We start from the raw sequence: 50,986 nt of genomic DNA on the forward strand, positions 1-50,986 counted from the left end.
TCGCCGTCCGCTACGAAGCCACCGTGCACATCGCCGCGATCAACGAGTGGCTGTAACCGACTTCGACACAGGCCCTAGCGGCCCTCCCAGCGCGGGCCTTCACCCCCGGCCTGAAGGCCGGAGCACTGGCCCGCATCCCGGTAGCCGGTGGGGCCTCCCCTCCGGACCGTCACCAACGGCCCGGAAGGGGACGACGCGTCAACCGTTCAGTGCCCGCTGGATCTGCGCGACCAGCACCCCGCAGGCGTACCGGTCCGCGGCGCCGACCATGCCGACGATGGTCGCCGGCAGCGGGCCGTTGTCCGTCTCCGCCGGGTCGTGGTGCATCAACGCGACGAACTGCCCCCGGTCGATGAACGGGGCGAGGATCGGCTCGGCGTCGACGCCGGGAGCCAGCGAGAAGAACGTCGTCATGGCGCACGGGTGCTGCCCCAGCAGCGAACTGCGGTGCAGCAGCGAGGTGGTGGCCCCACTGACCCGGAAGTTCGGGTCGATGACCCGCAGGGCGCCGTCCCGGCCGATCCCGGCGTCGAAGGAGCAGTACCCCCGGTACCCGAGGGCACTGGCCTTTCGGACCCCTACGGTCAGCGCTTCGATCAGTTCCGCCGGCGGCTGGTCGTCGTCCATCACACAACCGACCCACGTCGAAGTGGGCTGCGGCAGGTGTACGGACGCACCGAGGTAGTGCACCGCTCCGCTCTCCGTCACGCCGAACTGGACACCCCAGATCGTCCGGAAGGGCACCTCCTCCTCGACGATCCACCGATCGCTCACCTGTTCCAGCTGGTTGAACAGGGACCGGTGCCGCCGGTCCTGCAACCGCCTCGTGAAGATCGCGATTCCGCTGTACACCTCGACGCCGGCCGGTTTGACCACCGCCGGCCGCCGGTCCTGTTGCACGATGCGGCGTACCTCGGCGGGGGTGGCGACCTGGCGACGGGGCAGGTATTCCGGCGCGATCAGTGTTTCCAGGGTGGCCTTGTTGTTGAGGCGGGCGAGCAGGTCCGGGGCGACCCGGGCGCGCGCGGCCCGCAACTGCGGATCGTGCGGGGGGAACTGGAACTCCAGCGTCTCGCCCTGCTCGGCGGCGTCCCGGGCGAACTGCACCGCCTGCGCACCGGAGCGGAACTCGCGCAGGTCGCTGGGCGTCTTGAGACCGCACCGACTGAGCAGGCGCAGCGACTTGTCCGCGCTGGAGCCGGTGCTGCAAATGGCCGCCGACTGGTGCGGAAGGGTCAGGTGGAGACCGGTGATCATGTCCAGCCCGTTGTACAGGGCGGCGCCCGCGCCGGCGAGATAGCGGCTGCCGACGGTCGTCACCGGATCTGGTGGCCGGGCCAGCACCACCCCGTCGTGAGCGAACACCTGTACCTGGATAGGTCCGTCCATTGAATCTCCTGACATGCCGGCCCACAAAGGGCCTCGGGGTGGCACGGAGTCCGGGTGCGCAACGACCACGAACTGCGGAGAACGTGGACGGTCGCGGGCGCTCCCGGTCCTGATGAGGCCGCTCGGCCACGAGAGTCGGGCGTACCGCGTGCACCGACCGGACGGTCTCTGGCGAGAGCGGCCAGGTAGCGGGCTGGCTTGTGGTCAGCGCTGCGTTCGGCGAGGTGCACACCAACAGGCGGTGGCTGAATGTGCCAGTCACCGACTAGGTCATGATCGGCAAAGCATAGTCGATCCTCATTTTTGTGGGATGGGCCGGTCAGCCGACCGCGGGCGGCCCTTTCCGCCGCCAGGATCGCCAATTCTCCGATTCGCACCCTGGACCTGGGCTGACCGAATAGCCTTTTTCGACTTAGCCCGCGGGATCATTCTCCGTCGAAACCCGGACATTCATGCATCGACCCTGCCGGAGGGTGCCAACCATCCACTATAGAAAAGATATAGCCGCGGGTGTTAATGCCAAAAAATTCGCGGCAATGGCCGCGATCCTGATCGATCATGATCAGAGAACACCACGCTGACCAGCGCAAATTGCCGATCCGACGGCGAGGACAGAACGCGGACCGGTGGTCGGTCATTACTCCGGACGTATCCTCGGCGGTCCCCGGCCGGAATCTCCGGCCGTCACCCTAGGGGTCGACGTGCGCATCTCTAGGGGTGTACGCCACTCCATCGTGCTTCGTAGGGTCGGGCCCCATCGGTTCGTCGTTCCCTTTCATTGCACCGGGCGGGGGACAAATGTGGGTGCGCGGCGCCCCGGACGGACGGGAGGCGCCGGTGATCGGATCGGGCACCGACCTGCTCCTTTCGATCGACGACGTGGTGGCGATCCGGAGTTCGGACGGTGACCCCGTCCTGGTCGCACCGCATGTCCGCGCCCGGCCACCCGAGTCGGCCGCGGTGCCCGCGAACCGCCCCTGCCGCGCCGACCGGAATGCGCCCGGTGGTGCGGTACCGAGGCTTCGTGCCTTCCGGTCACCCCCTCTCGATCGGAGGTTGAGCTGATGTCTGTCGGGTTCGATGGTGCGCGGACCGTGGACGGCGCGGTCGACGCCGACACACTGGACCTGGTGGGGGACCTGCGCCGGCCGACGGTGTGGCCGGCCCGGGCCGCCTCGGTGCATCGGGTGCTGCCCGCCTGGCCGCCGAACGACGGGCCGGGCGGCGACGTCGTGGTGGCGGGGGTCGTGGCGGTGCTGGCCCGTTGGACGGCCCAGGAGCAGGTGGTGGTGGTCCTGTCGTCCGGTGGCGGCGGTTCGGTGCTGCGGGTGGACGTGGCGGGTGATCCGGGTTTCGCCGAGCTGGTGACGCGGGTGCGCTCGGCGCTGGCGGCGCCGGTGGCCGTGGGCCGGGAGCCGGTGGGCCCGGTGGTGCTGGTGCTGGTGGACGCTCCGGTGGCGGACGCGGGGCCGGCCACGGTGGACGTCGACCTGGTGATCGGTGTGGCCTCGGACGGGTCGGCGCTGCGGGTGGACTACGCGGCGGAGGGTTACTCGGCGCAGTGGGTGCGGGGCCTGGTGGACCAGGTCGTGGTGCTGGTCTCCGCCGGGTTGGCGGGGCCGGAGGTGGGGTTGTCGGCGTTGCCGTTGGTGGGCGATGCGGAGCGGGAGCGGTTGCTGGAGTGGGGTCGGGGCCCGGTGCGTGAGGTGCCGGGTCGGCCGATCCACGAGCTGGTGCTGGAGTGGGCGCGGCGCACGCCGGAGGCGGTGGCGGGCGTCGCCGACGGTGAGGTGCTGACGTACGGGGAACTGGATCGCCGGTCGGCCGCGCTGGCGGCGTATCTGCGGTCGGTGGGCGTGGGCGCGGGTGACGTGGTGTCGCTGGCGTTGGAACGCGGGCTGTGGTCGTTGGTGGCGACGACGGGCGTGTTGCGGGCGGGCGCGGCGTACACGCCGATGGACGTGTCGTGGCCGGTGGAGCGGATGCGGGTGTTGTTGGCCGACCACGGCGCGCGGGTGGTGTTGACCGTCGGTGCCGTGGCGTCCCGGGTTCCCGGTGGCGGCGGGGTGTCGGTGGTGGCGTTGGATGACGACTGGCCGGTGGTGCAGGCGTGTGAGCCGGTGGACCTGCCGGTGGTGCCGGCGTCCGCGCCGGCGTTTGTGATCTACACGTCGGGTTCGACGGGCACGCCGAAGGGTGTCGTGCTGACGCACGAGAGGCTGACGAACTTCCTGGCGTGGATGACCGACGAGTGCGCCATCGGCCCCGACAGCCGGATGCTGCATTCGGCGGCACCGGTCTTCGACGCCGCCTTCGGGGAGATCTTCGCGACGCTCACCGGTGGTGGCCGCGTCGTCGTCTGCTCCCGCGACGACCTGCTCGACGCGCGCCGCCTCACCGACCTCATCAACCGGCACGACGTCACGCACACGTTCGGACCGGCCACCAACATCGCCCCGCTCGATCCGGCCGCCTGCCCGGGTCTGCGCTGCATCATCTTCGGCGGCGAGGCCGTCCCGCCGCAGCTGGCCCAGCGGTGGTTGACGGCGGGCACGCGGGTGGTGAACGCGTACGGGCCGGCGGAGATCGCCGTGGCGTGCACGTGGTTCGACGCGTCGGCGGGTTGGGGCGGCGCGTACGTGCCCATCGGCTGGCCCATGCCCAACCGGCAGATCCGCGTCGTCGACGCCAACCTCGACCTCGTCCCCGCGGGCGTACCCGGCGAGATCCTCATCACCGGCTTCGGGGTCGCCGACGGCTACCTCAACCGTCCCGAACTCACCGCCGAACGCTTCGTCACCGACCCGTACGGCGGCGGGATCGCCTACCGCAGCGGCGACCTCGGACGGTGGAACAGCACCGGCGCGCTGGAGATCCTCGGCCGGATGGACCACCAGGTCAAGGTCAACGGCATCCGCATCGAACTCGGCGAGATCGAGGCCACCCTCGCCCAACACCCCGACGTCGGTGCCGCCGTCGTCACCCGACGCGAGGACAACGGCACCGCCCGACTCGTCGCCTACGTCACCGGGCGCAACGGCCGTACCCCCGCCGTCGGCGACCTGCGCGCACACGCCGCCAGCGTGCTCCCGACCTACATGGTCCCCGCCGTCGTCATGGTCCTCGACCGTTTCCCCGTCGGCGGCACCGGCAAGGTCGACCGGCGGGCCCTGCCCGCACCCGACACCCAACGCCCCGACCTCGGGGTGGAGTTCGTCGAGCCGGCGACGAACGAGGAGCGCCTCGTCGCCGCGGTGTTCGCGACCGTCCTCGGCATCGACCGGGTCGGCACCCGCGACAGCTTCTTCGACCTGGGTGGCACGTCGTTGCAGTCGGCGGCGGTGGCGACGCGCATCGACGAGGCCGCCGACGTCGTCGTGCCCGTCTCACAGATCCACCGCACCCCCACCCCGCAGGCGCTGGCCCACTGGCTGACCACCGCGCCCCGCCGTACGGACGCCGGCTCGACCGCCGGGCAGGCCCGTCAGCGTCCCGGCCCGGTTCCGCTCGCGCAGCAGGTCGCGAAGTGCCTGATGTCGCCGCTGGAGGTCGTCGTCCCGGTCACCTGGTGGATCGAGGGTGAGCTGGACCTGCGCGCGCTGATGGCGGCGCTGGGCGACGTGCACCGCCGGCACGAGGCCCTGCACGCCCGCTACCGGCGGACGGCTCCTCCGGTGGCGCTCGTCCCGCCGAACCCGGCAATGCCGCAGCTGCGGCTGCTCACCGACGCCGCCAGCGAGCAGGAGGCCCTGGACCAGCTCGCCGAGGCGGTCCAGCAGCCGCTCGACTACACCCAGGGCCGCGTCTGGCGGGCCGCCCTGATCCGGGAGAAGTCGACCGGGCGGGTCCTGTTCGGTGTGGGCATCCACCACATCGCCTTCGACGGCTGGTCGTACGCGCTGCTGGTGCGGGACCTGAGCCACGCCTACGCGGCGCGGCTGTCGGGCGCGGCCCCCGTCTGGGCGCGGCTGGCGCCGACGCTGCGCCAGTCGTACGAGGAGTACGCCCGGCTGCGCGACGCCACCGACCTCGACGCGCAGCGGGCCTACTGGCGCGAGCAACTGCGCGGCCTGCCCCGCCAGGGCCGGGGCGACGGCACGGCACCGCTGGAGCAGGCGCTGGCGTGGGGTCCGAAGGCCGGGCACATCGTCACCGTCACGCCGGAGGTCATGCAGCGCTGGGACCGGGCCGCCCGGGAGCAACGGTTCAGCCGGGCCAGCTACTTCGTGGCGGCGTTCGCCTCCGCGCTGCGCGCCGTCCACCAGCAGGACGACATCGGCCTGCTGATGGTCGTTGCCAAGCGGGGCAGCCGCGTCCTCGACTCCGCCTTCACCACCCGGCTGAACCTCAACTGCGTCCGGGTGCGCTTCGACGGGCCGGAGGACGACAAACTCGTCCTGCGGGTCAACGAGACGATCAGCGACCTCATGCGGGCCCAGGACGTCCCCTTCGCGGAGACCGCCGACGACCCCGCCGCCGGGCTCTCCGGCGAGGTGGTCGCCAGCCTGCCGACCTTCGTGTTCCAGGACAACGTGGTGCTTCCGCTGGAACTGCCCGGCTGCCGGGCCGAGGAGGTCGTCGACCCGTACGCCCGGGAGGTGCCCAACGGGCTCACGGTCGAGGTGCTTCCCCGCGCCGACCACGCCCTCCTGCGCGTCACGATCCGCACCGACTACCTGCCGTACAGCTTCGCCGAGGAGCTGAACGGGCACATGCTGCGCTTCCTGGAAGCCGGGCCGGCGGGCTCCCCCACCGCCGGTTGACCGTCCCCCCGTACACATCGGGCTGCTTGTCATGGCCGTGGGCGCGCGGGCCGCGTCCCCGGAGTTCGTGGTTCTTCCCCCGGCGGACGCCCGCAGGCGACGCCGGGCCTGATCGGAGGTTGACTGATGTCTGTCGGGTTCGTTGGTGGTCGTGCCCAGGCCACGGATGTCGCCGGGCCCGACTTCGAGGTCCTCGACCTGATGGGTGACCTGCGCCGGCCGACGGCGTGGCCGGCCCGGGCGGCCTCGGAGTTCCGGGCGGTGGACCTGCCCGGCCTGGCGGGCGCGAGCTCCCCCGGCGCGGTGGTGCTGGCCGGCGTCCTGGGAGTGCTGGCCCGGTACACCGCCCAGGCCGAGGTGGTGGTGGGGCTGTCGTCGGGTGGTGTGCTGCGGGTCGACGTCGCGGACGACCCGGGCTTCGGGGAGCTGTCGTCGCGGGTGGCCGCGGCGCTGGCCCAGCCGGTCGCGCGGCACTTGGGCGCGGTGGGTCCGGTGGTGGTCGGGCTGGTGGACGCTCCGGTGGCCGAGGTGGGACCGGACGCGGTGGACGTGGACGTGGTGGTGACCGTCGCGGGCGACGGGTCGGCGGTACGGGTGGACTACGCGGCGGACGGGTTCTCGACCCAGTGGGCGCGGGGCCTGGTGGACCAGGCGCTGCTGTTGGCGTCCGCCGGGTCGGCGGAGCCGGGGACCGGCCTGTCGGGGTTGCCGCTGGTCGGGGACGCCGAGCGGGAGCGGCTGCTGGCCTGGGGGCGGGGCCCGGTGCGTGAGGTGCCGGACCGGCCGATCCACGAGCTGGTGCTGGAGTGGGCGCGGCGCACGCCGGAGGCGGTGGCGGGTGTCGCTGGCGGTGAGGTGCTGACGTACGCGGAGTTGGACCGCCGCTCGGGGGCGCTGGCCGGGTATCTGCGGTCGCTGGGTGTGCGCGCCGGTGACGTGGTGTCGCTGGCGTTGGACCGCAGTTTGTGGACGTTGATCGCCACCATGGGCGTGCTGCGCGCGGGGGCGGCGTACACGCCGATGGACGTGTCGTGGCCGGCGGAGCGGATGCGCGTGCTGCTGGCCGACCACGGCGCACGGGTCGTGCTCACCGTCGGCGAGGTCGCCCCACGCGTCCCCCGACCCGACGGCGTGCGGGTCGTCGCCCTCGACGCCGACTGGCCCGCCGTGGCGGCGGCCGAACCCGTCGACCTGCCGGTCGTCGAGGCGTCCGCGCCGGCGTTCGTGATCTACACGTCCGGCTCCACGGGCACGCCGAAGGGCGTCGTGCTGACCCACGACATGCTGACGAACTTCCTCACCTGGATGCGCGAGGAATGCGCGGTGGGCCCGGACAGCCGGATGCTGCACTGCTGCGCGCCGGTCTTCGACGTCGCCCTGGGCGAGATCTACACCGCGCTGACCTCCGGCGCCCGCGTCGTGGTCAGCTCCCGCGACGACCTCCTCGACGCGCGCCGCCTCACCGACCTGATCGCGAAGGAGCAGGCGACCCACGCGTTCTGCCCGCCCACCAACCTCGCCGCCGTCGACCCGGCCGACTGCCCGAGCATGTCGTGCGTGACCCTCGCCGGGGAACCGATCCCGCCCCGCATGGCCCAGCGGTGGATGGCCGCCGGCGCCCGCCTCGTCAACGCGTACGGGCCCGCCGAGGCATCCGTCGCGTGCACCTGGTTCGACGCGTCGGCCGGCTGGGCCGGCGCGTACGTGCCGATCGGCTGGCCCATGCCGAACCGCCAGATCCGCGTCGTCGACGCCAACCTCGACCTCGTCCCCATGGGCGTCCCCGGCGAAATCCTCATCACCGGCGCCGGAGTCGCCGACAGCTACCTCAACCGACCCGAACTCACCGCCCAACGGTTCGTCACCGACCCGTACGGCGGCGGGACCGCCTACCGCACCGGCGACCTGGGCCGGTGGAACTCCACCGGAGCACTCGAGATCCTCGGCCGGATGGACCACCAGGTCAAGGTCAACGGCATCCGCATCGAGCTCGGCGAGATCGAGGCCGTCCTCGCACAACACCCCGACGTCGGCACCGCCGTCGTCACCCGCCGCGAGGACCACGGCACCGCCCGGCTGGTCGGCTACGTCACCGGGCGCGAGGGTCGCCTCCCCGTCACCGCCGAGCTACGGGAGCACGCCGCCGCCGTGCTCCCGCCCTACATGGTCCCCGCCGTGATCATGGTCCTCGACCGGTTCCCCGTCGGCGGCACCGGCAAGATCGACCGACGGGCGCTACCCGCACCCGACGCGCAACGCCCCGACCTCGACGTGGCGTACACCGAACCGGAGACCGACTCCGAACGCCTCGTCGCGGGGGTCTTCGCGGCGGTGCTCGGGCTGGACCGGGTCGGCGCGCGCGACGGCTTCTTCCACCTCGGCGGCACGTCGTTGCAGTCGGCGGCGGTGGCGGCGGGCATCGACGAGGCCGCCGACGTCGTCGTACCCGTCTCGCAGATCCACCGCACCCCCACACCGCAGGGGTTGGCCCGGTGGCTGGCGACCGCGCCCCGGCGCCCCAAGGCCGAACCGGAGGCGCCCGTCACCGGTCGTGCCGGCCCGTCGAAGCCCGTCCCGCTGACCCTCTCGGTCGCCAAGTGCGTCTGGCTCCCCTTCGAACTGGTCTGCCCGACCACCTGGTGGATCGAGGGTGAGCTGGACCTGCGGGCGCTGATGGCGGCGCTCGGCGACGTGCACCGCCGGCACGAGGCCCTGCACGCCCGCTACCGCCGCGTCGACCCGCCGGTGGCGCTCATCCCGCCGAACCCGGGCATGCCGCAACTGCGACTGCTCACCGACGCCGCCACCGAACAAGACGCCCTCGACCAGCTCGCCGAGGCCGTACAGCAACCCCTCGACTACACCCAGGGCCGCAACTGGCGCGCCGCCCTGATCCGCAACAAGGCCACGAACCGGATCCTGTTCGGCATCGGCATCCACCACATCGCCTTCGACGGCTGGTCACACGCGCTGCTCGTGCGCGACCTCAGCCACGCCTACGCCGCCCGGGTGTCGGGCGCGGCCCCCGTCTGGGCGCGGCCCGCGCCGACGCTGCGCCAGTCGTACGAGGAGTACACCCGGCTACGCGACGCCGCCGACCTCGAAGCCCAGCGGACCTACTGGCGCGAACAACTGCGCGGACTGCCCCGCCAGGGCAAGGCCCAACCCCAGGCGCCCCTGGAGCAGGCGCTGGCGTGGGGCCCCAAGGCCGGGCACATCGTCACCGTCACCCCCGAGGTCATGCAACGCTGGGACCGGGCGGCGCGGGAACAGCGGTTCAGCCGGTCCAGCTACTTCGTCGCCGCGTACGCCTCCGCGCTGCGCGCCATCCACCAGCAGGACGACATCGGCCTGTTGATGATCGTGGCCAGGCGCGGCAGCCGCATCCTCGACTCCGCCTTCACCACCCGGATCAACTCGAACTGCGTCCGGGTCCGGTTCCGGCCCGAGGAGGACCTGCTCCGCAACGTCCAGCAGACCGTCGACGAGTTGATGGCCGCCCAGGACATCCCCTTCTCGGAGACCGCCGCCGACCCGGCCGTCGGCCTGCCTGGCGAGGTGGTCGCCAGCATCCCCGGCTTCGCCTACCAGGACAACGTGGTCCTCCCGCTGGACCTGCCCGGCTGCCGGACCGAGGAGGTCGTCGAGCCGTACGCGCGGGAGGTGATGAGCGGACTGACCGTCGAGGCGATCCCCCGGGACACCGACGCCCTGCTGCGCATCACCATCCGCACCGACCTGATCCCGCTCACCCTCGCCGAGGAGCTGGGCGCCCACATGCTCCGCTTCCTCGAATCGGGGCCCGCCCCGGCTCCCGGCACCGCCTGAACGCCCGTACGGCACGCCCGTTCCTGGTTTACCTGACCGGCCGTACCCCCTGCGGGTGGCGCCGGTCCTGATCGGAGGTTGACCCATGTCCGTCGGGCTCGTCGGCGCCCAGGCCCCGACCGCGGGTGTCGCCGGGCCCGACTTCGAGGCCCTCGACCTGATGGGGGACCTGCGCCGGCCCCTGGTCTGGCCGGCGCGGGCGGCGTCGGCACCACGGACCCTGGAGCTGCCCGACCCGGCGGGCCCGGAGCCGGCCGGGCTGGTGGTGCTGGCGGGCCTCGTCGGGGTGCTGGCCCGCTACACCGGTCAGGAGGAGGTGGCGCTCGGCCTCTCCTCGGGCGGAGCGGTGCTGCGGGTGGGCGTGGCGGACGATCCGGCGTTCGGTGAGCTGGTGAACCGGGTGGGCGCGGCGTGGGCCGCGCCGGTGGCGGGTGCGGGTGTGGTGGGTCCGGTGGCGGTGGGCCTGGTCGACGGCCCGGTGCCCGGCGTGGGCCCGGAGACGGTGGACGTCGACCTGGTGGTGACCGTGGCCTCGGACGGGTCCGGGCTGCGGGTGGACCACGCGGCGGAGGGCTTCTCCGCGGACTGGGTGCGGGGCCTGCTGGACCAGACCGTGACGCTGCTGTCGGCCGGCGTGCGGAAACCCGAGGCCCCGCTGTCCGCGCTGCCGCTGCTGGGCGCGGCCGAGCGGGAGCGGCTGCTCGCGTGGGGCCGGGGTCCGGTGCGCCCGGTGCCGGCCGAGCCGCTGCACGAGCTGGTGCTGGAGTGGGCGCGCCGCACGCCGGACGCGGTCGCGGGCGTCGCCGACGGCGAGGTCGTCACGTACGGGGAGCTGGCACGCCGTTCGGAGCTGCTCGCCCGCTACCTGCGCTCCGCCGGTGTCGGCGTCGGTGACGTGGTGTCGCTGGCGCTGGACCGTGGCATGTGGACCCTCGTCGCCACCCTGGCCGTGCTGCGGGCGGGGGCGGCGTACACGCCGATGGACGTGTCCTGGCCGGCGGAGCGGATGCGGCTGCTGCTGGCCGACCACGGCGCGCGGGTCGTGCTCACCGTCGCCGAGGTCGCCCCACGCATCCCTCGCCCGGACGGCGTACGGGTGGTCGCCCTGGACGACGACTGGCCGACCGTGGCGGCGGCCGAAGCGGGCGAGCTGCCGATCGTGGACGTCTCCCGGCCGGCGTTCGTGATCTACACGTCCGGCTCCACGGGCACGCCGAAGGGCGTCGTGCTGACCCACGACATGCTGACGAACTTCCTCACCTGGATGCGCGAGGAGTGCGCGGTGGGCCCGGACAGCCGGATGCTGCACTGCTGCGCGCCGGTCTTCGACGTCGCCCTGGGCGAGATCTACACCGCGCTGACCTCCGGCGCCCGCGTCGTGGTCAGCTCCCGCGACGACCTCCTCGACGCGCGCCGCCTCACCGACCTGATCGCGAAGGAACAGGCGACCCACGCGTTCTGCCCGCCCACCAACCTCGCCGCCGTCGACCCGGCCGACTGCCCGAGCATGTCGTGCGTGACCCTCGCCGGGGAACCGATCCCGCCCCGCATGGCCCAGCGGTGGATGGCCGCCGGCGCCCGCCTCGTCAACGCGTACGGGCCCGCCGAGGCGGCCGTGGCGTGCACCTGGTTCGACGCGTCGGCCGGCTGGCCCGGCGCGTACGTGCCAATCGGCTGGCCCATGCCGAACCGCCAGATCCGCGTCGTCGACGCCAACCTCGACCTCGTCCCCATGGGCGTCCCCGGCGAAATCCTCATCACCGGCGCCGGAGTCGCCGACAGCTACCTCAACCGACCCGAACTCACCGCCCAACGCTTCGTCACCGACCCGTACGGCGGCGGCACCGCCTACCGCACCGGCGACCTGGGCCGGTGGAACTCCACCGGAGCACTCGAGATCCTCGGCCGGATGGACCACCAGGTCAAGGTCAACGGCATCCGCATCGAACTCGGCGAGATCGAGGCCGTCCTCGCACAACACCCCGACGTCGGCACCGCCGTCGTCACCCGCCGCGAGGACCACGGCACCGCCCGGCTGGTCGGCTACGTCACCGGCCGCGACGGCCGGAAGCCGGCCGTGACCGAGCTGCGGGAGCACGCCTCGGGCGTGCTGCCCCCGTACATGGTCCCCGCCGTGATCATGGTCCTCGACCGGTTCCCCGTCGGCGGCACCGGCAAGATCGACAGGCGGGCGCTGCCGGAGCCGGGCCCGCAGCGCCCCGACCTCGGCGTGGACTACGTCGAGGCCGCCACCGACGAGGAACGTCTCGTGGCCGGAGTGTTCGCGACCGTCCTCGGCATCGACCGGGTCGGCACGCGGGACAGCTTCTTCGCCCTCGGCGGCACCTCCCTGCAGTCCGCCGCCGTCGCCGCCGCCGTCGACGAGGCCGCCGACGTCGTCGTACCCGTCTCGCAGATCCACCGCACGCCCACCCCGCACGGCCTGGCGCACTGGCTCACCACCGCGCCCCGCCGCCCCCCGGCCGAACCGGAACCGCCCGTCACCGGCCGCCCCGGCCCGGCCGGGCCCGTCCCGCTGACCCTGTCGGTCAGCAAGTTCGTCTGGCTCCCCTTCGACCTGGTCTGCCCGACCACCTGGTGGATCGAGGGCGACCTGGACCTGCGCGCGCTGATGGCGGCGCTCGGCGACGTGCACCGCCGGCACGAGGCGCTGTACGCCCGCTACCGGCGGGTGGACCCGCCCGTGGCCGTCGTCCCGCCGAAGCCGGGCATGCCGCAACTGCGGCTGCTCACCGACGCCACCAGCGAGCAGGAGGCCCTCGACCAGCTCGCCGAGGCCGTGCAGCAGCCGCTGGACTACACCCAGGGCCGCAACTGGCGGGCCGCGCTCATCCGCAACAAGACCACGAAGCGGATCCTGTTCGGCGTCGGCATCCACCACATCGCCTTCGACGGGTGGTCACACGCGCTGCTCGTGCGCGACCTCGGCCACGCCTACGCCGCCCGCCTGGCCGGCCGGGCGCCCGGCTGGGACCGTCCCGCGCCCACGCTGCGCCAGTTCCACGACGAGCACACCCGCCTGCGGGCCGCCACCGACCTCGACGCGCAGCGGGACTACTGGCGCGAAGAGTTGCGCGGCCTCGCCCGCCAGGGCGAGGGCCGGCCGCAGTCGCTGCTGGAGCAGACCCCGACCTGGGGCCCCCGGACCGGGCACATCGTCACCGTCCCTCCCGAGGTGCTGGACCGCTGGGACCGGGCCACCCGCGAACGGCGGTTCAGCCGCTCCACCTACTTCGCCGCCGCCTACGCCTCGGCGCTGCGCACCATCCACCAGCAGGACGACATCGCCCTGCTGATGATCGTCGCCCAGCGCGGCAGCCGGATCCTCGACTCCACCTTCACGAGCAGGATCACCTCCACCTGCCTGCGGGTCCGCTTCGACGGGCCGGAGAAGGACCTGATCCGGGCGGTCCAGCGCACCGCGGACGGGCTGATGGCCGCCCAGGACGTCTCCTTCGTGGAGATGACCGTCGACCCGGTCCTCGGCATGTCCCGCGAGGTGGCCAACAGCATGCCCTCGTTCGCCTACCAGGACAACGTGGTGCTGCCGCTGGAACTGCCCGGCTGCCGGACCGAGGAGGTCGTCGACCCGTACGCCCGGGAGTGGTCGGGTTCCTGCGTCGCCGAGGTGCTGCCCGGCGACGGGGGCGCCCTCCTGCGCGTCACCATCCGCACCGACCTGGTCCCGGCCCCCATCGCCGAGATCCTGGCCACCGCCATGCTGCGCTTCCTGGAAGCCGGACCCGAGGCCGTCGACGGAGCGCACTGAGAGCACCCCTATCGGCGTGTATCGCCACGGCTGCGCCGGGGCTAGCATCACGCTGTCGATGATGATCTATAGCCCGCCCCGGCGGGCCAGTCGGAGGTGATTTCCCTGCGCCGCGTAACGCAGACCCTGATCGCTGTCCTGGTCTCCTGTCTGACCGTGGCCCTGTCGGCTGTGCCGGCACACGCCGCCGCCCAGGTCAGGGTGCACGTACCCAGTGGACTCCCGCTGAACATCCGCAATGCCCCGTCGTTGAGCGCAGCGGTGATCGGCAGTGTCCCCAACGGCAACACCGTCACCATCACCTGCCACGTCCGAGGCGACTCCGTCCAGGGCTTCGCCGGCGTCACCAACATCTGGAACAAGCTCTCGGGCGGCGGGTGGCTCACCGACGGATTCCTGGAGACCGGCTCGAACGGCCCGGTCGTCCCGCTCTGCAGTAGCTCCGCCCAGTTCAAGCTGCCGTTCCCGGCCGGACACGCCTACCCGATCACCCAGGCGGCGGGCAGCAGCTTCTCCCACAACGACGTCTACAACCGGCACGCCATCGACTTCGGCACGCCGGTGGGCGTGCCGATCCTCGCGTCCGCCGCGGGCACCATCCGCTTCGAGGGCTGGGCGGGCGGCGGCGGGATCATGGCGCTCGTCGACCACGGCAACAACCGGTGCTCCCAGTACGCCCACCTGAGTGCCACGATCATCAACAACGGTGACCGCGTGGCGCAGGGACAGCGGATCGGCACCTCCGGGGCGACCGGCAACGTGACCGGCCCGCACCTGCACTGGAACATCGTCAACTGCGACACCCAGACCAGCCGCGAGATCCCCAACAGCGTCGAGGTCGGCACCAACTACGTGGTGGGTACGGCGCCGGTCAGCCGCAACGGCTGAACCGACCCGACCGGCCACACCGGACAGGCGGGCGGGGACTCCGGACGGTGTCCCAGCCCGCCTGTTTCGGGGCGTGCCGGCTGTGCGCACGACAGGTTCAGATCGCGCCCGTCACGACGGGGAGCGGGCGAGCGGGTCTCAGGGGACGAGGGCTGCCGGGCAGTGCGCGAGCAGCTCCGTCGGGGCGTGCACGACCAGGTCGGGGCCGGCGGCGAGCAGCGCGGCGACGTCCCCGCCGTGCCAGGTGGTGGCCACGGCGGTCGCCCCGGCGCCCCGGCCGCTGAGCAGGTCGATGACCGCGTCGCCGACCATCATCGCCTGGCTGGGCGGCACGTCGAGGTGGCCGAGCGCCTGGAGCACGATGTCCGGCGCGGGCTTCGGGCGGGCCACCTCGTCGGAGCCGATCACCTGGCCGAAGAGGCCCAGCACGCCGAGCTGGTCGAGCAGGGAGCGGGCCCGGGGGCCGGCCTTGCCGGTGGCGATCGCCATCCGGATCCCCCGGGAGTGCAGCGTCTCCAGGGTCTCCCGGACGCCGGGGAAGAGCGGCACCAGGTGGGCCATCCGGTAGCTCTCCCGGACGAACGGCTCCTCCATCTCCAGGGGCAGCCCCATCAGCCGCATGATGTCCGGGAAGTACCGGCCCATGTGCCGGTTGTACTCCTCGAACGGCGCCGGCCCGTCGCCCACCACCTCGGCGTACGCGATGCTGAACGCCTCACGCATGACGGCCGAGCTGTCGACGATGACGCCGTCGAGGTCGAACACGACCGCGCGGATCGGGCCGCGGCCCGGCGACGGCGGGGTCACCTCGACGGTGGACGATGGATGGCTCATGGCTGCTCCCGGAAGCGAGTGTGGCCGACGGTGGTTCTCACCGGTCGCGATGGCCCGCCAGCGCGTGCTGCCGCTCCGGCGCGGTGGGCCGGGCGGACTGGTAGATCCGTTCGATGATGTCGATGGTCCGGCGCGCCTCGGCGACGGCCGCGCCCCGCGACGCCGGGTCGGCGAGCAGCGCGGGCAGCTCGTCGAGCTGGCGGTCGTACTCGGCGCCGATCGGCTCCTCGGGCAGCGACAGCCGGACGGTCTCGCCGTCCCGGGTGCGGGTCAGCACCGGCGCCGGCTCCCGGTTGGGGCTGAAGCCGAACGTGCAGCGCAGCGTCGCCGACCCGGCGGCGCCGTGCACGGTGACGGTGGTGCGGTCCAGCGACTCGTGCGAGGCCCAGCAGGCGTGCAGGGCGACCGAGGCCCCCTCGGCGGTGAGCAGGAAGCCCCGGGCGGTGTCCTCGACGTCCCCGGGGGCGCGACCACCGGCGCCGGTGTCGCTGCGCCAGGCGGCGTGGGCGGCGCTGTCGTTGACGAAGTCGTCGGAGACGCTGCCGATGGCGTGGGTGACCTGGGTCGGACCGAGCATCGGCAGCACCGTGTCGAGCAGGTGCCAGCCGAGGTCCACCAGCGCTCCCCCGCCCGAGAGGTCGCGCCGGGTGAACCAGCCGCCCGCGTCGGGCACCCCCCGGGCGCGGACCCAGGCCACGTCGACGTGCCGGATCCGGCCCAGCTCGCCGGCCACCCCGGTCAGGGCCCGGATGTCGGCCCGGTAGCGGGCGGCGCTGCCGGCCAGCAGCATCGCGCCGCCGTCGCGTTCCGCGTCGGCCAGCAGGGTCGCCTCGGCGGAGGTCAGGCAGACCGGCTTCTCCAGGAACACCGGTACGCCCCGGCGCAGCAGCCGGACGGCGACGCTGGCGTGCAGGTGGTTCGGTACGGCGACCACCACCAGGTCGACCGCCCCGGCGGGAAGGTCGTCGACGTCGGCGTACGCGGACGGGACGTCGTGGGTGGCGCGGGCCCGGTCGCGTACGCCGGGCTCCGGGTCGACCACGGCGGTCACCTCGAAGCCCGGATGCGCGGCGAGCCGGGGCAGCCAGATCTCCCGCCCGGCCCACCCGAGGCCGGCCACCGCGACCCGCACCGGTCGGTCGGGCGCGGCGGCCGGGGGCAGGGCCGTCATCCGGCGAGGACGTCGGCGAGCACGGCGGCGATCTCGTGCATCTGCTGCTCCGTGCCGAGCAGGGTGCGGTGGTGCAGCCAGATGCAGTCGGAGTGGATCTGCTCGACGTTGGGGCAGCGGGCCGCGATCGCCTCGACCGACTCGTCGGGGGCGCCGGCCTTCCAGAAGCCCTCGCACCGGTAGATCGCCCGGAACGCCACGAACGCCGGGACGCCCCGGGCGATGAGCGCGTCCACCACGGCACGGCGGCGCTCGATGGTGATCCCGGGGACGCGGAACATCGCCATGTAGTGCGGGTTGCGGTCGGTACGGGGGTCGGTGGTCTGCGGCACCACGCCGGGGATCTCGGCGAGCAGGCTCGACAGCAGCGGCCAGCGCTGCTCGCGCAGCGCGATCTGGTCGTCCAGGCGGGACAGCTGGGCGCGCAGCACGGCGGCGGTGAACTCACCCATCCGGTAGTTCGAGCCGGTGGTGCCGTGCAGGTAGTCCCGGTCGGTGCGGGGCCGGCCGCAGCTGTGCACGAGGAACGCCCGCTCGCGCAGCTCCTCGTCGGGGAAGAGCACCGCCCCGCCCTCGCCGGCGGTCATCAGCTTGCCGTTCTGGAAGCTGAACGCCGCCACCGAGCCGAGCGCCCCGGACCGCTTGCCCTGCCACTGCGCGCCGTGGGCGTGCGCCGCGTCCTGGAGCACCGCCACCCCCGCGTCGGCGGCGACCTTGTCCAGCGCGTCCATGTCGGCGAACTGGCCGGCCATGTGCACCGGCATGACGACCTTGGTGCGGGGGGTGATCGCGGCCTCGACGGCGGCCGGGTCGATGCAGTAGGTGTCGAGGTCGACGTCGACCGGCACGGCGACCGCGCCGAGGCGCTGCGCGGCCAGCGAGGACGAGATGAACGTGAAGGCCGGGACGATCACCTCGGTGCCCGGCCCGACGCCGAGCACCTCCAGGGCGACCTCGAGGGCGTGGGTGCCGTTGGTGACGGCGAGCGCGTGCGGCGTGCCGTGGTAGTCACCGAACTCCTTCTCGAAGGAGTCGACCTCGCTGCCGCCCATCCGCCACCACTGGCCCTGTTCGAGGGCGCGGATCAGTCCGGCGCGCTCCTCGTCGCCGAACTGCGGCCACTCGGGGAACTCCGACACCGTCGAGGGCTGACCACTCATGACTTCCCACTTCCCAACTCGGGCAGACCAGGGGCTTCGCCGGACCATCGGGCGGGACGACCGGGTACCGCCGGCACGCGGTCCGGGCGCACCGGGGCGCCGATGGCCGGTTCGAGGTAGGTGACGCTTCCGTTGGAGTCGGCGGCGTCGCTTCGGCAGGGAGGACGGTAACCGAAGCGGACGCGCGGTCACCGCCCCTAACAGCCCCTAGCCACCCCTTAGTCCGCCGCGCCACGGCCACCGCCGGTTCGCCCGGCGTCGCGGGCGTAGTAAGACTGCGGTGGACCAGTCATCGGGCCTTGTCGGGACAGGGCCACGCCCCGCGAGGTGAAGTGTGTCGGACGTGTTGCTGCTGAACGGCCCGAACCTGGGCATCCTCGGCCGACGGGAGCCGGAGATCTACGGCACCGACACCCTGGACGACATCGAACGGGCCGTCGGCGAGGAGATCGCGGGACGGGGCTGGCGGGTGGTGGCCGAGCAGCACGACTGCGAGGGCGCCCTGATCCGCGCCATCCAGGACAACTACGACACCGTGGGCGCCATCGTCAACCCGGGTGCCCTGATGATCGCGGGCTGGAGCCTGCGCGACGCGCTGGCCAACTATCCCCGGCCCTTCGTCGAGGTGCACCTGTCCAACGTCTGGGCCCGGGAGAGCTTCCGGCACGACTCGGTGATCGCCCCGCTGGCCAGCGGCGTCATCGTCGGGCTCGGGTCGCTGGGCTACCGCCTGGCCGCCCGCGCACTCGTCGCGACCGTCCGATGACGACCCGGCACCGCACCGGCCGGCCCGATCGGCGTCGATGCGCCAGCGGTACGGTCGTCCGCACGTTCCGACTCTTCCCGAAGGACATCACGTGCACATTCCCATCCTCGTCCTGACCCTCATCCTCGCCGCGGTGTTCCTGGGCACCGCCGTGCCGAAGCTCACCGGGCAGGCGCAGATGCGCGAGCGGATGGACCACCTCGGCGTCTCGCCCGGGCTGACGCGCCTGCTCGGGGTGCTGGAACTCGCCGCGGTCGCCGGGCTGCTGCTCGGCCTGCTCTGGGCGCCGCTGGGCATCGCGGCGGCGATCGGCCTCGCCCTGCAGATGGTGGGCGCGGTGGTCTACCACGCCCGCGCGAAGGACCCGGCCCCGATGACCCTGACGCCGGTGATCTTCGCCCTGGCGGCCGTCGCGCTCGTGGTCCTGCACGTGCTTGAGGGCTGAGGCGCGGGCGTGACCGGTCCGCAGCGGGGCGACGGCGTGCTCGGTGTCGACGTCGGCGGCACCAAGGTGGCGCTGCGCGCGGAGGCGCCCGGACGGCCGGCGTACGACCGGACCTTCCGCTGGCCACGCGGCGCCGACCCGGCCGCGGACCTGGCCGCGCTGGCCGCCGAGGCGGACCGGCTGCGCGAGGCGTGGGGACCGGTGGGCGCGGTCGGGGTGGCGATGCCGGCGACCACGGACCCGGCGGGCACCGTCACCACCTGGCCCGGCCGGCCCGGTTGGGCGGGGCTGGACCTCGCCGGTGCGCTGCGCCGCCTCTTCCCCGACGCGGCGACGGCCGTCGCCGACGACGGTGACCTCGCCGCGCTGGCCGAGGCCCGGCACGCCGGCCGGGACGACGTGGTCTACCTGGGCGTCGGCACCGGGATCGGCGGCGGCGTGGTGCTGGCGGGGCGGTCGGTGCCCGGCCGTTCCTCCGCCGAGATCGGTCACATGCTCGTCGCCCTCGACGGCGAGCGCTGCGACTGCGGCCGGCGCGGCTGTCTCCAGTCGATCGCGTCCGGCCCGGCCACCCTGCGCCGGGCGGGCGCCGGGCGCGGCGCCGAGGTGAGCTTCGACGACCTGCGGGCGGGGCTCGACGAGCGCCGGCCGTGGGCGGTGGCCGCGGTCGACGCGAGCTGCCGGGCGCTGGCGGCGGCGGTCGTCAGCCTCGGCGAGCTGCTGGACCCGGCGCTGGCGATCGTCGGCGGCGGGTTCGCCGCCGGCCTGCCCGACTTCGTGCCGCTCGTCGCCGAGCGGGCCCGCGCCGCCGGCCGGCCCGGGCGGCCGGCGCCGCCGGTGCGGGCCGCCGCCCTGGGCGGATTGTCGTCCCTGCACGGCGCGGTGGAACTGGCCCGTGGCCTGACCGGCCCGCCGGCCCCCGCGCGTTCCACCCCCACCCTGTAGAGGAGATCAGCCATGGTCAGGATCGGTGTCATCGTCGGCAGCACGCGGCCCGGCCGCAAGGCCGACGCCGTGGCCCGCTGGGTGACCGACGTCGCCGCCAAGCGGGGCGACGCCACGGTCGAGCTGGTCGACATCGCCGACTACGGCCTGCCGCACTTCGACGAGATGCTGCCGCCGTCGATGGCGCCGTCGAGGCGCCCCGCCGTACGTCGTTGGGCGTCGACCGTCGCCACGTTCGACGGCTTCGTCTTCGTCACCCCGGAGTACAACCACTCGATCCCGGGCGCGCTGAAGGACGCCGTCGACTTCCTGTTCAAGGAGTGGCAGCACGCCTCCGCCGGCCTGGTCAGCTACGGCGTGCACGGCGGCACGCGGGCGGCGGAGCACCTGCGGCTGGTGCTCGGGCAGCTCGGCGTGGCCGACGTCCGGTCCCAGGTCGCGCTCTCCCTGACGACGGACTTCGTCAACTTCCGCGACTTCCGGCCGGCGGCGCACCACGAGCAGGCCCTCAACACCATGCTCGACGAGGTGGTCGCCTGGGCCGGCGCACTGCGGACGCTCCGCCGGAGCTGACCCGGCACCGTCCAGCCCGGACCCCGACACCGTCCGGCCCGACCCGGCACCGTCCAACCCGGACGCCGACGCAGTCGGGCCGGACGCCGACGCTGCGGCTGGCGGCGTCGGCTCGCCGGAGCGGAACGGGTCGGGTCGGCGCTCAGCCGGCCCGCTCGGCGCGGCGCAGCAGCGCGGCGGCCACGCAGCCGCCCGCGAAGACGGCCACGGCGCCGACCGTCTGCCCGGTCTCCAGGGCGGAGCGGAACGCGTCGGAGACGAGCGCGCGCTCCGGCTCGCTCCGCGCGGCGGCCAGCGCGGCGGGGAACGATCCGGCGCCGGCCACGGCGGCGGGCAGCAGCGCGGCGAAGCGGGCGTTGAGGATCGCGCCCAGCACGGCGACGCCGAGGCTGCTGCCGACCTCCGTCATGGTGCCGTCCACGCCCGCGCCCGCCCCGGCCTTCTCCGGCGGGATGGCGCTCATCACGGCCTCGACGATGGCCGGGTTGGCCACGGCGCAGCCGGCGCCCATCACCAGCAGGCCCGGCAGCAGCACCCCGTAGCCGTCCGACGGGGCGTGGGTGATCAGGGCGAGACCGGCGGCGAGCAGCGTCATGCCGAGGGCAATCGAGTACGCCAGCCCGAGCCGGTGGATCACCCGCGCGGCGACGCCGCCCACGTTCAGCAGGACGATGGAGAGCGCGAACGGCATCATCCGCAGCCCCGCCTCCCAGGCCGGGTAGCCGCGGACGAACTGGAGGTGCTGGGTGAGCAGGAACAGCGCGCCGGTGGCGCCGAAGGTGATCAGGACGACGCCGGAGACCGCGCCCACGAAGCGGGGGTTGCGGAAGAAGTGCATGTCCAGCATGGGGTCGGCGACCCGCCGTTCCCAGGCCACGAAGGCGGCGAGCAGGAGCACCCCGGCGACCGCCGCGCCGAGCACCGGGGTGGCGGCCCAGCCGTGTTCCGGCCCGGCGATGATCGCGTAGACGACCCCGGTCAGGCCGGCCGTGGAGAGCAGCACCCCGCCCAGGTCGAGTCGGCCCTTGGCCGGCTGGCGCGACTCGGGCACCAGCGCCCACGCCGCCACCAGGCAGACCAGCACGATCGGGACGTTGACCAGGAAGATCGCCCCCCACGGCAGGTGGGCGAGGACGAGCCCGCCGAAGGGCGGCCCGGCCGCGAAGCCCAGCGCGCTCGCCGCCGCCCAGAGGCCGATCGCCCGGGACCGCTCGGCGTCGTCGAAGACCTGCATCGCCACCGCGAGGGTGGCGGTGACCAGCAGCGCGCCGCCGATCCCCATGCCGGCGCGGGCCGCGATGAGCTGGCCGCTGGACTGGGCGAGGCCGGCGGCCAGCGACCCGAGCCCGAACAGCACGAGGCCGGCCAGCAGCATCCGGCGGCGGCCGTACCGGTCGGCGGCGCTGCCCGCGGTGAGCAGCAGCCCGCACTGGACCAGCGCGTACGCGTTGATCATCCACTGCACGTCGGCGGTGCTGGCGGCCAGCTCGGTCGTGAGCACGGGGATCGCCACGGTCAGCACCGTGTTGTCGAGCACCACGGTGACCTGGGCGAGGCAGAGCACGGCGAGGATCAGCCACCGGCCCCGCACCCGGCCGTCCGCGCCGCCGGCCGGCGCCCCGGAGGGAGGGGCGAGCGTCGTCGTCATCGGGCGGCCGGGGCGAAGCGGGCGATGGGGTTGGTCAGGGTGCCGACGAGTTGCAGCGCGGCCGACGGGTCGGCGAGGTCGACCATCTGCTGGTTGTTGCGCAGCTGGAGCCGGTTCAGGCAGGACAGCGCGAACTCCGGGGCGAACAGGTCGTAGCGCCGCAGCCGCTCGGCCAGGTGCGGGACGCTGTCGGCGTAGTCGGCGGCGCACCCGGCGACCGTCCGCCAGAAGGTCTCCTCGTCCAGGACGCCCTCGGTGACGAGGATAGCGCTGAGGTAGCGCAGGAAGCCGTCGAAGACGTCGGTGAAGATGGACAGCAGCTTCATGTCCTCCGGCACGTCGGCCCTGACCCGTTCGACCAGCGGGGGCAGGTCGGCGTCCGGGTCCATCACCACGATCTCCTCGGCGATGTCCTTGAAGATCGCCCGCTCGACCGTCCCGCCGTCCAGGACGAGGATGACGTTCTCGCCGTGCGGCATGAACGCCAGGTCGTGGGCGTAGAAGCTGTGCAGCAGCGGGGTGAGGTAGGCGTCGAGGTAGCGGCGCAGCCACACCTGCGGCGCCAGCCCCGACCGGGCGATGAGCGCGGCGGCGAACGAGCGGCCCTCGCGGTCGATGTGCAGCAGGGACGCCATGGTGGCCAGTCGCCGGCCCGGCTCCAGCGCGGGCACCGGGCTCTCCCGCCACAGGGCCGCCAGCATCTTGCGGTACGGGGAGTACCGGTCGGTGGCCGCCTCGTACTCCAGGTGCCGGTACCCGACGGCGGCCCGCTCGCGGATGATCGTCAGCCCGGTGCGCTTGAGGACGTCGTCGCCGTCGATCAGGTCGGCGAGCCACTCGTTGATGGCCGGGGTGGCCGCCATGTACGCGGCGGAGAGCCCCCGCATGAAGCCCATGTTCAGCACGGACAGCGCGGTCTTGACGTAGTGCCGGGACGGGTCGGTGACGTTGAAGAAGGTGCGGATGGACTGCTGGGCCAGGTACTCGTCGGGCCCGGGGCCGAGGCACACCAGCCGGCGCTGCGCCACCTCGGCGGCGAACGTGACGGAGATCCGGTTCCACCACTGCCACGGGTGCACCGGGATGAGCAGGTAGTCGGCCGGGTCGAGGCCGAGCCCGGTCAGGGTGTCGGCGAACCCGGCGCGGGTCTCCTCGTCGAGTTCGGCGCGGATCAGGGTGTCGTAGTCGAGGTCGGCGGCGCAGCTGAAGCTCGTCCGGTCGCGGTGCCCGGCCACCCAGAGCAGCCGCAGCGGCCGGCCGGCCTCCGGGGCGTACGCCCGGTATTCGTCGATGCCGAAGCCGATGCGGCCGTTGTTGGCGACGAAGCCCGGGTGGCCCTCGGTCATCTGGGTCTCGATGGCCTGGAAGTCCGCGTCGGCGAGCTCGGCGGCGCTGACCGCCGGCTTGTCGAGCTTGTACGCGGTGCTGGCCAGCGTGGAGCTGATCTCCTCCAGGTAGACGGGGAGGATCTGGTCGCTCAGCCCGAGCGCCCCGCGCAGGTCGAGGCAGAACTCCAGGGCGTCCAGCGGCAGCTCGGCGTCGCCGCGGTGGCGGGTGATGCTGTCGGCATCGATGCGCCAGTGGTCCAGGGCCAGCAGGCTCGCGGTGAACCGGTAGACGACCTCGCCGTCGTCGCCGCGCACCTGGTACCGCCGCTCCCCCGCCTCGGAGCCGGCGGAAGCGGGCTCGCCGGCCTGGCCGGCGTCGAGCGGCTCGGGCGCGAGCAGGCGCTCGTGGGCGAACTCGGCCAGCGCCTTGCGGACCAGCAGCCGGTTGGCGTACGCCCAGTTGGCGGGCGTCAGGTGGGCCACGGATGCGAGCGGGTTCACGCGGGCACGTCTCCTCGGGTTGCGGCGTCGAACTGGTCACGGGTGCAGACGCTGAGCAGCGCGTCCTTCTCGGGCTTGCGGATCGGGCCCACCACGGTGAAGCCGACGGCCGCGTTGAGCGCGTGCACCGCCGTGTTGCGCACGTCGGGCTCCACGACGACCCGCCGGGTGGCCGGGTCGGCGAAGAGCCACGCCATCACCGTGGTGATCACCGCCCGGGTGAAGCCGTGCACCGGCGCGTCGGCGGGCGCGCAGAGGAAGTGCATGCCGACGTCGCCGTCCGCCGCGTCGTACAGGCCGACGAGTTCGACGTGGGCGGGGTCGTACCGCTCGGCGAGGAAGGCCGGTCGGCCCTCGTGCAGGCCGAGGAACGCGTCGTGGTGCGGGTGCGCGGCGATCCGCCGGTACTCCTCGGCGACCCGGGCCACGTCGGCGTCCTGCATGAGCCAGAACGCCGCCTTCGGGTGGGTCACCCAGCGGTGCAGCAGCGGCGCGTCGGCGTCCGGGTCGAGCGTACGCAGGGCGAACTCGCCGAGCCGGCCGTCGACGCGGCGGTGGACGGCCTCGGTCACGACGCGGCCCCGGCCGGCGCGCCGAACTCCTGGAAGGCGATGCCCTTCTCGATCGGGTAGTGCTCGCGGCCCAGCAGCTCGCGGATGATCCACGAGTTGCGGTACGGGCCCATGCCCAGGTCGGGCGAGGTGACGCTGTGCGTGTGGGTGCCGGCGTTCTGCAGGAAGATGCCCCGGCCGGTGTGGTCGATGCTGTAGTTGCGGGCCACGTCGAAGCGCCCGTGCGCGTCCCAGCGGATCCGGTCGCGCACCGGCTCCAGGAACTCCGGCACCCGGTAGTGGTAGCCGGTCGCCAGCACCAGCCCCTCGGTGTCCAGCGTGAAGTCGCGCTCCTGCTCGACGTTGCGCAGCCCCAGCGTGTACGTCCCGCTCGACTCGTCGTGGGTGGCGGTGGTCAGCGCGGTGTTGGTCAGCAGCCGGGTGCGGACCGGGCCGGGGATGCTCTTGGCGTAGAGCAGGTCGTAGATCTCGTTGATCAGGTCGGCGTTGATGCCCTTGAACAGCCCCTTCTGCTCGGACTCCAGCCGGTAGCGGGTGGGCTCCGGCAGGGCGTGGAAGTAGTCCACGTAGTCCGGCGAGGTCATCTCGAGGGTGAGCTTGGTGTATTCGAGGGGGAAGAACCGGGGCGACCGGGTCACCCAGTTGAGCTGGTAGCCGCACGTGTCGATGTCGCCGAGCAGGTCGTGGTAGATCTCGGCCGCGCTCTGCCCGCTGCCGACCACGGTGATGCTCCGCTTCGCGCGCAGCGCCGCCCGGTGCTCCAGGTACCGCGAGTTGTGGATGGCGTCGCCGCCGAGGCCCGCGCAGGCGTCCGGCAGGTACGGCGGGGTGCCGGTGCCGAGCACCAGGTGCCGGGCCCGGTAGGTGACCGACTCGCCCGTGGCCGCCACCGTGGCCGTGACGGTGTAGTGCTCGTCGGCCGGGTCGAACCCGACCGCCGTGACCTGCTGACCGAACCGGACACTGCCCAACTTGCCGGCGGCCCAGCGGCAGTAGTCGTCGTACTCGCTGCGCAGCGGGAAGAAGCTCTCCCGGATGTAGAACGGGTACAGCCGCCCGGACTCCTTGAGGTAGCTCAGGAAGGAGTACGGCGAGGTCGGGTCGGCGAGCGTGACCAGGTCGGCGATGAACGGCGTCTGGAGCCGGGTCGACTCCAGCAGCATCCCGGGATGCCAGCTGAAGGTGTCCCGCGCCTCCAGGAAGATCCCGTCGAGCTCGTCGATCGGCTCGGTCAGGCAGGCCAGGCCCAGGTTGTACGGGCCCAGCCCGACGGCGATGAAGTCGTGCGTCGACATGCGGTTCTCCAGAGCGGGGGGCGGATCGTCAGCCGACTGGGCAGGACAGCTCGGCGGTGGCCCTGGTCTGGGCGTACCAGCCGGCGTGTTCGGCGATGAGATCGAGGACGTGGGCGATGTCGTCCATCGTGGTCTCGGGGTTGAGCAGGGTGAGCTTGAGGTAGTGCGCGCCGTCGACCTTGGTCCCGGCGACGAGCCCGGCGCCGGAGGCGGCCAGCGCCTCGCGGGCGTACAGGTTGGCGTCGTCGACGACCTCCCGGCCGGCGGCGGCCGGCAGGTAGCGGAAGACCACGGTGCTCAGCTGCGAGCGGGTCACCACCTCGAAGCGGGGGTCCCCGGTGAGCAGCTGCCACGCGGCGGCGGCGCGGTCGACCACCTCGTCGAAGAGCTCGCCGATCGCGTCCGGTCCCATGATCCGCAGGGTCAGCCAGAGCTTGAGGGCGTCGAAGCGGCGGGTGGTCTGGATGCTCTTGTCGACCTGGTTGGGGATGCGCTGCTCGACCATCCGCGCCGGGTTGAGGTAGTCGGCGTGCCAGGTGGCGTGCCGCAGCACGCGCCGGTCGCGCACCAGCAGCGCGCTGGAGCTGACCGGCTGGAAGAACGACTTGTGGTAGTCGACGGTGACCGAGTCGGCCCGCTCGATGCCGTCGAGCAGGTGCCGCCGGGTCGGCGACACCAGCAGCCCGCAGCCGTACGCGGCGTCGACGTGCAGCCAGACGCCGGCGGCGGCGCAGATGTCGGCGATCTGCGGCAGCGGGTCGATGGTGCCGAAGTCGGTGGTGCCTGCGGTGGCGACGACGGCCATCACCGTCAGCCCCTCCTCCCGGCACCGGGCGATCTCCCGGGCCAGGTCGGCGGTGCGCATCCGCCGGTCGGCGTCGGTGGGGACGGTGACCACCGCGTCGGCGCCGAGGCCGAGCAGCTTGGCCGCCTTCTGCACGCTGAAGTGACCGGCCGCCGAGGTGATGATGCGCAGTCGCGACAACAGCTCGGGCCGGGACTGCCGCTCGGTCGTCCGGCCGACGAGGTTCGCGCAGGTCTCCTCGCGGGCCAGCAGCATCGCCTGGAGGTTGGACTGGGTGCCGCCGCTGGTGAAGATGCCGTCGGCGGCCGGCCCCAGGCCGATCCGGTCGGCGGTCCAGTCGATGAGCCGGCGCTCGATCAGGGTGCCGCCGGCGCTCTGGTCCCAGGTGTCCAGCGAGGAGTTGACGGCGCTGAGCACCGCCTCGCCGAGCAGCGCGGGGATGACCACCGGGCAGTTGAGGTGCGCGAGGTAGCGGGGGTGGTGGAAGTAGACGGCGTCGCGCAGGTAGACGTCGTGCAGCTCGTCGAGCGCGGCGCCGCTGTCGCCCAGCGGCCGGTCCAGGTCGATGCCGGCGATCCGCGGCACCAGCTCGTCCGGTGTCACGCCGGTGAACGGCCGGTCCACCTCGGCCATCCGCGTCGCGACCCGGCCGATCCCCTCGGCCAGCACGCGCCGGTAGTCCTCCACCGTGCCGGCGGTGAGGAGGTGGGCGCGGGCGCCCTCGGAGGCGGGGGTCACCCCGGTCGAAGGCACCTGGACGGCGGATCCGGGCAGGCTCATGCGGGTCCTCAACGGTCGGGAATGGACGGTACGGCGAGATGGCGGGATGTCACCATCCGCCCGCATCCGGTGATCGAGCGAGCTTAGGTTACCCTAACCTAACGAGGTGTCAACATCGTTGCCCACATTGAGCGATATCACTCAGCCGGACACCTTCGACAACTCGCGCTCCCCCGGCACCGCAACGGATCGGGGCGGGAACCGCCGCTGGTGCCCGAGGCCCAGCGCGACGCCCAGCGCCACCAGGACGACGGAGGCCACCGCGACCGCGGGATAGCCGAACACCTCGGCCGCGGCCAGCGCGACGGAGGCCGCCACGAACGAGCAGACCAGCCCGAACGACGACAGCACCGTGAAGTCCGTACCGCCCGTGCCGGGCCGGGAGTAGTCCATGTTGACCGTGTAGAGCACGACGTTGGCGATCGTGTAGGCGGCCATGAAGCAGCAGAGCGCGGCGACCGTCCCGGCGAGCGGGGCCCGGCCGTTCAGCAACGGCAGCAGCATCGCCGTGGACAGCGCGAGCGCCACTCCCCCGGCGACGAGCACGCGACCTCGCCCGAACCGGCCGATCGCGGCTCCGGAGACCAGGCCGGCCACGATGGCCGGCAGGCTGGTCACCACGCCGGTCACCACGCCGATGCGCGCCAGGGACCAGTCCGCGTCCACCAGGGCCGGCGTCACCAGGGCGTACGTCGCGCCCGCGCCGATGTAGACCAGCGGCACCACCCCGAAGGTCCACCGGCGGCAGCCGGGCTGACCCAGCACCGACAGCAGCGCCCGGTACGCCGCACCGGCGCTGGCGACGCGGTCGGTGCGGTCCGGCTCCCGGAACCGCCACACCACCAGCAGGCCGACGGCGGTCAGGGCGGCGAGCAGCAGGATCGCGGGCGCCCAGCCGAACCGGTCGTAGACGACCACGCAGGCGCCGCCGCCGAGCAGGTTGCCGACGTAGCTCGCGGCGACCTGGATGCCGTTGCCGGTCCCCCGCGAGCGCTCGGAGAGCAGCCGGACGGCGACGGCGTCGACGGCGATGTCCTGCGTCGCGGAGAGGAACACGTACGCGACGCAGATCGCGACGACCGGGCCGAGCTGCGCGGCCGGGCGGTCGAACGGCAGCAGCGCCAGCAGGGCCAGCACCAGGCCGCCCTGGAGCACCAGCAGCCAGGACCGGTAGTGACCACGGTGGCGGGAGCCGTACCGGTCGAGGACGGGCGCCCAGAGGAACTTGATCGGCCAGACCAGGCCGACGAACTGCAACAGCGCCAGCGTGTCGAGGGAGGTGCCGCCGTCGCGCAGGATGGCGGTCAGCCCGACGGTGATGAAGCCGATGCCGAGGTACTGCGTGACGTAGAGCGCGGTCAGCGTGCCGAGCCGACCTCTCACCGGGCGCTCCAGTAGGCCAGCGAGGTGAGCTGGTGCTTGCCGACGCCCAGCGTCCGCCGTACGTGCTTGGTGATGCCGCGCGTGCTGGCCGCCTCGCAGGCCACCCAGTAGTGGGCGTCCTCGGCGGCGGGCAGGGCCGCGCAGACGGTCTCGACCAGGTGCTGGCCCTCGTCGCGGCGCGGCACCCAGGTGACCTGGTGCCTGGCGTGGGCGCGTGGCGCCAGTTCCTTCTCGCCCTCGTGGGCGTACTCCAGCCAGACCGTCGCCGGGGTGTCGGGGGCCGCGGCGAGCAGGCTGTTCACCGCCGGAAGCGAGGCGGCGTCGCCCACCAGGTACAGGTGCTGCGGGGCGGGGTCCGGCAGGTTGAAGGCGGTGCCCTGCACGGTGGCCTCGATGGTGTCGCCGGCCCGGGCGGCGGCGGCCCACCGGGCGGCGCATCCGTCGTGGATGGCGAACTCCAGGTCGAAGCGGCCGGTCTCCGGGTCGGGGTCGACGAGGGTGTACGCGCGCTGGTGCGGCTTGCCCTCGTTGTCGAACCACAGCCGCACCCACATGGTGGGGTGCACGCCGCATGCCTCCAGCAGCCCGCCGCCGTCCATGCGCAGTCGACGGTAGTGCTCGCCGACGGCCTCGGTGCCGAGCACGGTCAGCCGGAATTCGCGGCCGCCCATCGCCTTGAGCACCAGCGCTTCCCAGTTTCGCTTCACGCACCCCTCCAGGTAAGGTCTGCCTCAGTTAGGGGAGGGTAGCCTAAGTTGACATTCCTGTGGCAGGTGGGACGACCGCTGATCCGCCCGGCGCGACGATGACCGGCATCCATCGCGACCGGTGGGGTGTCCCGCACCTGCGCGCCGGCAGCGTCGACGGGCTCGCCCGGTTGCAGGGGCGGGTCGCCGCCGTCGACCGCGCGTGGCAGGTCGAAGTGGAGCGGTGGCGCTCCGAGGGTCGGCTCGCCGAGCACGTCGGCCCGGCCGAACTGGGCTGGGACCGCTTCGCCCGCCGGGCCCGTCTCGACGCCACCGCCCGGCGCTGCTTCGAGGGGCTCGCCCCCGCCACCCGGCGGTGGGTCACCGCCTACGTCGACGGGGTCAACGAGGGGCTCGCCGAGGGCGCCGCCGCGGCACCCGAGTTCGCGGCGGTCGGCTGCGCCCCGGGCCGGTGGCGGCCGTGGTCGCCGCTGGGGGTCTTCCTCGTCCAGCACGTGCTCTTCTCCACCTTCCCCAACAAGCTGTGGCACGCCCATGTCGCCGCCACCCTCGGCCCGTCCGCGACCGACCTGTTCGCCGTCGAGGGCCCCGACGGGTCGGGCAGCAACGCCTGGGCCGTACCCGGGGACCCCGGCACCGGACGGGCGCCCGTCATCGCCGGCGACCCGCACCGCATCCTCGAACTGCCCGGCATCTACCAGCAGGTGCGCCTCGCCTGCCCCGAGTTCGACGTGTTCGGCTTCGCGTTCCCCGGCGTGCCCGGCCTCCCCCACTTCGGACACGCCGGCGAGGTCGCCTGGGCGGTCACCAACGCGATGGCCGACTACCAGGACCTCTACCGCGAAGAGTTGCGCCGCGACGGCGACCGGGTGCTGGTCCGCGAGGCGGACGGCTGGGCACCGGCGCACCGGCACGTCGAGCGGATCGAGGTCCGCGGCGGCGAACCGGAGTCCGTGGAGGTGATCGAGACGCCGCGCGGGCCGGTCGTCGACCACGACCGGAACACCGGCGAGGCGATCAGCCTGCGTACTCCCAGCCGGGTCGAGCAGCGCCTGGGCTTCGACGCGCTGCTGCCGCTGCTGCGCGCCCGCAGCGCCGACGACGTGGCCGACGCGCTGCGCGACTGGGTCGAGCCGGTCAACAGCGTCCTGGTCGCCGACCGGCGCGGAACGGTCCACCAGTTGGTCGCCGGCCTCGTCCCGCTCCGCGACGACCGGTGCCGCCGGGAGCCGGTGCCCGGCGACGATCCCCGGTACCGGTGGCACGGCGGCTACGCCGAGCCGCGCCGCACCACCGTCGACGGGTTCGCGGTCTGCGCCAACGACCGCCGCCCCGACGTGGCGGACCTCGGCACCGGCTTCGCCCCGCCGCACCGGGCCCGCCGCATCCGCGCCCTGCTCGCCGACGGCGCCCGGACGGAGGCCGTACACATGGACACCCGGCTGGCGGCCGGGGCGCTGCGCGGCCTGCTCGACCGGGTCGACCCCGGCGGGCTCAGCGGGCCGGCCCGGCGGCTGCGGGACCGGCTGACCACGTGGGACGGGCACATGCGGGCCGACAGCGCCGACGCTGGCGCCTGGGCCGCCTGGCGCGCGGCCCTGGCCCGCCGGCTGTACGACCACCCGTGCCTGCGCCCGCTGCGCGACGCTCCGAGCGCGTTCGACGGCCTGTTCGCGCCGTGGACCGACCCGCTGTCCCGCATCGGGCACGCCCTGGACGGGGTGGCCACCGGGCTGCACCGCCTCGGCGGCGAGATCGGTCCCGTGGCGGCCGGGGCGCTCGAGGACGTCGCGGCGGGCGACCCGCCGGGGCCGTGGGGCCGGCGGCACGTGCTACACCCCGTCCACCTCGGCGTGGCGGCGGCCACCGACGAGGCGGTACGGGGCATGCGGGAGCGGGTCGCGCTGGCCGGCGACGCCGACTGCGTGCTGGCCACGTCGAGCGTGCCCGGCGTGTCCGACGCGTGCTGGCGGGGCCCGGTGGCCCGCTACGTGTGGGACCTGACCGACCGCGCCGAGAGCCGCTGGATCGTCCCCTTCGGCGCGTCCGGGCGCCCCGGTGACCCGCACTTCGACGACCAACTGCCTCTGTGGGCCGGCGGCGAGCTGGTTCCGGTGGTCACCGACTGGCGAGAACTCACCCCAGAACCAGGAGACGCGACACCGTGACATACCAGGAGAACATCCCCGGCTTCGGCGAGCTGTCGCTCGTCGCGCTGGACCCGAAGGCCCACGCGGAGCTGGTGCACGGCTGGGTGACCGAGCCCTGGGCGGCGTTCTGGGGCATGGGTTCGCACTCGGTCGACGAGGTGCGGGAGGTCTACGAGTTCGTCGACGGCCTCGACACCCACCACGCGTACCTGATCATGCTCGGCGACGCGCCGATCGGCCTGTTCCAGACCTACCAGCCGGAGGCGGACCCGGTCGGCGAGCGCTACACCGTGCGGCCCGGCGACATCGGGATGCACCTGCTGCTCGCTCCCGGGAGGCGCCCGCCAAAGGGCCTCACCACCGCCATCGGCCCCGCCCTCGCCCGCTACCTGTTCGCCGATCCCAGCCGGCTACGGATCGTCGTCGAGCCCGACGTCCGCAACGAGCGCGCGCTCGACCGGCTGCGGCGGGAGGGCTTCACCTTCGCCGACGAGATCGACATGCCCGACAAGCGGGCCCAGCTGGCGTTCCTGACCCGGGAGCGGTTCGAGGCGGACCACGCCGTACCCGCCTGAGCGCAACGGCCCGGACCCCGCCTGACGACGCGGCGAGGCCCCGCCGGGTGCGGCGGGGCCTCGCGCGAATACGGGATCAGGCGGTGGGGAAGTTGTCCGGCGTACGGATGCGGTCCCGGATCAGGGCGCCCGACTCGGTGAGCACGCCCGGGCCGGTGTAGGTGCTCCCGGCACAGGTGCCCGGCCGCAGCGCGGCGCTGCCCTCGGCCTTGTCCGAGTACGTCCAGTTCGCGTAGCTGATCTTGAGGCGGTCCAGCAGGTCGAGCCAGGCGTTGCTGCTGGCCGCGTCGACCCCACCGTCACCGGTGTAGTCCACCGTGCCGAACTCGGTGACGAACAGCGGCAACCGGGCGGCGGCCCGCTCCACCTCGGCCCGGTAGTTGTCCCGGTGGGACGCGGCGTAGAAGTGGAACGTGTACATCACGTTGGTCGCGTTCACCGGGTTGTTGATGACCTCGTTGGCGTTGGAGCCGTCGGAGACGCCCAGCGAGGACCAGCCGCGGGTGCCGACCACGACCACCGCGTCCGGGTCGTTGGCGCGGATCACCGGGATGACCTGCTCGGCGTAGCTCTTGATGGTCGCCCAGCTCACGCCGTTGGGCTCGTTGGCGATCTCGTAGATGACGTTCTTCTTGGCGGCGTTGCGGGCGGAGACGGCGGCGAAGAAGGTCTTGGCCCGGGCGAGGTTGTGCATCGGGTCGCCCGGCGTCAGGGTGTGGAAGTCGACAAGCGCGTACATGCCGCGCTGCTCGGCCTCGTCGACCAGGGCGTTGACCCGGTTGGTGAAGCCGGCCGGGTCGGTCTCGTAGCCGTCCTCCTGGACGTACATGGCGATGCGCAGCAGGTCGGCCCGCCAGTCGTCGGCCAGCGCGTCGAGGGAGGCGTCGTTGTAGCAGCGGGCGAACCACTGGATGCCGTGGGTGCTCATGCCGCGCAACTGGATCGGCCGGCCGTACTGGTTGCACAGGTTGGCCCCGCACACCCGCAGCTGGCCGTTGATCGCGACCGGCGTCTGACCGCCCGGCGGCGGGGTCGTGGGCGGCGGGGTGGTCGGTGGCGGGGTCGTGGGGGCCGGCGGGGTGGTCGGCGTGGTCGCGCCCGTGCAGGCGGTGCCGTTGAGGGTGAACGCCGTCGGCGCGGGGTTGGCGGCGCTCCACGTGCCGTTGAACCCGACGCTGGTCGACGCCCCGGTCGCCAGCGCGCCGTTCCAGCTCACGCTGCGCGCGGTGACGGCGGCGCCGGCCTGGCTCCAGGTCGCCGACCAGCCCTGGCCGACCCGTTGGCCGGCGTCGGGGAAGGCGAAGCCGAGCGTCCAGCCGTCGACCGCGTCGCCCAGGTTCTTGATCGTGATGTTGGCGGTGAAGCCACCGGACCAGCTGCTGGTGGTGTAGGTGACGGCGCAGCCGGTGGCGGCCTGGGCGCTGGCGACCGGGACGGCGGCCGACGCCGCGACGGTCAGCGCGCCGACCGCGCCGGCCATGACCAGGGTGCGCCGGGACGGGCGCGGTAGGAGCTTCATGCGGGTGCCTTCACTTCCGATCGGTGGTGGGGTGCCGGCAGCGCAGGGCGGCGGGACGCCACGTCCGCCCGGACGGGTACGGCAGTTCGTACGCCGACGGCCCGCAGGCGGGTCGTCGGGCCGGGAGCCTCGCGTCAGATCCCCGCCCACGGGCCCGGGAGCGCTCCCACTGACGGCAGCTTAGGCGCGCCCCGGGCTCCCCGCAACATGGACACCCGTCGACCTCTTCCGCACGCGCGCCGGCCCCGGGGCGCGGACGCCCCGGGGCCGGTGTGCCGACGGTGTCGGTCAGAAGGTGGGAGCCAGGTAGAGCAGGCGGTTCGGCGAACCGGTGCCGGGGCTGGTGATCACGTTCGGGGTGGCCTGGCTGACGATGTACGAGTGGACCTGGGCGGGCGTCCAGCTCGGGTTGACGCTGAGCACCCGGGCGGCCGCCCCCGCGACGTGCGGCGAGGCCATCGACGTGCCGCTGATGGACGAGGTGGCGGTGTCGCTGGTGGACCAGGCCGACAGCACGCCCACGCCGGGGGCGAACAGGTCGGTGCAGGTGCCGTAGTTGGAGAACGAGGCGCGGGCGTCGTTGCTCTGCGAGGCGTTGACGGTCAGCGCCGTCGGGACGGAGGCCGGCGAGAAGTTGCAGGCGTTGGCGTTCGAGTTGCCGGAGGCCACGGCGTAGGTGATGCCGTCGGCGATCGAGTTCGCCACGGCGGTGTTCAGGGAGGCGTTGGTCGAACCGCCGAGGCTCATGTTCGCCACCGCCGGCTGGCCCGCCTGGTGGTTCGAGGTCACCCAGTTGATGCCGGCGATGACCTGCGCCCAGGTGCCGCTGCCCTGGCAGTTCAGCACGCGGACGGCCACCAGCCGGACGTCCTTCGCCACGCCGTAGGTGTTGCCGCCGACGGTGCCCGCGACGTGGGTGCCGTGGCCGTTGCAGTCGGCGGCCGGCAGCGCGTTGTCGATCGCGTCGTAGCCGTCGACGGCCTGACCGGCGAAGTCGACGTGGGTGGTCCGGATGCCGGTGTCGATGATGTACGCCGTCACGCCGGTGCCGCTGCTGTTCCAGGTGTAGGTGCGGCTCAGCGGGAGGTTCCGCTGGTCGATGCGGTCCAGGCCCCACGGCGGGTTGTTCTGGGTGGCCGTCATCGTCACGGTGTGGTTCTGCTCGACGTAGGCGACGTCGGGGTGCGCGGCGAGGCGCTTGGCGGCCCGCTCGGAGAGCTTCGCCTCGAAGCCGTTGAGCGCGTCACCGTAGACGTGCCCGACGCTGCCGCCGAAGCGGGCGGCGAGGGAGCCCGCCGTGCTCTTCACCGCGCCCTGCCGGGTGCCGGCGCGACCGCCGACGCTGGTGTCCTTGAGTACCACGATGTAGCTGTCGGCCACGGCGGTCGCGCCACCGGCGCTGAGGATCTCGCCGGTGGCCGAGGCCGCCGCCGGCGCGCCGATCATGGTGGTGACCATGGCGGCGCTGGCGAACACGCTGGCCGCAGCGGCGAGGGTCCGCCGATGAGTGCGAGGGAGTGACATCTCCCGGTCCTCCTACTGTGGTGGCCCCCGGGTGGCTCGTGGCACACCCGACAGGCGGTCTGGACGATGAGCAAACCTTAGCCTCCACATTCATGATCGTAAATTTTGTTGATGTTCACGATATGAGGAAGATGTTGAGAAGCATTGGTCGTGAATGCCTTGCGTGAAACGGGATTCCATTGAGATACGTCAACTTTGCTGGTTGACTGTCGGGGGAGAACCGGGCCGTCACACACCGCACCTCGACCTGTGACAGGAGTTCCTCCACCATGCTCCGAAGGCCCCTGCTCCACGCCCTGCTCGCCGCGCTGGCGGCGATCCCCCTCACCCTCGCCGCCGGGCTCACCGCCCCCTCCCCCGCGCTGCCGGCGGTCGCCGCGCCCGTACGGGTGATGCCGCTGGGCGACTCGATCACCGGGTCCCCCGGCTGCTGGCGCTCCGTGCTCTGGAACCGCCTCCAGGCCACCGGCCACACCGACGTCGACTTCGTCGGGACGCTCGGCCCGCAGGGCTGCGGCCAGCCCCACGACGGCGACAACGAGGGGCACGGCGGCTACCTGGTGACCAACGTGGCCAACCAGAACCTGCTGCCGGGCTGGCTCGCCGCCACCCGGCCCGACATCGTCCTGATGCACTTCGGCACGAACGACGTGTGGAGCAACATCCCGCCCGCCACGATCCTCGCCGCGTACGGCAGGCTGGTGGACCAGATGCGGGCCAGCAACCCGGCGATGAGAGTCCTCGTCGCGAAGATCATCCCCATGGCGCCGCCCACGTGCCCGGAGTGCGGCCAGCGGGTGACGGCCCTCAACGGCGCGATCGACGGCTGGGCGGCGGCGACCGGCACCCCCGCCTCGCCGGTGGTGGTGGTCGACCAGTGGACCGGGTTCAGCACGGCCACCGACACCTACGACGGCGTGCACCCGAACGCGGCCGGCGACCAGAAGATGGCCGACCGCTGGTACCCGGCCCTGGCCGCGGCGCTGGGCGGCGTCACTCCGACGCCCACCGCCAGCCCGACGCCGACCGCCAGCCCGACGCCGACGCCCACCGGTCCGGCCGGCGGCTGCGCCGCGAGCTATCGGGTGGTGGGCCAGTGGCAGGGCGGCTTCCAGGGCGAGGTGACGGTACGCAACTCCGGCGCCGCGCCGATCTCCGGATGGACCGTCCGCTTCGCGTTCACCGACGGCCAGCGGATCAGCCAGTCCTGGAACACCCGGCTGACACAGACCGGGGCCGAGGTCACCGCCCGCCACGTCGACTGGAACGGCGCCCTCGCCCCCGGCGCGCAGGCCACCTTCGGCTTTCTCGGCAGCACCACCGGGGACGCCGCCACGACAACGGTGACCTGCGCGCCCGCCTGACATCCGCCACACCCGCACGCCGCACCGGCGCGGTCGGCCCGGACGCCCGAACAGGCGTCCGGGCCGGCAGCCGCGGCCTTCCTAGCCGAATGTCGGCTACGTCTCGGCCCACACCTGAGTGATCCTGGTCACACTGCCGACCCGGGCCCGCCCAGCGGGCCGCAGCGGGGGCCGCACAACGGAATTCCCTTCCGGCGGCCCGGATCCACGCGGTCCGCGACGCCCGGATGCATGGGCATCTCGCCACATACTGAGCCGTAACTCGTACGCAGAGTCACGCGTGACGCCGTCGGTACCGAACTGTGCCTCTATCGAATTCAGCCGCCCATCGTCACGGTTTGCGGCGCTCACTACCCTGATCCCTGATCCCGTGCCTGGGCACACGTCGACAGCGATAAGGGCTTCACATGAGCGACAGTTACCCTCCGTACGGAGGGCAGCAGCCGGACCCGAACGTCACCCCCTGGAGCGGCCCGCCGGCGCCGCAGCAGGGCGGGTACCCGGGTTACGGGCAGCCAGCGCAGGCGCCGCAGTTCGGCGCTCCCTTCCCGCCGCCGAAGAAGTCGAACAAGGGCCTGGTCATCGGACTGGTCGCCGGCGCGGTGGTCCTCGTGCTCGCCATCTGCGGCGCCGGCATCGGCCTCGTCCTCGTCAACGGTGACGACGACGAGCCGACCATCGTCGCGACCGGTGGTCCCAGCCCCGACGCCAGCACCAGCAGCACGCCGGGCACGGACGCCTCCCCCACCCCCGGGCAGCAGGAGACGCAGGAGCCGAGCAACAACGCGGTCACCGCCCGCTACTCCAGCGACCTGTCCAACGTCTGCGACGGCGGCCAGATCCTGAACGCGGCCACCTACAACGGCCCGTCCGGCGCCAAGGCGTACACGTTCTCGAACAACCCCGACCGGCCGAACTTCTGGTCGTCGAAGTCGGTCGCCTCGAACAAGCCGTACTACGCCAAGAGCGCCGACTTCCAGACGGTGTCCGTGGTCGGCTGCCTCAAGTTCGTCGAGGGCAGCGAGGGCGCGCCGAAGAAGTGCCAGTACAAGGACAGCGCCGGCAAGCAGGTCACCATCGACTACATCTCGTCGCGCTACACCCTGACCTTCTACGCCGCGAAGACCGGCGAGAAGATCGGCGACGGCGGCACCATCAGCGCCCCGGCGGCGCGCTGCCCGAGCTTCATCTCGTACAACAAGACCACCATGAAGTCGCACGCGGCGCCGGACTCCGGCAGCATCGAGGCCGCCCTGGACAAGTTCCTGTCCTGAGCGGCACGGTCGGCGGTGGGGAGGGACGGATCACCGTCCCTCCCCACCGTCGTCTCTCCGCAGGGCCACCCGTGCGGGCGGCGACCGTGACCGGCGGGATCGGGGCGATGGCACCGGCCCTTCGGGTGCCCGACGACGGCGGGGCCGCCACCATCCGAGGATGGTGGCGGCCCCGCCGTCGTGGGCTCCGCGTCAGCGGCGCGCCGGCGCCTCCCGACCGGCGGCGTCCACCGCGACCTGGTCGAAGGCCGGAGCACCGTCGACGGCGTCGGCGGCCACGGCCGTCGACCTGGCGGGATCGGGCAGGTCCAGGCTGCTGCGCAGGCCGACCGGCTTCAACAGGACCGCGGCGATGATGCCGACGACGGCGATCGCGGCGGAGATGAGGAAGATGTGGCCGGTGGCGTCCCCGTACGCCGCGCGGACGATCTGCTGGACCGCGCCGGGCATGGCGTCGAGGTTCAGGCTGCCCGCTCCCGCGCTGCCGGAGGCGGGGATACCGGCGGCGGAGAGGTCGGTGGTGATCTGGTCGGTCACCCGCCGGGCGAGGACCGCGCCGAGCACCGACACGCCGATCGTGCCGCCGAGCGAGCGGAAGAACGCGACGGTCGAGCTGGCCGCGCCGATGTCCCGGAGCGAGACGGTGTTCTGCACGGCGAGGACGAGGTTCTGCATCGTCATGCCGACCCCGACGCCGACGATGAACATGGCCGCGCCGACCAGCACCAGCGAGGTCTCGTGGTCGATGGTGCCGAGCAGGGCGAACCCGATGACGAGCACGATCGCGCCGAACACGATGTACGGCTTGATCTTCCCGGTCTTCGTGATCAGCCGGCCGGCGATGATCGACGATCCGAGGACGCCGGCCATCATCGGGATGGTGAGCAGCCCGGCCTCGGTCGGGCTGTAGCCGCGGCCGATCTGGAAGTACTGGCCGAGGAAGACGGCGCCGCCGAACATCGCCATGCCGACCGCCAGGCTGCCCAGGATGGCCAGGGCGGTGGTCCGCTGGCGGACGAGATCGAGCGGGACGACCGGCTCGTCCACCCGCGACTCCACCCAGACGGCCAGGGCGAGCAGCGCGACCGCACCGCCCACCATGGCGGCGGTCTGCCAGGAGGCCCAGGCGAACGCGTCGTCGACGAAGGAGATCCAGATGAGCAGCACGCTGACGCCGGCGGCGATCAGGGCCGCGCCCAGGTAGTCGATCTTGACGTTCTCGCGGCGGACCGTCGGCAGGCGCAGGGTGAACTGGAGGAGGACCAGCGCGATGGCGGCGACGGGGACCCCGACGAAGAAGCACCAGCGCCAGCCGAGCCAGGACGTGTCGACGATGAGCCCGCCCAGCAGCGGGCCACCGACCGTCGCCACCGCCATGACGCCACCGAGGTAGCCGTTGTACCGGCCGCGCTCCCGGGGCGGGATCATCGCGGCGATGGCGACCTGGACGAGGGCCTGGAGGCCGCCGACGCCGATGCCCTGGAACGCGCGGGCGGCGATGAGCTGGCCGGCCGTCTGGGCGAAGCCGGCGATCACGGAGCCGACCAGGAAGACGACGATGGCGACCTGGACCAGGAGCTTCTTGTTGAACAGGTCGGCGAGCTTGCCCCAGATCGGGGTGGTCGCCGTCGCGGTGAGCAGGGTGGCGGTGACCACCCAGGTGTACTGGGTCTGCGACCCGTTCAACGCGCCGATGATGTTCGGCAGCGCCGTCGAGACGACGGTGCTGCTGAGCATCGCGACGAACAGCACCAGCAGCAGGCCGCTGAGGGCCTCCAGCGTCTGCCGGTGTGTCATCGGCGCGTCGCCGGCCGTGGTGGTGGGTGCGCTCATCGCGCGGCCTCCAGGTTGTCGTGGTGTCCGAGGACGGTCTCGATGTCGCGGGTGAACCGGCCGAGCGCGGTGGCGAACGCCGCCACCTCCGCGGGGGTCCAGTCGGCGAGCGCGGTGTCGAGGATCCGGCCGTACCAGTCGTAGGTGTCGGTCAGGGCGGCCCGCCCGGCCGGGGTGACGGTCAGCAGGCTGGCCCGCTTGTCGGCGGGGTCGGCGCGCCGCTCGACCAGGCCGTGGCTGACGAGCGAGGCGACGGCGCGGCTGACGGTCGACGGGTCGAGCCCGCTGCGGGCCGCCAACTCCCGGGCGTGGCAGTCGGCGGGCAGCTTCTCGATCTGCATGAGGAGGCCGGCGAGGCCGACCGGCACGGTCGGCCGGACGTCGGCCCGGTGCCGTTTGATCAGCCGTACGCTCCGGATCAGCTCGGACAGCCTCGCACCGAGCTCGCGGCCGGCAGTTTCCACGCCGCCCTCCCCTTGTCGCAGATGGTTGCCGCACGCAAGCATCTGCCGATCTTGCTCACAGTGCAAGTTTGCGCGGTGAGAACTGAGTCACCGCCCCGTAGGCTGTCGCCCATGGCGGAGACCACCGGGCTGCGGGAGCGCAAGAAGGCGGCCACCCGCCTCGCCCTGCACGAGGCAGCCCTGCGCCTCGCCACCGAACACGGGCTCGACCGGGTCACCGTGGAGGCCATCGCCGACGCCGCGAACGTCTCCCGCCGGACGTTCTCCAACTACTTCTCCAGCAAGGAGGAGGCGGTCTTCCACGGCGACGCCGTACGGCTGCGCCGGCTGCTGGAACTGGTCCGCCGGCAGCCGGCCGACGCGCCGCCGTGGGCCGTGCTGAGCGCGGCCGCCGAACGCCTCGCCGTCGAGGCGTACGGCAACGCCCCGCCCTCCTGGCTGCTGCACCGCCGTCAGCTACGCGGGCACCCGGGCCTGGTCGCGCACCAGATCGCGGCCTACACCGCCATCGAGCGCGATCTCGCCGACGACGTCGCCCAGCGGTTGACCGGCCCCGACCGGGCGCTGCGGTCCCGGGTCGTGGCGGCGACCTTCCTGGCCTCCCTGCGCGTCGCCATCCAGCACTGGATCGACCACCCCGACGGGCCACTGCACGACGTCCTCCGCACCGCGCTCGCCGAGACCACCGCCGCCCCGGCCGTCACGTAAGGCCCTCCGGTCACGCCGACCCCGCCGGTCACGCCCCGCCCCACGTCGCCGTCCGCCCCGCCGCCGGTTGGCTGACGCCCGGCAGTAGGAGGCGTGCCTCGGCCCGGCCCCGTCCGAACCTGCGGCAGCGTGAAGGGGGTCGTCCGCCTGGCCGGTCGCGGCGTGGCTCCGCTTGACCTTGTCACAGTGACAAGCTCTTCACTGCGGCCGAGGAGGTGGTTCCGATGACCATGCCGGAACGAGACACGGGCACGATGCGGGTTCTCCGGCGGCTGGAGGACGGCAACCCGTCGGCGCGGCTGCGGGCAGCGCTGGCGGTCGGCACGACGCCGGACCCGCGGTTCGTCGACAGGCTCGTCGAGCGATGCGCGATCGAAGCCGAGTTCCACGTACGCGAGATGCTCACCTGGGCACTCACGCGCCACCCGTCGTCGATGACGGTTCCGAAGCTCGTCGACGAACTCCGCTCGGAGCGTGCGCAGGCCCGAAGCCAGGCGTTGCACACGCTGTCCAAGATCGGGGATCGGCAGGCGTGGCCGGCGATCACCCGGGCGCTGCTGACCGACGCCGACGACGAGGTGGCGCGGAGCGCCTGGCGCGCAGCGGTGGCACTCGTACCCGAAGGTGAGGAACCCGGGCTCGCCGCGGTGTTGGCGACGCAGCTCGGGCGCGGCGAGCGCGCGACACGGTTGAGCCTCAGCCGCGCGCTGATCGCGCTCGGCGAGGTGGTCACGCCGATCCTGCGCGCCGCGACGACGGATCCCGACCCCCGCGTCCGGCAGCACGCGAGCGCCACGGAACGGCTGTCGCGCGACCCGGATGCCGGATTCGAGTTCGCGGTCGAGGAGGCGAAGCGCATCGCAGCCCTCGGCACGACCGGCCAGGAGGGGTGACGGGCGTTGTTGATCGGTGAGGTGGCACGGCGCTCCGGCGTCAGCGCCCGCATGCTCAGGCACTACGACTCGCTCGGCCTGGTGCGGCCGACGGGCCGTACCCGGGCCGGCTATCGGGAGTACTCGGGCGAGGACATCCGGCGGATCCTCCACATCGAGAGCCTGCGGTCGTTGGGGCTGTCGCTGCGCGAGGTCGGGCGCGCGCTGGACGATCCCGGCTTCACACCCTCGGGGCTCGTCGCCGATCTCATCCGCCGGACGCGGGAACGCATCGCGGCGGAGACGGAGCTGCTCACCCGACTCCGTCAGGTCGACGCCACGGAACCCGCCGGCTGGGACGGCGTCCTCCGGATCGTCGCGCTCCTGCAGGCGCTGGGATCGGAGAGCGCCGGCAAGCGCCAACGCGCGGCCCTGTCCTCGGCCGAAGAGGTTCCGGTGCCGGTGGAAGCACTGGTCGAGGCAGCGTTGAGCGAGACGGACCCGAACGTCGCCGGTGCCCTTCGGTGGGCGCTGGCGCGGTCGGGCGACGAGGGCCTGGCACTGCTGGCGGAGGGCCTCGGCTCACCGATGGCCGAGGTGCGCGAACATGCCGTCCGGTCCGTCGCCGAGATTCCGAGCGGTGCGGCGACGGCGCTGCTGCGGGACACCCTCACGCACCCGGACCTCGTCGTCCGCAGGTGTGCCGCTCTGGCGCTCGGGGCGCGTGGTGCAGCCGCCGCGGTCCCGACGCTCATCGACATGATCGTCGAGGAGACCAACGACGCCGATGCCGCCGACGCGCTGGGCGTGCTGGCGACCGATCCCGCGGCAGCCGACCAGATCGCCACCGGGCTCGTCGACCGCCTCGCCCACGCAGCGGTCGGATCGTCCGCACGTCGGCGGCTGACGCAGGCGCTCGCGGACGTCCCGGGGATCACGACGTCACGTGCCCTCGCGGAGCTGTCGCATGACGAGGACCGTGCCGTCGCGCTCACTGCGGCGTACGTCCTCGGGCTGCGCGACGCGCGGTGACGGTTACCCCCTGAGCGGAAGGTTGCCCGCCGCGTTTCCCCCCGCTCCGGTGCTGCCGCGTCGCGAGCCGCGAATGGCGCCCTGACCGGGGGACGGCTCCGCCATGTCCGGATCTGCGGCCTGGCCGTCCTTGTGGCCCTCCACAGAGGATGACCAGACTGCTCGTGTGGAGATCGCCCGGGTCCGCGAGGTGGTCGTGGTGGTGCACGACGGCGTCGTGCTGCTCGACGTGGCGGGGCCCGTTCAGGTGTTGCACGGCTGCGGCGGCTACCGGGTCCGGCTGGCCTCGGTGGACGGCCGCCCGGTACGCACGGACGTGGGCGTGCCCCTCGACGTCGAGTTGGCCCTGCACCAGGTGCGGCACCGGTTCGACACGCTGCTGGTGCCCGGCCTCTCCCTCGCCACGGCGCAGCCCCCACCGGCGCTCGTCGCCGAACTCCCCCGCGTCAGCGGGCTCGCCCGCCGTACGGCGGCCATCTGCACCGGCGCGTTCCTGCTCGCGGCGGCGCGCCTGCTGGACGGCCGCCGGGCCACCACGCACTGGGCGGCCTGCGCCGACCTCGCGTCGCGGTTCCCCGCGGTCCGCGTCCGGCCCGACGCCCTCTACGTGCGGGACGGGCCGCTGTTCACCTCGGCCGGCGTGACCGCGGGCATCGACCTGACGTTGACGCTGGTCGAGGACGACCACGGGCCGGAGCGCGCCCGTACCACCGCCAAGTACCTCGTGGTCTTCCTGCACCGCCCCGGCGGGCAGTCCCAGTTCACCGTCCGCGGCAACACCACGGCCGCCCCCGGCAGCGCGCTGCGGCGGGTCCTGGACGCCGTCGCCGCCGACCCGGCGGCCCCGCACACGCTCGCCACGATGGCGGCGCACGCGTCGGTCAGCGAACGGCACCTCACCCGCCTGTTCCGCCGGACGGTCGGGACGACCGCCACCCGGTACGTCGAGCAGGTCCGGGTCGAGGCCGCGAAGACCCTGCTCGAAGCCACCCACGACGGGGTGGCTCGCATCGCCCGCGCCTGCGGCTTCGGCTCGGACGACAGCATGCGCCGCGCGTTCCTGCGCGGCACTGGCATCACCCCGGCCGAGTACCGCCAACGTTTCCGGTCCACGCACCCGACACCCGAAAGATGAGGTACCCGTGACGCCTTCCTTCTCACGGCGAACCGCCCTCGGCACCGGCCTGGCCGCCGGCGCCGGCATGCTCACCGGGCTGGTGCCCGCCGCCCCGGCCGCCTCCCACACCGCGCCGGACGCCGACCTGTCCTTCCCGTCGACCCGGCTGGCCCAGGAGGCGGCCCGACTGATCGGCGAGGCGCAGGAGGCCTACCTGCGCAACCACAGCCTGCGTAGCTTCCTGTTCGCCCGCGAGGCCGCCGCGCAGGCCGGTCGGCGGCCCGGCCGCGACTACGACGAGGAGGTCGTGTTCCTGATCTGCGCCCTGCACGACATGGGCCTGACCGCACGCGCCAACTCCGACCAGCGGTTCGAGATGGACGGCGCCGACTTCGCCGCCCGGTTCCTCGAGGAGCGGGGTGTCACCGACCGCCGGGTCGACACGGTGTGGGACGCGATCGCCATGCACACCACGCGCAGCTTCCGCGATTCACCCGTCTTCCAGCGTCGCCGACCGCCGGAGATCGGCATCGCCCAGACGGGAATCAGCATCGACCTCATGGGCATCAACAGCCCGGTGCCACCCGAGTACGCCGACCGCGTCCACCGACGTCATCCCCGCCTCGGCGGGGCCCGGGCCGTCACCGACGCGATCGTGGCGCAGGCAGTCGCCAATCCCCGCAAGGCCCCGGCCGCCACCCTTCCCGGCGAGATCCTGCACCAGCGCCACCCCGAACTGCCCTACCTGACCTGGGACATGCTCCTGGACTCCAACGCCTGGGGCGACTGACCCGGCCCAGCACCAGGGCCTTCCTCGGCGACACGACCTCCGCCGTGCTGATCCCGGCAGCAGAGGCGGCGGGCCGGTTACCCTCCCCGTCGTGACCCACGAGAACGAGATCACCGAGCCGGTCGACCTGTGCCTCGCGGGTGGGCGGCTCAATCGCGCCGCCGTGGGCTGGAGCCGCCGCCCGCTGCACCGGGCGAACCTGCGCGGCTGGGGCCGCAACAAGCGCTGGGAGTACTGGGGGGTCGTCACGCCGACCCACATCGTCGGCCTGGTCGCCTCGTCGCTGGACTACGCGGGGGTGCACAGCCTCTACGTGCTCGACCGCGCGACGAAGGCCGAGATCGACAGGAACGCGGTGGTCGCCTTCGCCCGGGGCGCCCTCTTCCCGCCGGTCAGCGGGGCGGGCACCGTTCGGGCGCGCGGCGGCGGGATCTCGATCGACATCGACCAGGAGGCGTCGGGCACCACCATCCGCGCCACCGCCCCCGGTCTGGAGATCGACCTCGTGGCGTCGCTGCCGGCGGGTCACGAGTCGCTCGGCGTGGTGGTGCCCTGGAGCACCCGCCGGTTCCAGTACACCGTCAAGGACCTCGGCCGGCCGGTGCGCGGCACCCTGCGGGTCGACGGGGTGGCCCATCCGATCGCCGAGGCGGACTCCTTCGCCGTGCTCGACCACGGTCGCGGCAGGTGGCCGTACGCGATCCGCTGGAACTGGGCCGCCGGCAGCGGCCCGGGTCGGGCGATCCAGCTCGGCGGTCGCTGGACCGACGGCACCGGCTCGACCGAGAACGGCCTCTTCCTCGACGGCCGGCTGCACAAGATCGGCGACGAGCTGCGCTGGGAGTACGACCGCGCCGACTGGTCGCGACCGTGGCGGATCAGCGGTGCGCGGGTGGCCGTGGAGTTCCACCCCTTCCACGAGAAGATCGCCAGGACGAACTTCGGTGTGCTCGCCAACGAGACGCACCAGTGCTTCGGGCACTTCACCGGCTGGGCGGCGGCCGACGACGGCGAGCGCGTCGACCTGGACGGGCTGGTCGGCTGGGCCGAGGAGGCACGCAACCGCTGGTAGCGGCGCCGGGGCCGGACGTGGGCGCCGGGCGGGACGGGGGCGGCGCCTGGCCCTAGGGTGGGCGGTATGGCAAGCCCTGGCCCCTCCGCCGACGGCTCGGCGGCCCGGAATCCGCTCACCCTGCTCACGCTCGACGCACTCCGGCAGCGCACCAGCGTGAAGTGGCGCATGTTCCCGCCCGACGTGCTCCCGCTCTGGGTCGCGGAGATGGACGTGCCCCTCGCTCCCCCCGTGGCCGACGCGCTCCGCCGCGCGGTCGACCTCGGCGACACCGGCTACTCCTACGGAACGGCGTACGCGGAGGCGATCGGCGACTTCGCCGCACGGCGTTGGGGCTGGCAGGACTTCCGCGTCGCACACACCTCGGTCGTACCCGACGTGATGATGGGCGTCGTCGAGGTGCTCCGGCTCGTCACCGACCCCGGCGACGCGGTCGTGGTCTGCTCCCCCGTCTACCCGCCCTTCTACGCCTTCGTCACCCACGCCGACCGGCGGGTGGTCGAAGCCCCGCTCGGGCCCGACCGGCGCATGGACCCCGCCGCCCTCGACGAGGCCTTCCGCCACGCGCGGGCCCACGGCCGCCGGCCGGCCTTCCTGCTGTGCAATCCGCACAACCCGACCGGCGTCGTCCACCGGCGCGACGAGCTCGAGACCGTCGCGGCGCTGGCCGACCGGCACGGCGTACGGGTGATCTCCGACGAGATCCACGCTCCCCTGGTGCTGCCGGGGGCGCACTTCACCCCGTACCTCACGGTCGCCGGCGCCGAGAACGCGTTCGCCCTGGTCTCCGCGTCGAAGGCCTGGAACCTGGCGGGTCTCAAGGCGGCGCTCGCGGTCGCCGGACCGCAGGCCGTGGCCGACCTCCGCCGCATGCCGGAAGAGGTCAGCCACGGGCCCAGCCACCTCGGCGTCATCGCGCACACCGTCGCGTTCCGCGAGGGCGGGCCGTGGCTCGACCTCCTCCTCGACGGCCTCGACGCCAACCGCGCGCTGCTCGCGACGCTGCTGGCGAAGCACCTCCCGTCCGTCCCGTACCACCGGCCCGAGGGCACCTACCTCGCCTGGCTGGACTGCACGGCTCTGGGCGTCGACACGGAGCAGCCGGCCGACGACACCGGCGTGGTCAGCGACGTCGCCGGGCCGGCGAAGATGTTCCTCGACCACGCGCGGGTCGCCCTCAGCTCCGGGCACGTCTTCGGCACCGGCGGGGTGGGCTTCGTACGGCTCAACTTCGCCACCTCGCCGGCGATCCTCACCGAGGCCGTCACCCGCATGGGCGACGCCGTCCGTTGAGGACGCCCGCCATCGGCATGGGCCGGGGCGACATCAGCACGGGCCCGGGCGACATCGCGTCCGGCGCGGCGTTCGCGATTCGCGCACGGGTCGTGGGCTGGCCCGACAACCCGAGGCGTTCAGTCGCCGTCAGGGCCGCCGGAGCGGTCGACGTCGGCCGGCTCGTCGAACAGCCGCTGGTAGCGCTGCACCGCGAGCAGGACCGCCAACTGCCCGAGCGCGCTGACGGCGGCGGCGAACTGGTCGAGGTAGAACACCAGCAGGTTCACCACGCTCAGTGAGGTGACCAGGCCGGCCCTGGCGATCTCCACGGCGCGGCGAGCCACCCCGTGCAGCAGCAGCCCGGCGGCCACGATGAGCGCGGTTCCCACGCCGGCGTCCAGCAGCGCCCGGACGAGCAGAAGCAGCACCCCGCGGCGGTCCTGGATGTCGACGCGGGCGAACTCGTTGGCGGTGGTGAGCACACCCTCGGTGGTTCCGTCGCGCAGGTCCAGAGCGACGGCGACGATCGTGGTGAGGTCGCTGAGCGTGGCGAAGCCGAGTAGCCCCAGCGCCAGGACCAGCCCGACGCGCAGCCGACCCCGGGTCAACGACCGCGCCACCCACGCCCGCACGGCGACCGCGATCCGGGAGATCCGTCCCGATCGGTGCTCGTACGGCGGCAGCACACCGGGCTCCGTCAGCTCCAGCAGCGCCGCGGCCAGCGGCTGCAACCGGTCGTCGTCCGGACTCGCGGCGGCGGCGCCGAGTCGTCGCCGCAGCTGCGACCGGTCCCGTTCGCCGAGTCTCCCGTCGACGGCCTCGCCGAGCAGTTCCAGCGCGGCGTGCAGTTGCGCCCGCGTGCCCTCGACCCGCGTGCTCCGGGCGCGCACGTAGAGCCACACGGCGATGAGGAAGGCCGCGTAGGCGATGGGCGCGGCGGCCGGGAAGAAGTAGTCGTTGTCGGCGGTGATGAACTTGCCGACCTCGTCGATGAAGAGTCCGGTGCCGATCCCGGCCAGCAGCGCCGCCCCGAGCAGCGCGGCCCGGTTGACGACGAGCAGCGGGACGAGCGAGGCGACGAACAACGACAGGCCACCCCACAGGGCGTGCGAGATGTGCAACGTACCGCCGCCGACCTGCGGATAGCCGGTCAGCGCCAGGAACGCGCGGGTGCCGAGGACCGCCCCGCCGAACCCGATCAGCATCAGCATCATGTAGTGCTCCGCGTCCAGGCGCGCCACCAGGCGTCGAGAGGAGCGACGGTGGCGCTGCCGGTGGGACGGGAAGCTCATGTGGACAGCAAACACCTGACGGCAGGGTGCCGGTGGCGCCTCCGGCAAACGCGGGCACGGCCTCGATCCGTCGACCGGCGGGCGGTGCCGAGCGTCAACCGCCGGTGCCGGTGGTCAGGTCGAAGTCGGCGACGACCGGCGCCCGCCCCACCCACACGAGGTTGCCGTCGGTGAACCTGTCGCCGGCCGGGTACCAGCGGCCGGGCCCGTAGGAGCAGTCGCACCGCAGCTTGACCAGTTGCCCGGGGAGCATCGGAAGTCCGTACGACGTGCCGACGTCCACCGCGCCGACGACGTCCCCGGTGAGGGCGTCGAAGGCGACGACCGTGCTGTAGGTCGCCAGCTCGTCGGTGCGGATCGACCCGCCCACGGTGATCGAAGACCGGAGTGCCTGGTGAAGCGTGGCGGTGCCGCCGGGGCGCACCCGGACCGTCCGGGCCAGCAGGACGTTGCCGACACCACCGGACCACTGGGTCGCGATCCCCGTGCCGGAGAACCGCAGGGGCCAGTCGTACGGCCCGAGCCCGGTGACGCTGTAGCGGCCGGTGTCGTCGGTGATCGGCGTGTCGGGGCTGTACTTCGGGTGCGGCACGAACGGCACCACGGCGACGTGGACACCCGGGACCGGACGCCCGCTCGCCGCGTCGGAGATCACGCCCGAGATCCGGCCGGGCGGATCGAGTCGGACCGGTGGGGCGGCGGTCGTGGCACCGGCGCCGACAGTGACCACCCACGCCCGGTGGCGCTCGCCGGTGCCGCCCTTCCCGCCGACCCATTGGCGCCCGTACCGTTCAGCCTCGTAGGGCTGGGCGAAGAGCCGGTAGCGTCCCGGTTCCACCCCGCTCACCTCGATCCCGCCCCGGCCGTCGGTGCAGCCACCGACACTGCCGAGTTGGCTCTCGCCGATGGACACCCTGGCGAGTCGTTCGCGGTCCAGCGGTACGAGGCTCACGCAGGCGCGGGCCGGCGCACCGGTGCCGGCGTCCTGGACCGTCGTCGTCACGCTGCCGGTGGCCGCCGCGGCGCTGGCGGGAGCGGAAGCGACGGGCAGCAGGAGGAGCGCGGCGGCCACGCCGACGGCCGCCCGGATGCGTCGCCTGAGCTGAGGATCGGTCATCGAGGGCTCCGGTGGGCTGCGGTGACGGCCGGCACCCGCCACCGTAGCGGCCACTCGTGGGCCGGGCTGTCGGATCGGTGACCGCCACGCTGTCAACCTGCGCGATGACACTGACTATGATCGATCGGCCGACGGCTCCGAGTCGCGCGGTCCACGAGGATCTGCCCGGCTCGACCGGCACCTGCCGATCGTCCGGTGCGGGGAGCGACCCGGCCGGCCAGCACCGTCACCCCGCGCCATCGGACCCCCGCGGCCGTGGAGGTGGGCACCCGTGATCACAGAGGGAGTTCCATGAATCAGCATGACGGATCCGGTTGCTGCGGGGGCGGCGACGACGGCGTACCCGGCATCAGCCGCCGTGGCGTCCTGCGCGCCGCGGCGTTGGGCGCGGGCGCCATGACCGTGGGCGGGGTGCTCATTCCCGGAGCCGCGCACGCCGCACCGACGATCTACAACCCGTTCGGCGCGTACCCAGTCACCGACACCTGGGAGGGCCACCTCCGCCGCGGTTCGCTCGGCGGCATCGACTACGGCATGGGCGTGGGCACGGCACTTCCCGCCTGCGGCGCCGGCACCATCCAGAACATCCCCTACAACGGTACGGGTGGACACACCGTCACGATCCACCACGGCGACGGCTACCGCAGCCAGTACATGCACCTGTCGCAGTTCTCGCTCGCCGACGGCGCCAGCGTCGGCGCGGGCACGGTGGTGGGCCGCTCCGGCGGTGCCGCCGGCGCGCCCGGCTCCGGCAGTTCGACCGGCCCGCACCTGCACTGGCACATGATCGACCCCTCGGGCACCAGAATCAGCCCGCTGGTCTACATCGCGCAGAATCCGGGCCAGCAGTCGCGTCAGGTGTTCGAGGCCCCCAGCTTCAACGGCTGGCAGGCCCTACCGATCTCCGGCAGCGCCGGCGCGGTCACCGGCTCGGCGGTGGCCACGATCGGGGTGAGCACCACGAAGATCGTCTACACCCTCGACGGCGGCCGGATCTTCGAGGCGGCCAGCAACGCGGGCTGGCGCAACCTGTGGACCGGCGTCTCCGGCGCACAGGGCACCGCGCTGGCCGCGTTGAACTGGAAGGGGGTGAAGCTGGTCTACAGCGTGGTCGGTGGTGCGGTGCACGAGGCGAGCAGCGGCAACGGCTGGCGCAACATCAGCACGGGCATCAGTGGGGTGAGCTCCGCCTCGATCGCGGCGATCGAGATCGACGGGATCAAGTACGTCTACAGCATCGTCGGCGGCTTGGTACACGAGGCGAGCAGCGCGAACGGCTGGCGCAACATCAGCACCGGCATTCCGGGCTCGGCGGTGGCGGCGATCGCGGCGGGCACCACGAAGATCGTCTACACCCTCAACGGCGGCCGGATCTTCGAGGCGGCCAGCAACGCGGGCTGGCGCAACCTGTGGACCGGCGTCTCCGGCGCACAGGGC

At 73.1% G+C, this 50,986-nt stretch carries 37 protein-coding genes; 20 read left to right on the forward strand and 17 right to left on the reverse strand.

Annotation, left to right across the window (positions count from 1 at the left end; translation table 11 throughout):
* Nucleotides 1-198: 198 nt before the first annotated feature.
* Nucleotides 199-1,365 (reverse strand): ATP-grasp domain-containing protein, encoded by a 1,167-nt coding sequence (locus ACPXCB_RS25095; protein ID WP_425877993.1) that lies wholly within the window; start codon nucleotides 1,363-1,365, stop codon nucleotides 199-201.
* A gap of 1,088 nt (nucleotides 1,366-2,453) precedes the next feature.
* Here ACPXCB_RS25095 and ACPXCB_RS25100 point away from each other — a divergent pair.
* From ACPXCB_RS25100 to ACPXCB_RS25115, 4 genes are all read left to right on the forward strand, one after another.
* Nucleotides 2,454-6,152: a non-ribosomal peptide synthetase gene (locus ACPXCB_RS25100; RefSeq protein ID WP_425877994.1), complete on the forward strand. Its 3,699-nt coding sequence runs from the start codon at nucleotides 2,454-2,456 to the stop codon at nucleotides 6,150-6,152.
* A 126-nt stretch (nucleotides 6,153-6,278) separates the two neighbouring features.
* The gene (locus tag ACPXCB_RS25105) at nucleotides 6,279-9,980 is read left to right on the forward strand and encodes a non-ribosomal peptide synthetase (RefSeq protein ID WP_425877996.1); all 3,702 of its coding nucleotides are present in this window, start codon (nucleotides 6,279-6,281) and stop codon (nucleotides 9,978-9,980) included.
* An 85-nt stretch (nucleotides 9,981-10,065) separates the two neighbouring features.
* The gene (locus tag ACPXCB_RS25110; protein ID WP_425877997.1) at nucleotides 10,066-13,770 is read left to right on the forward strand and encodes a non-ribosomal peptide synthetase; all 3,705 of its coding nucleotides are present in this window, start codon (nucleotides 10,066-10,068) and stop codon (nucleotides 13,768-13,770) included.
* Nucleotides 13,771-13,926: 156 nt separating this feature from the next.
* Nucleotides 13,927-14,658, forward strand: a complete 732-nt coding sequence (locus tag ACPXCB_RS25115; RefSeq protein WP_425877999.1) for a peptidoglycan DD-metalloendopeptidase family protein — start codon at nucleotides 13,927-13,929, stop codon at nucleotides 14,656-14,658.
* A gap of 138 nt (nucleotides 14,659-14,796) precedes the next feature.
* Here ACPXCB_RS25115 and ACPXCB_RS25120 read toward each other — a convergent pair whose 3' ends face one another.
* From ACPXCB_RS25120 to ACPXCB_RS25130, 3 genes are read right to left on the reverse strand one after another with little or no spacing between them, the layout of a single operon-like run.
* Nucleotides 14,797-15,492, reverse strand: coding sequence for an HAD-IA family hydrolase (locus tag ACPXCB_RS25120; protein ID WP_425878001.1), 696 nt, complete (start codon nucleotides 15,490-15,492; stop codon nucleotides 14,797-14,799).
* Between the two features lie 37 nt (nucleotides 15,493-15,529).
* Nucleotides 15,530-16,663 (reverse strand): Gfo/Idh/MocA family protein, encoded by a 1,134-nt coding sequence (locus tag ACPXCB_RS25125; protein ID WP_425878003.1) that lies wholly within the window; start codon nucleotides 16,661-16,663, stop codon nucleotides 15,530-15,532.
* Nucleotides 16,660-17,823, reverse strand: coding sequence for a DegT/DnrJ/EryC1/StrS family aminotransferase (locus tag ACPXCB_RS25130; RefSeq protein WP_425878004.1), 1,164 nt, complete (start codon nucleotides 17,821-17,823; stop codon nucleotides 16,660-16,662). Before ACPXCB_RS25130 ends, ACPXCB_RS25125 begins: the two co-directional genes overlap by 4 nt.
* A gap of 334 nt (nucleotides 17,824-18,157) precedes the next feature.
* Between ACPXCB_RS25130 and ACPXCB_RS25135 the strand changes: the two genes are divergently transcribed.
* From ACPXCB_RS25135 to ACPXCB_RS25150, 4 genes are all read left to right on the forward strand, one after another.
* Nucleotides 18,158-18,589 (forward strand): type II 3-dehydroquinate dehydratase, encoded by a 432-nt coding sequence (locus ACPXCB_RS25135; protein ID WP_311413974.1) that lies wholly within the window; start codon nucleotides 18,158-18,160, stop codon nucleotides 18,587-18,589.
* 91 nt (nucleotides 18,590-18,680) lie between these two features.
* A complete protein-coding gene (locus tag ACPXCB_RS25140) occupies nucleotides 18,681-19,034 on the forward strand; it encodes a DoxX family protein (protein WP_132240772.1) in 354 nt (117 codons plus the stop codon).
* Between the two features lie 9 nt (nucleotides 19,035-19,043).
* On the forward strand, nucleotides 19,044-19,979 hold the full coding sequence (locus tag ACPXCB_RS25145) for an ROK family protein (RefSeq protein WP_425878007.1): 936 nt from the start codon (nucleotides 19,044-19,046) through the stop codon (nucleotides 19,977-19,979).
* 12 nt (nucleotides 19,980-19,991) lie between these two features.
* Nucleotides 19,992-20,552: an NADPH-dependent FMN reductase gene (locus ACPXCB_RS25150; protein WP_425878009.1), complete on the forward strand. Its 561-nt coding sequence runs from the start codon at nucleotides 19,992-19,994 to the stop codon at nucleotides 20,550-20,552.
* 142 nt (nucleotides 20,553-20,694) lie between these two features.
* Here the strand turns inward: ACPXCB_RS25150 and ACPXCB_RS25155 are convergent, their stop codons facing one another.
* From ACPXCB_RS25155 to ACPXCB_RS25185, 7 genes are all read right to left on the reverse strand, one after another.
* On the reverse strand, nucleotides 20,695-22,200 hold the full coding sequence (locus ACPXCB_RS25155) for an MFS transporter (RefSeq protein WP_425878011.1): 1,506 nt from the start codon (nucleotides 22,198-22,200) through the stop codon (nucleotides 20,695-20,697).
* Nucleotides 22,197-24,029, reverse strand: coding sequence for an IucA/IucC family protein (locus tag ACPXCB_RS25160; RefSeq protein WP_425878013.1), 1,833 nt, complete (start codon nucleotides 24,027-24,029; stop codon nucleotides 22,197-22,199). The genes ACPXCB_RS25155 and ACPXCB_RS25160 overlap by 4 nt, the downstream gene beginning before the upstream one ends.
* Nucleotides 24,026-24,601: a GNAT family N-acetyltransferase gene (locus tag ACPXCB_RS25165; RefSeq protein WP_425878014.1), complete on the reverse strand. Its 576-nt coding sequence runs from the start codon at nucleotides 24,599-24,601 to the stop codon at nucleotides 24,026-24,028. The genes ACPXCB_RS25160 and ACPXCB_RS25165 overlap by 4 nt, the downstream gene beginning before the upstream one ends.
* The gene (locus ACPXCB_RS25170; protein ID WP_425878016.1) at nucleotides 24,598-25,896 is read right to left on the reverse strand and encodes a lysine N(6)-hydroxylase/L-ornithine N(5)-oxygenase family protein; all 1,299 of its coding nucleotides are present in this window, start codon (nucleotides 25,894-25,896) and stop codon (nucleotides 24,598-24,600) included. Before ACPXCB_RS25170 ends, ACPXCB_RS25165 begins: the two co-directional genes overlap by 4 nt.
* A 28-nt stretch (nucleotides 25,897-25,924) precedes the next feature.
* Nucleotides 25,925-27,481, reverse strand: a complete 1,557-nt coding sequence (locus ACPXCB_RS25175; protein ID WP_425878017.1) for a pyridoxal phosphate-dependent decarboxylase family protein — start codon at nucleotides 27,479-27,481, stop codon at nucleotides 25,925-25,927.
* Nucleotides 27,482-27,622: 141 nt separating this feature from the next.
* On the reverse strand, nucleotides 27,623-28,864 hold the full coding sequence (locus ACPXCB_RS25180; protein WP_425878019.1) for an MFS transporter: 1,242 nt from the start codon (nucleotides 28,862-28,864) through the stop codon (nucleotides 27,623-27,625).
* A complete protein-coding gene (locus ACPXCB_RS25185) occupies nucleotides 28,861-29,571 on the reverse strand; it encodes a siderophore-interacting protein (RefSeq protein WP_425878020.1) in 711 nt (236 codons plus the stop codon). The genes ACPXCB_RS25180 and ACPXCB_RS25185 overlap by 4 nt, the downstream gene beginning before the upstream one ends.
* Before the next feature lie 98 nt (nucleotides 29,572-29,669).
* On the opposite strand from ACPXCB_RS25185, the gene ACPXCB_RS25190 reads away from it, so the two are divergent.
* Both ACPXCB_RS25190 and ACPXCB_RS25195 read left to right on the forward strand, forming a co-directional pair.
* Nucleotides 29,670-31,739, forward strand: a complete 2,070-nt coding sequence (locus tag ACPXCB_RS25190; protein ID WP_425878021.1) for a penicillin acylase family protein — start codon at nucleotides 29,670-29,672, stop codon at nucleotides 31,737-31,739.
* Nucleotides 31,736-32,296 carry a GNAT family N-acetyltransferase gene (locus ACPXCB_RS25195; RefSeq protein ID WP_425878022.1) on the forward strand — a complete coding sequence of 187 codons (561 nt, stop codon included), beginning with the start codon at nucleotides 31,736-31,738 and terminating at the stop codon, nucleotides 32,294-32,296. Before ACPXCB_RS25190 ends, ACPXCB_RS25195 begins: the two co-directional genes overlap by 4 nt.
* A gap of 76 nt (nucleotides 32,297-32,372) precedes the next feature.
* Here ACPXCB_RS25195 and ACPXCB_RS25200 read toward each other — a convergent pair whose 3' ends face one another.
* Together ACPXCB_RS25200 and ACPXCB_RS25205 are read right to left on the reverse strand one after the other, a co-directional pair.
* Nucleotides 32,373-33,815 carry a cellulase family glycosylhydrolase gene (locus ACPXCB_RS25200; protein WP_425878024.1) on the reverse strand — a complete coding sequence of 481 codons (1,443 nt, stop codon included), beginning with the start codon at nucleotides 33,813-33,815 and terminating at the stop codon, nucleotides 32,373-32,375.
* A 288-nt stretch (nucleotides 33,816-34,103) separates the two neighbouring features.
* Entirely contained in the window at nucleotides 34,104-35,339 is a 1,236-nt protein-coding gene (locus tag ACPXCB_RS25205) for a S8 family peptidase (RefSeq protein WP_425878026.1), read from the reverse strand.
* A gap of 269 nt (nucleotides 35,340-35,608) precedes the next feature.
* On the opposite strand from ACPXCB_RS25205, the gene ACPXCB_RS25210 reads away from it, so the two are divergent.
* Nucleotides 35,609-36,703: a cellulose binding domain-containing protein gene (locus ACPXCB_RS25210; protein ID WP_425878028.1), complete on the forward strand. Its 1,095-nt coding sequence runs from the start codon at nucleotides 35,609-35,611 to the stop codon at nucleotides 36,701-36,703.
* A 407-nt stretch (nucleotides 36,704-37,110) separates the two neighbouring features.
* A complete protein-coding gene (locus ACPXCB_RS25215; protein WP_425878030.1) occupies nucleotides 37,111-37,977 on the forward strand; it encodes a hypothetical protein in 867 nt (288 codons plus the stop codon).
* Nucleotides 37,978-38,169: 192 nt separating this feature from the next.
* Here the strand turns inward: ACPXCB_RS25215 and ACPXCB_RS25220 are convergent, their stop codons facing one another.
* Nucleotides 38,170-39,810, reverse strand: a complete 1,641-nt coding sequence (locus tag ACPXCB_RS25220) for an MDR family MFS transporter (RefSeq protein WP_425878032.1) — start codon at nucleotides 39,808-39,810, stop codon at nucleotides 38,170-38,172.
* The gene (locus ACPXCB_RS25225; protein WP_357580931.1) at nucleotides 39,807-40,274 is read right to left on the reverse strand and encodes a MarR family winged helix-turn-helix transcriptional regulator; all 468 of its coding nucleotides are present in this window, start codon (nucleotides 40,272-40,274) and stop codon (nucleotides 39,807-39,809) included. The genes ACPXCB_RS25220 and ACPXCB_RS25225 overlap by 4 nt, the downstream gene beginning before the upstream one ends.
* 111 nt (nucleotides 40,275-40,385) lie before the next feature.
* On the opposite strand from ACPXCB_RS25225, the gene ACPXCB_RS25230 reads away from it, so the two are divergent.
* The 7 genes from ACPXCB_RS25230 to ACPXCB_RS25260 all read left to right on the forward strand — a co-directional run bounded on the left by ACPXCB_RS25230 (nucleotide 40,386) and on the right by ACPXCB_RS25260 (nucleotide 47,158).
* Nucleotides 40,386-40,982, forward strand: coding sequence for a TetR/AcrR family transcriptional regulator (locus tag ACPXCB_RS25230; RefSeq protein WP_425878033.1), 597 nt, complete (start codon nucleotides 40,386-40,388; stop codon nucleotides 40,980-40,982).
* 230 nt (nucleotides 40,983-41,212) lie between these two features.
* Complete coding sequence (locus tag ACPXCB_RS25235; RefSeq protein WP_425878130.1) at nucleotides 41,213-41,875, forward strand: HEAT repeat domain-containing protein; 663 nt, start codon at nucleotides 41,213-41,215, stop codon at nucleotides 41,873-41,875.
* Between the two features lie 6 nt (nucleotides 41,876-41,881).
* Nucleotides 41,882-42,886 carry a MerR family transcriptional regulator gene (locus ACPXCB_RS25240; RefSeq protein ID WP_425878035.1) on the forward strand — a complete coding sequence of 335 codons (1,005 nt, stop codon included), beginning with the start codon at nucleotides 41,882-41,884 and terminating at the stop codon, nucleotides 42,884-42,886.
* Between the two features lie 166 nt (nucleotides 42,887-43,052).
* Nucleotides 43,053-44,021, forward strand: a complete 969-nt coding sequence (locus ACPXCB_RS25245) for a GlxA family transcriptional regulator (RefSeq protein WP_425878037.1) — start codon at nucleotides 43,053-43,055, stop codon at nucleotides 44,019-44,021.
* Nucleotides 44,022-44,028: 7 nt separating this feature from the next.
* On the forward strand, nucleotides 44,029-44,793 hold the full coding sequence (locus tag ACPXCB_RS25250; RefSeq protein ID WP_425878038.1) for an HD domain-containing protein: 765 nt from the start codon (nucleotides 44,029-44,031) through the stop codon (nucleotides 44,791-44,793).
* 91 nt (nucleotides 44,794-44,884) lie between these two features.
* On the forward strand, nucleotides 44,885-45,865 hold the full coding sequence (locus ACPXCB_RS25255; protein ID WP_425878040.1) for a DUF2804 domain-containing protein: 981 nt from the start codon (nucleotides 44,885-44,887) through the stop codon (nucleotides 45,863-45,865).
* Between the two features lie 66 nt (nucleotides 45,866-45,931).
* Entirely contained in the window at nucleotides 45,932-47,158 is a 1,227-nt protein-coding gene (locus tag ACPXCB_RS25260; protein WP_425878042.1) for a MalY/PatB family protein, read from the forward strand.
* A 119-nt stretch (nucleotides 47,159-47,277) separates the two neighbouring features.
* Here the strand turns inward: ACPXCB_RS25260 and ACPXCB_RS25265 are convergent, their stop codons facing one another.
* Together ACPXCB_RS25265 and ACPXCB_RS25270 are read right to left on the reverse strand one after the other, a co-directional pair.
* Complete coding sequence (locus ACPXCB_RS25265) at nucleotides 47,278-48,432, reverse strand: hypothetical protein (RefSeq protein WP_425878043.1); 1,155 nt, start codon at nucleotides 48,430-48,432, stop codon at nucleotides 47,278-47,280.
* A gap of 94 nt (nucleotides 48,433-48,526) precedes the next feature.
* Nucleotides 48,527-49,549: a carboxypeptidase regulatory-like domain-containing protein gene (locus ACPXCB_RS25270; RefSeq protein ID WP_425878044.1), complete on the reverse strand. Its 1,023-nt coding sequence runs from the start codon at nucleotides 49,547-49,549 to the stop codon at nucleotides 48,527-48,529.
* Nucleotides 49,550-49,840: 291 nt separating this feature from the next.
* Between ACPXCB_RS25270 and ACPXCB_RS25275 the strand changes: the two genes are divergently transcribed.
* On the forward strand, nucleotides 49,841-50,986 hold a 1,146-nt coding region (locus tag ACPXCB_RS25275), incomplete at its 3' end, for a M23 family metallopeptidase (RefSeq protein WP_425878045.1).

It is taken from the genome of Micromonospora sp. DT62 (genome assembly GCF_049847285.1).
GTDB classification, from domain to species: domain Bacteria; phylum Actinomycetota; class Actinomycetes; order Mycobacteriales; family Micromonosporaceae; genus Micromonospora; species Micromonospora reichwaldensis.

Excerpts from the sequence above, each read along its gene's own strand:
- ACPXCB_RS25100 (WP_425877994.1), top strand. The coding sequence starts at position 2,454 with ATGTCTGTCGGGTTCGATGGTGCGCGGACCGTGGACGGCGCGGTCGAC.
- ACPXCB_RS25105 (WP_425877996.1), top strand. The coding sequence starts at position 6,279 with ATGTCTGTCGGGTTCGTTGGTGGTCGTGCCCAGGCCACGGATGTCGCC.
- ACPXCB_RS25110 (WP_425877997.1), top strand. The coding sequence starts at position 10,066 with ATGTCCGTCGGGCTCGTCGGCGCCCAGGCCCCGACCGCGGGTGTCGCC.
- ACPXCB_RS25120 (WP_425878001.1), bottom strand. The coding sequence starts at position 15,492 with ATGAGCCATCCATCGTCCACCGTCGAGGTGACCCCGCCGTCGCCGGGC.
- ACPXCB_RS25125 (WP_425878003.1), bottom strand. The coding sequence starts at position 16,663 with ATGACGGCCCTGCCCCCGGCCGCCGCGCCCGACCGACCGGTGCGGGTC.
- ACPXCB_RS25130 (WP_425878004.1), bottom strand. The coding sequence starts at position 17,823 with ATGAGTGGTCAGCCCTCGACGGTGTCGGAGTTCCCCGAGTGGCCGCAG.
- ACPXCB_RS25150 (WP_425878009.1), top strand. The coding sequence starts at position 19,992 with ATGGTCAGGATCGGTGTCATCGTCGGCAGCACGCGGCCCGGCCGCAAG.
- ACPXCB_RS25155 (WP_425878011.1), bottom strand. The coding sequence starts at position 22,200 with ATGACGACGACGCTCGCCCCTCCCTCCGGGGCGCCGGCCGGCGGCGCG.
- ACPXCB_RS25170 (WP_425878016.1), bottom strand. The coding sequence starts at position 25,896 with ATGTCGACGCACGACTTCATCGCCGTCGGGCTGGGCCCGTACAACCTG.
- ACPXCB_RS25175 (WP_425878017.1), bottom strand. The coding sequence starts at position 27,481 with ATGAGCCTGCCCGGATCCGCCGTCCAGGTGCCTTCGACCGGGGTGACC.
- ACPXCB_RS25190 (WP_425878021.1), top strand. The coding sequence starts at position 29,670 with ATGACCGGCATCCATCGCGACCGGTGGGGTGTCCCGCACCTGCGCGCC.
- ACPXCB_RS25200 (WP_425878024.1), bottom strand. The coding sequence starts at position 33,815 with ATGAAGCTCCTACCGCGCCCGTCCCGGCGCACCCTGGTCATGGCCGGC.
- ACPXCB_RS25205 (WP_425878026.1), bottom strand. The coding sequence starts at position 35,339 with ATGTCACTCCCTCGCACTCATCGGCGGACCCTCGCCGCTGCGGCCAGC.
- ACPXCB_RS25210 (WP_425878028.1), top strand. The coding sequence starts at position 35,609 with ATGCTCCGAAGGCCCCTGCTCCACGCCCTGCTCGCCGCGCTGGCGGCG.
- ACPXCB_RS25215 (WP_425878030.1), top strand. The coding sequence starts at position 37,111 with ATGAGCGACAGTTACCCTCCGTACGGAGGGCAGCAGCCGGACCCGAAC.
- ACPXCB_RS25220 (WP_425878032.1), bottom strand. The coding sequence starts at position 39,810 with ATGAGCGCACCCACCACCACGGCCGGCGACGCGCCGATGACACACCGG.
- ACPXCB_RS25230 (WP_425878033.1), top strand. The coding sequence starts at position 40,386 with ATGGCGGAGACCACCGGGCTGCGGGAGCGCAAGAAGGCGGCCACCCGC.
- ACPXCB_RS25235 (WP_425878130.1), top strand. The coding sequence starts at position 41,213 with ATGCCGGAACGAGACACGGGCACGATGCGGGTTCTCCGGCGGCTGGAG.
- ACPXCB_RS25260 (WP_425878042.1), top strand. The coding sequence starts at position 45,932 with ATGGCAAGCCCTGGCCCCTCCGCCGACGGCTCGGCGGCCCGGAATCCG.
- ACPXCB_RS25265 (WP_425878043.1), bottom strand. The coding sequence starts at position 48,432 with ATGAGCTTCCCGTCCCACCGGCAGCGCCACCGTCGCTCCTCTCGACGC.
- ACPXCB_RS25270 (WP_425878044.1), bottom strand. The coding sequence starts at position 49,549 with ATGACCGATCCTCAGCTCAGGCGACGCATCCGGGCGGCCGTCGGCGTG.